This is a genomic window from Arsenicicoccus sp. UBA7492 (assembly GCF_002479615.1).
GTDB classification, from domain to species: domain Bacteria; phylum Actinomycetota; class Actinomycetes; order Actinomycetales; family Dermatophilaceae; genus Arsenicicoccus; species Arsenicicoccus bolidensis.
Genome location: NZ_DLOE01000039.1, coordinates 1 through 56565, shown reverse-complemented (window position 1 = coordinate 56565; position 56565 = coordinate 1). Strand labels below are relative to the sequence as shown.

Annotated in this window: 51 protein-coding genes and 1 tRNA gene (1 of these 52 only partly in view); 40 read left to right on the top strand and 12 right to left on the bottom strand. The window is 73.3% G+C overall.

The genetic code is table 11. The features are described from left to right. Positions 1–183 carry the 3' portion of a TadE family type IV pilus minor pilin gene (locus tag B4E97_RS11435; RefSeq protein WP_286959939.1) on the top strand. It extends 192 nt beyond the left edge of the window, so 183 of the gene's 375 nt are visible here — the last part of the coding sequence; the start codon falls outside the window, past its left edge; its stop codon occupies positions 181–183. A 95-nt stretch (positions 184–278) separates the two neighbouring features. Continuing rightward, positions 279–677: an Rv3654c family TadE-like protein gene (locus tag B4E97_RS11430; RefSeq protein ID WP_286959938.1), complete on the top strand. Its 399-nt coding sequence runs from the start codon at positions 279–281 to the stop codon at positions 675–677. Positions 678–735: 58 nt separating this feature from the next. Here B4E97_RS11430 and B4E97_RS11425 read toward each other — a convergent pair whose 3' ends face one another. Then, positions 736–1209: a LapA family protein gene (locus B4E97_RS11425; RefSeq protein ID WP_019286532.1), complete on the bottom strand. Its 474-nt coding sequence runs from the start codon at positions 1207–1209 to the stop codon at positions 736–738. Positions 1210–1333: 124 nt separating this feature from the next. Beyond that, a complete protein-coding gene (locus B4E97_RS11420) occupies positions 1334–3727 on the bottom strand; it encodes a DEAD/DEAH box helicase (protein ID WP_286959937.1) in 2394 nt (797 codons plus the stop codon). A gap of 204 nt (positions 3728–3931) precedes the next feature. Here B4E97_RS11420 and B4E97_RS11415 point away from each other — a divergent pair, with 204 nt between their 5' ends. From B4E97_RS11415 to B4E97_RS11400, 4 genes are all read left to right on the top strand, one after another. Continuing rightward, positions 3932–4342: an STAS domain-containing protein gene (locus tag B4E97_RS11415; RefSeq protein WP_029212695.1), complete on the top strand. Its 411-nt coding sequence runs from the start codon at positions 3932–3934 to the stop codon at positions 4340–4342. 82 nt (positions 4343–4424) lie between these two features. After that, a complete protein-coding gene (locus B4E97_RS11410; protein WP_286959935.1) occupies positions 4425–6032 on the top strand; it encodes a class I SAM-dependent methyltransferase in 1608 nt (535 codons plus the stop codon). Between the two features lie 11 nt (positions 6033–6043). Further along, complete coding sequence (topA, locus tag B4E97_RS11405) at positions 6044–8815, top strand: type I DNA topoisomerase (RefSeq protein WP_286955470.1); 2772 nt, start codon at positions 6044–6046, stop codon at positions 8813–8815. 140 nt (positions 8816–8955) lie between these two features. After that, the gene (locus B4E97_RS11400; protein WP_029212698.1) at positions 8956–9573 is read left to right on the top strand and encodes a hypothetical protein; all 618 of its coding nucleotides are present in this window, start codon (positions 8956–8958) and stop codon (positions 9571–9573) included. A 36-nt stretch (positions 9574–9609) separates the two neighbouring features. On the opposite strand, the gene B4E97_RS11395 is transcribed toward B4E97_RS11400, so the two are convergent. The 3 genes from B4E97_RS11395 to B4E97_RS11385 all read right to left on the bottom strand — a co-directional run bounded on the left by B4E97_RS11395 (position 9610) and on the right by B4E97_RS11385 (position 13126). After that, complete coding sequence (locus tag B4E97_RS11395; RefSeq protein ID WP_286959934.1) at positions 9610–10860, bottom strand: trans-sulfuration enzyme family protein; 1251 nt, start codon at positions 10858–10860, stop codon at positions 9610–9612. Positions 10861–11004: 144 nt separating this feature from the next. Further along, positions 11005–12468 (bottom strand): DUF6297 family protein, encoded by a 1464-nt coding sequence (locus B4E97_RS11390; RefSeq protein ID WP_029212700.1) that lies wholly within the window; start codon positions 12466–12468, stop codon positions 11005–11007. Beyond that, positions 12458–13126 carry an ABC transporter ATP-binding protein gene (locus B4E97_RS11385; RefSeq protein WP_286959933.1) on the bottom strand — a complete coding sequence of 223 codons (669 nt, stop codon included), beginning with the start codon at positions 13124–13126 and terminating at the stop codon, positions 12458–12460. The genes B4E97_RS11390 and B4E97_RS11385 overlap by 11 nt, the downstream gene beginning before the upstream one ends. A 113-nt stretch (positions 13127–13239) precedes the next feature. Between B4E97_RS11385 and B4E97_RS11380 the strand changes: the two genes are divergently transcribed. After that, positions 13240–14037, top strand: coding sequence for a MerR family transcriptional regulator (locus tag B4E97_RS11380; RefSeq protein WP_286959932.1), 798 nt, complete (start codon positions 13240–13242; stop codon positions 14035–14037). 374 nt (positions 14038–14411) lie between these two features. On the opposite strand, the gene B4E97_RS11375 is transcribed toward B4E97_RS11380, so the two are convergent. Next, positions 14412–14951: a hypothetical protein gene (locus tag B4E97_RS11375; protein WP_029212703.1), complete on the bottom strand. Its 540-nt coding sequence runs from the start codon at positions 14949–14951 to the stop codon at positions 14412–14414. On the opposite strand from B4E97_RS11375, the gene B4E97_RS11370 reads away from it, so the two are divergent. Both B4E97_RS11370 and B4E97_RS11365 read left to right on the top strand, forming a co-directional pair. Then, entirely contained in the window at positions 14938–15342 is a 405-nt protein-coding gene (locus B4E97_RS11370) for a hypothetical protein (protein ID WP_286955464.1), read from the top strand. The two genes, B4E97_RS11375 and B4E97_RS11370, sit on opposite strands and share 14 nt — an antisense overlap. 94 nt (positions 15343–15436) lie before the next feature. After that, positions 15437–16105: a hypothetical protein gene (locus tag B4E97_RS11365; protein WP_156911454.1), complete on the top strand. Its 669-nt coding sequence runs from the start codon at positions 15437–15439 to the stop codon at positions 16103–16105. A 455-nt stretch (positions 16106–16560) separates the two neighbouring features. On the opposite strand, the gene B4E97_RS11360 is transcribed toward B4E97_RS11365, so the two are convergent. Beyond that, positions 16561–17649, bottom strand: coding sequence for a YihY/virulence factor BrkB family protein (locus tag B4E97_RS11360; protein ID WP_029212541.1), 1089 nt, complete (start codon positions 17647–17649; stop codon positions 16561–16563). A gap of 143 nt (positions 17650–17792) precedes the next feature. After that, a complete protein-coding gene (locus tag B4E97_RS11355; protein ID WP_029212540.1) occupies positions 17793–19628 on the bottom strand; it encodes a bifunctional diguanylate cyclase/phosphodiesterase in 1836 nt (611 codons plus the stop codon). A gap of 168 nt (positions 19629–19796) precedes the next feature. On the opposite strand from B4E97_RS11355, the gene tmk reads away from it, so the two are divergent. The 13 genes from tmk (at position 19797) to B4E97_RS11290 (ending at position 32557) form a co-directional block, all read left to right on the top strand. Then, positions 19797–20417 (top strand): dTMP kinase, encoded by a 621-nt coding sequence (tmk, locus tag B4E97_RS11350; RefSeq protein WP_029212539.1) that lies wholly within the window; start codon positions 19797–19799, stop codon positions 20415–20417. After that, positions 20414–21562, top strand: coding sequence for a DNA polymerase III subunit delta' (locus tag B4E97_RS11345; RefSeq protein ID WP_286959931.1), 1149 nt, complete (start codon positions 20414–20416; stop codon positions 21560–21562). Before tmk ends, B4E97_RS11345 begins: the two co-directional genes overlap by 4 nt. A gap of 106 nt (positions 21563–21668) precedes the next feature. After that, positions 21669–23264 (top strand): alpha/beta hydrolase, encoded by a 1596-nt coding sequence (locus tag B4E97_RS11340; protein WP_286955461.1) that lies wholly within the window; start codon positions 21669–21671, stop codon positions 23262–23264. 76 nt (positions 23265–23340) lie between these two features. Then, a tRNA-Thr gene (locus tag B4E97_RS11335) sits at positions 23341–23414 on the top strand. A 129-nt stretch (positions 23415–23543) separates the two neighbouring features. After that, positions 23544–25022 (top strand): GGDEF domain-containing protein, encoded by a 1479-nt coding sequence (locus B4E97_RS11330; RefSeq protein ID WP_286955451.1) that lies wholly within the window; start codon positions 23544–23546, stop codon positions 25020–25022. Continuing rightward, positions 25019–26497 (top strand): GGDEF domain-containing protein, encoded by a 1479-nt coding sequence (locus B4E97_RS11325; protein WP_286955449.1) that lies wholly within the window; start codon positions 25019–25021, stop codon positions 26495–26497. Before B4E97_RS11330 ends, B4E97_RS11325 begins: the two co-directional genes overlap by 4 nt. 80 nt (positions 26498–26577) lie before the next feature. After that, positions 26578–27372, top strand: a complete 795-nt coding sequence (locus tag B4E97_RS11320; protein WP_286955448.1) for an alpha/beta fold hydrolase — start codon at positions 26578–26580, stop codon at positions 27370–27372. A gap of 28 nt (positions 27373–27400) precedes the next feature. Beyond that, entirely contained in the window at positions 27401–28642 is a 1242-nt protein-coding gene (locus tag B4E97_RS11315; RefSeq protein ID WP_286955447.1) for a thiolase family protein, read from the top strand. After that, positions 28639–29334, top strand: a complete 696-nt coding sequence (locus B4E97_RS11310; protein ID WP_019286511.1) for a 3-oxoacid CoA-transferase subunit A — start codon at positions 28639–28641, stop codon at positions 29332–29334. The genes B4E97_RS11315 and B4E97_RS11310 overlap by 4 nt, the downstream gene beginning before the upstream one ends. After that, the gene (locus B4E97_RS11305) at positions 29331–30059 is read left to right on the top strand and encodes a CoA-transferase (RefSeq protein WP_286955442.1); all 729 of its coding nucleotides are present in this window, start codon (positions 29331–29333) and stop codon (positions 30057–30059) included. Before B4E97_RS11310 ends, B4E97_RS11305 begins: the two co-directional genes overlap by 4 nt. Positions 30060–30296: 237 nt before the next feature. Beyond that, positions 30297–31298, top strand: a complete 1002-nt coding sequence (locus tag B4E97_RS11300) for a phosphotransferase family protein (RefSeq protein WP_239262221.1) — start codon at positions 30297–30299, stop codon at positions 31296–31298. Between the two features lie 102 nt (positions 31299–31400). After that, a complete protein-coding gene (locus B4E97_RS11295) occupies positions 31401–31700 on the top strand; it encodes a hypothetical protein (protein WP_286955438.1) in 300 nt (99 codons plus the stop codon). Then, entirely contained in the window at positions 31697–32557 is an 861-nt protein-coding gene (locus B4E97_RS11290) for an alpha/beta hydrolase (protein WP_286955436.1), read from the top strand. The genes B4E97_RS11295 and B4E97_RS11290 overlap by 4 nt, the downstream gene beginning before the upstream one ends. A gap of 3 nt (positions 32558–32560) precedes the next feature. Here B4E97_RS11290 and B4E97_RS11285 read toward each other — a convergent pair whose 3' ends face one another. Then, positions 32561–33832 carry a multidrug effflux MFS transporter gene (locus B4E97_RS11285; protein WP_286955435.1) on the bottom strand — a complete coding sequence of 424 codons (1272 nt, stop codon included), beginning with the start codon at positions 33830–33832 and terminating at the stop codon, positions 32561–32563. 377 nt (positions 33833–34209) lie between these two features. Between B4E97_RS11285 and B4E97_RS11280 the strand changes: the two genes are divergently transcribed. Continuing rightward, positions 34210–35850: a C40 family peptidase gene (locus tag B4E97_RS11280; RefSeq protein WP_286959929.1), complete on the top strand. Its 1641-nt coding sequence runs from the start codon at positions 34210–34212 to the stop codon at positions 35848–35850. A gap of 329 nt (positions 35851–36179) precedes the next feature. Here the strand turns inward: B4E97_RS11280 and B4E97_RS11275 are convergent, their stop codons facing one another. Beyond that, entirely contained in the window at positions 36180–36704 is a 525-nt protein-coding gene (locus B4E97_RS11275; protein WP_019286505.1) for an inorganic diphosphatase, read from the bottom strand. A gap of 150 nt (positions 36705–36854) precedes the next feature. On the opposite strand from B4E97_RS11275, the gene dacB reads away from it, so the two are divergent. From dacB to B4E97_RS11230, 9 genes are all read left to right on the top strand, one after another. Then, positions 36855–38264: a D-alanyl-D-alanine carboxypeptidase/D-alanyl-D-alanine endopeptidase gene (gene dacB, locus B4E97_RS11270; RefSeq protein WP_286958143.1), complete on the top strand. Its 1410-nt coding sequence runs from the start codon at positions 36855–36857 to the stop codon at positions 38262–38264. Positions 38265–38554: 290 nt separating this feature from the next. Further along, on the top strand, positions 38555–39634 hold the full coding sequence (locus B4E97_RS11265; protein ID WP_286959928.1) for a zinc-dependent metalloprotease: 1080 nt from the start codon (positions 38555–38557) through the stop codon (positions 39632–39634). Between the two features lie 53 nt (positions 39635–39687). Continuing rightward, positions 39688–40773 (top strand): tRNA lysidine(34) synthetase TilS, encoded by a 1086-nt coding sequence (tilS, locus tag B4E97_RS11260; protein WP_286959927.1) that lies wholly within the window; start codon positions 39688–39690, stop codon positions 40771–40773. 69 nt (positions 40774–40842) lie between these two features. Beyond that, positions 40843–41394 carry a hypoxanthine phosphoribosyltransferase gene (gene hpt / locus B4E97_RS11255; RefSeq protein WP_029212523.1) on the top strand — a complete coding sequence of 184 codons (552 nt, stop codon included), beginning with the start codon at positions 40843–40845 and terminating at the stop codon, positions 41392–41394. Between the two features lie 187 nt (positions 41395–41581). Then, positions 41582–43654 (top strand): ATP-dependent zinc metalloprotease FtsH, encoded by a 2073-nt coding sequence (gene ftsH, locus B4E97_RS11250; RefSeq protein WP_286959926.1) that lies wholly within the window; start codon positions 41582–41584, stop codon positions 43652–43654. 1 nt (position 43655) lies between these two features. Beyond that, on the top strand, positions 43656–44228 hold the full coding sequence (gene folE, locus B4E97_RS11245; protein ID WP_019286500.1) for a GTP cyclohydrolase I FolE: 573 nt from the start codon (positions 43656–43658) through the stop codon (positions 44226–44228). After that, positions 44225–45268, top strand: coding sequence for a dihydropteroate synthase (gene folP, locus B4E97_RS11240; protein ID WP_286959925.1), 1044 nt, complete (start codon positions 44225–44227; stop codon positions 45266–45268). The genes folE and folP overlap by 4 nt, the downstream gene beginning before the upstream one ends. After that, a complete protein-coding gene (folK, locus tag B4E97_RS11235; RefSeq protein ID WP_286959924.1) occupies positions 45265–46170 on the top strand; it encodes a 2-amino-4-hydroxy-6-hydroxymethyldihydropteridine diphosphokinase in 906 nt (301 codons plus the stop codon). Before folP ends, folK begins: the two co-directional genes overlap by 4 nt. Further along, the gene (locus B4E97_RS11230; RefSeq protein WP_019286496.1) at positions 46164–46646 is read left to right on the top strand and encodes a DUF3180 domain-containing protein; all 483 of its coding nucleotides are present in this window, start codon (positions 46164–46166) and stop codon (positions 46644–46646) included. The genes folK and B4E97_RS11230 overlap by 7 nt, the downstream gene beginning before the upstream one ends. A gap of 2 nt (positions 46647–46648) precedes the next feature. On the opposite strand, the gene B4E97_RS11225 is transcribed toward B4E97_RS11230, so the two are convergent. Continuing rightward, entirely contained in the window at positions 46649–47248 is a 600-nt protein-coding gene (locus B4E97_RS11225; protein ID WP_286959922.1) for a hypothetical protein, read from the bottom strand. 109 nt (positions 47249–47357) lie between these two features. Here B4E97_RS11225 and lysS point away from each other — a divergent pair, with 109 nt between their 5' ends. The 8 genes from lysS to B4E97_RS11185 all read left to right on the top strand — a co-directional run bounded on the left by lysS (position 47358) and on the right by B4E97_RS11185 (position 55106). Continuing rightward, positions 47358–48902: a lysine--tRNA ligase gene (gene lysS, locus B4E97_RS11220; RefSeq protein ID WP_286959921.1), complete on the top strand. Its 1545-nt coding sequence runs from the start codon at positions 47358–47360 to the stop codon at positions 48900–48902. Positions 48903–48941: 39 nt separating this feature from the next. Then, positions 48942–49127: a hypothetical protein gene (locus B4E97_RS11215; protein WP_029212517.1), complete on the top strand. Its 186-nt coding sequence runs from the start codon at positions 48942–48944 to the stop codon at positions 49125–49127. A gap of 105 nt (positions 49128–49232) precedes the next feature. Then, the gene (locus B4E97_RS11210) at positions 49233–49559 is read left to right on the top strand and encodes a histone-like nucleoid-structuring protein Lsr2 (protein ID WP_239262195.1); all 327 of its coding nucleotides are present in this window, start codon (positions 49233–49235) and stop codon (positions 49557–49559) included. A gap of 35 nt (positions 49560–49594) precedes the next feature. Continuing rightward, positions 49595–50332 carry a (2Fe-2S)-binding protein gene (locus B4E97_RS11205; protein ID WP_286959920.1) on the top strand — a complete coding sequence of 246 codons (738 nt, stop codon included), beginning with the start codon at positions 49595–49597 and terminating at the stop codon, positions 50330–50332. A gap of 8 nt (positions 50333–50340) precedes the next feature. Next, positions 50341–50739, top strand: a complete 399-nt coding sequence (locus B4E97_RS11200; RefSeq protein WP_019286491.1) for a DUF4440 domain-containing protein — start codon at positions 50341–50343, stop codon at positions 50737–50739. Between the two features lie 47 nt (positions 50740–50786). Then, complete coding sequence (locus tag B4E97_RS11195; protein ID WP_286959919.1) at positions 50787–51536, top strand: nicotinamide mononucleotide transporter; 750 nt, start codon at positions 50787–50789, stop codon at positions 51534–51536. 171 nt (positions 51537–51707) lie between these two features. After that, entirely contained in the window at positions 51708–54260 is a 2553-nt protein-coding gene (locus B4E97_RS11190; RefSeq protein WP_286959918.1) for an ATP-dependent Clp protease ATP-binding subunit, read from the top strand. Between the two features lie 294 nt (positions 54261–54554). Continuing rightward, positions 54555–55106 (top strand): amino-acid N-acetyltransferase, encoded by a 552-nt coding sequence (locus B4E97_RS11185; protein ID WP_029212748.1) that lies wholly within the window; start codon positions 54555–54557, stop codon positions 55104–55106. 191 nt (positions 55107–55297) lie between these two features. Here B4E97_RS11185 and B4E97_RS11180 read toward each other — a convergent pair. Next, a protein-coding gene (locus B4E97_RS11180; RefSeq protein WP_286959917.1) for an IS3 family transposase occupies positions 55298–56499 on the bottom strand; the annotation gives its coding sequence in 2 pieces (ribosomal slippage) (positions 55298–56241 and positions 56241–56499; 1203 coding nt in all). Between the last annotated feature and the right edge of the window lie 66 nt (positions 56500–56565).

The following is a 56565-nucleotide window of genomic DNA, read 5'->3' as shown; positions in this document are numbered from 1 at the left end:
AGCTCCGTGGGATCCGCTGTCGGGGCAGGGCTTGTGACGGTGCGGGTCAGGGCCCCTGGGCGTGGTCTGGCGCGCCTGCTGCCCGGTGTCCCGGCCCCGTCGGCCGAGGCGACCGTGCCGGTCGAGGTGGGTGCCGGGGAGGAGGGTGCCGGAGCGCATGGCGGCGCCGACGTCGGTCGGTGACGTGGCGCGGCGGCGGTGAGGACCGCGGTGCGAGGGAGGTGGCACGGTGCGGCGGTGGTGAGGACCACGGTGTGAGGGCGGTGACGAGAGCGGCGGTGGTGAGGCTGGGGCTGACGGCGGTGGTGCTCCGTCGTGAGGGTCGGTCCTCCGAGCGCGGGTCCGGCTCGGTGCTCGTGCTGGCGGTGTGCCTGGTGGTCCTGCTGGTCGCGATGGGCGCCCTGTCGGTGTCGGGCGTGGTGCTGGCCGGCCATCGTGCGCGCGCCGCGGCGGACCTCGCGGCGTTGACCGGTGCGGCCCGGGTGCGCGACGGCCTGCCTAGTGAGGCATGCGCCGCGGCCGGGCAGGTGGCCCGGGCCAACGGGGCCACGCTGGACGGCTGCCGGGTGGCCGGTGAGGTGGTGGAGCTGCGGGCTCGGGTGGCCGTGCCGGGCCGGCTCGGCGCGGCGAGGGCCGACGCCCGGGCCGGGCCGGGACAGCACGAGGCCCCGCCCTAGGTGGGCGGGGCCTCGCGCGCCGGCGCGTGCTGGTCGCGGGGTGAGCCGCGCGGCCGGCTCAGCGGCGGGTGTCGTCCCAGCTGGTCGCGCCGTCGGCCCGGTCGTTGCGGGCGGCGCCGCCGTCACGGAGGTCCCGCGTGTCGCGGACGGTGTCGGTGCCACGGGCGTCGCGGACGTCGTCGTGACGGGCCGTGCCGGTGCGCGGGTCCGCGCTCGTGTCGCGGCGGGTCTCGTCGCGGCGCCCGCGATCGGCCTGACCGATGCGCTCGCTCTGGCGCTGCTCGCGACGCAGCTCCTTGAGCTCACGGCGCTTGCGGGCGCTGCGCTTGGCGCCGAGGGACATGAGCCACAGGCCCAGGGCCAGGGCGATGGCGGACAGGACGCCGATGAAGAAGATCAGCGTGGGGGACAGGCTGACGGAGTTGCCGAGCAGGTCCCAGCTGATCTTGGCGCCCGACGTGGGCAGTCCGTAGACCGCGAGGACCCCCGCCGCGAGGGCGGCGAGGACGAGAAGGAGACCGAGGACGACCATGGTGATGCTCCTGACGATGGGGGGCCGGGGCGGGTGGTGCCAGGCCGGAGGTCTGGACCGTTGGTGGTGCACGGCGAGGATTCGTGCAGCAGGCTACGCGACCTCGGGTGCCGTGCGGGAGTATTCAGGTCAGCTCTGTCGACGTCCGGTGGTGGCTCAGCGTCGTCACGACCCCCGACAGCAGACGCCTGGCGGCGCCCTTGTCGAGCGGTTCGTTGCCGTTGCCGCACTTGGGGGACTGCACGCACGACGGGCAGCCCGCCGGGCAGGCGCACGCCGTGATGGCGTCGAGCGTCGCCGAGAGCCAGGCCTCGGCGCGGTCGTAGCCCCGCTCGGCGAACCCGGCCCCGCCGGGGTGCCCGTCGTAGACCAGGATCGTCGGCAGCCCGGTGTCAGGGTGCAGCGCGGTCGAGACGCCACCCACGTCCCAGCGGTCCGCGGTGGCGACGAGGGGCAGCATGCCGATCGCGGCGTGCTCTGCGGCGTGCGTCGCCCCGGGGATCATCAGCGCCTCGACCCCCAGCCCGGCGAGCCACTCCTCCGTCATCGTCCACCACACCCCGCGGGTGCGCAGCACGGACTCGGGCAGGTCCAGCGGGTGCTCGCCGAGCACCTCCCCGGAGGGCAGCCGCCGCAGGAAGGACGTGACCCGGGAGCGCACCGCGACGCTGCCGAAGCACAGCCGCAGGTCGTCGCCCAGGTCGACGTGGCGGTCCTCGGAGAGCAGGTCGAAGGCCGAGTCGGACCGCGCCGTGGTGGTCCAGCCGGGATCGCCCTGGACGACCAGGGCGCAGGACTGGTCCAGGTCCAGCTCGGTCACCACGTGGGGGCGGCCCTGGTGGAGGTAGACCGCGCCCGCGTGCACCTGGCGCTGGGCGGCGGAGTGGTCCACCGTCCCGAGGACGGCTCCCGAGCGGCGCTCGACGATCGAGACGACGGGCTCGCCGGAGCCGCGCAGAGACACGTGGTCGTGAGCGCGGTCGGGCCTGGCCCAGTACCACCCGCCGTTGGGACGGCGGCGCAGGACACCGCGCCGCGTGAGGGTGTCGAGCAGCCCGGGCATCGTGGGCCCGAAGGTCGCGACGTCGTCCAGGGTGATCGGCAGCTCGGCCGCGGCCGCCGCCAGGTGGGGGGCGAGGACGTAGGGGTTGTCCGGGTCCACCACGGTCGCCTCGAGGGACCGGTCGAAGATCGCCTCGGGATGCGTGACCAGGTAGGTGTCGAGGGGGTCGTCGTCGGCGACGTAGACCGCCAGCGCCTCGCGCCCCGAGCGCCCAGCCCGCCCGGCCTGCTGCCACAGCGACGCGAACGTCCCGGGCCACCCGCACAGCAGCACGGCGTCCAGGCCGGAGACGTCGATGCCCAGCTCGAGGGCGTTCGTGGCGGCGAGCCCCATGATGCTGCGGTCCCGCAGGGCGCGCTCGAGCTCACGTCGCTCCTCGGGCAGGTAGCCGCCGCGGTAGGCCGCGACCCGCCCGTCGCGCCCGTGGCGCATCGACCGGGTCGCCTCGGCGAGGACCTCCACCCCCTTGCGAGAGCGGGCGAACGCGACGGTCTGGGTGCCGTCGTCCACCAGCCGAGCCAGCAGGTCCGCGCTCTCGGACAAGGCCGAGCGTCGCGAGACCGCCGACCCGTCGCTCGGGCCCTCCGGGGGCACCGCGGCGCCGTGCTCGTCCAGCAGCGGCGGCTCCCACAACGCGAAGGACATCGGCGCGCGCGGCGAGCCGTCCTCGGTGACGGCGACGCAGGGCAGGCCGGTGAGGCGGCCCGCGTGCGCGGCCGGGTCCGCGACCGTGGCGGAGGCCAGCACGAACGTGGGGTCGGCGCCATACCGGGCCGCCACGCGCCGCAACCGGCGCAGGACCGCGGACAGGTGGGCCCCGAACACCCCGCGGTAGATGTGGCACTCGTCCACCACGACGTAGCGCAGCGCGCGCAGGAAGGGCGCCCAGCGCTCGTGCCTGGGCAGCAGGGAGTGGTGCAGCAGGTCGGGATTGGTGAGGACGTAGGCCGCGTGCTCGCGGATCCAGCGTCGCTCGTCGGCCGGGGTGTCCCCGTCATAGGTCGCGGCCCGCAGCCCCGGGAGACCCAGCGCGGTCAGGCGGGCGAGCTGGTCGGCGGCCAGCGCCTTGGTGGGCGACAGGTAGAGGGCGGTCGCCCCGCGCCCCGACGGCGCCTCGGTGCCGTCCAGCACGGCGGTGAGCGCGGGCAGCAGGTATCCCAGCGACTTGCCGGACGCCGTCCCCGTCGCGAGGACGGTGTGCTGCCCGACGCGGGCGTGCTCGGCCGCCTCGGCCTGGTGGCTCCACAGGCGGTCGACCCCGGCCCCCTGCCAGGCTGCGGCCACGGCCGGGTGGACCCAGGAGGGCCAGTCCGCGGTGCGCGCCGCCCGCTCCGGCAGCACCTCGACGTGGCGCAGCCGCTCGACCCGGCCGGCCCGCGTCAGGCGGTCGAGGCTGGTGCGCGGGTCGAAGCCGCGCGGCGGAGCGCTGGGCGCGCTGGTGGCGGAGGAGGGCATCGGCACAACGGTACGCGGGGGAGGACGTCCGAATGACGAACATCGTCACGCGCCGCGTATCAACGGTCGCGCCCCGGGTATGCCGCGGGCAACGAGGACGTGCGGCCAGCGCCGCGTCGTCTGCGGTCGAAGCCACGGCCGCCTCCGGCCCCCGCTCCGGCGGGCGACATTCCCCCGGGCCCCTGGCCTGGTCAAGGAGGACCGATGACCGTTCACCTCACCCCCACCGTGGTTCGCGACCGGGTCACCATCCGCATCACCGGCGAGCTCGACCTCGTGCAGGCCCCCCGGCTGCACGAGGCCATCGACACGGTCGTCACCGCCGGCGCGCGTCAGGTCGTCCTGGACCTGACCGATCTCGCCTTCATCGACTCCAGCGCCGTCGACACGATCGTGACCTGCCTGCGCCTCATGCGCCCCCTCGGCTGCGACCTCGGGGTCGTCGCCACCCGCGACGCCATCGTGCGGCCGTTCACCACCACCGGCACCGACCAGGTCGTCCGGCTGGTCGCCAGTGCAGCCGAGCTCGGCGAGGTCTGCGAGCTCGCCGCCGCCCGCGACCGGCGCCGCGCCGGGGCCCGCACGGCCGCAGCGCCGCGCACCAAGGCGTCCTGAGCCGGCACCACCGCGCGACTCCATCCCCGGCCCCCGGTCATCGCTGCACCCACGCCGTCGGGACCGCCATAGGGTGGCGGCCATGACGGACCTCCGACCCGAGCCGGCGCTGGTGGCCGCCCTGCGCGCGGACCTGCAGGACCTCGACTACTCCGTCGACCGCGTGGGCGTGGCCCTCGGTCCGGTCGCGTCGGCGGCCCTGCACCGGGAGCAGCCGCTCCCCGCCCTGCGCGTCACCGCGGCCGACGACGACCCCGTGGCACTGCTCGTCCGCGCCTTCACCCTCGGCCGGCCGGTGCCCGCGGCCCGCCTGGACCAGGCGCTGCCCCGCACGCGGGTCGAGGGGCTCCTCGAGCTCGGTCTGGCACACCGGGCGGGGGACCAGGTGCAGGCCACCGTCGACCTGCGGCCCTACGGCGACGAGAGCCACACCTGGTGGGTGGTCTCCGACCTCGGCGAGCTCGCCCTCGGGCACGCCCTGCCCACCGACCACGTCCTCGGGATCGGCGGCGCCTCGACCACCCTCGCCTCGTGGACGCCTCGCCGCCCGGCGGCCCGCGCCCTCGACCTCGGCACCGGGTGTGGGATCCAGGCGCTGCACCTCGCCGACCACTGCGGCGAGGTCGTGGCGACCGACCTCGCCGAGCGCGCCCTCGTGGTCGCCCGCTTCAACGCGGCCCTCAACGACCAGGAGTGGGACGTGCGCGGCGGCGACCTGCTCGAGCCGGTGGCGGGCGAGACCTTCGACCTCGTCGTCTCCAACCCGCCGTTCGTCATCACCCCGCGGGTCGCCGGCGTCCCGACCTACGAGTATCGCGACGCGGGGGCCGAGGGCGACCAGGTCGTCGAGCGGCTGGTCCGCGGCCTGCACGACCACCTCAACCCAGGGGGTCTCGCGGTGTTCCTCGGCAACTGGGAGATCCCCGTCCGCGCGACCTGGCGCGACCGCTGGGGCGGCTGGCTGGACGGCACCGGTCTGGACGCCTGGGTCGTGCAGCGCGAGGTCCAGGACCCCGCCGAGTACGCCGAGCTGTGGGTGCGCGACGGGGGCACCAGCGGCGGGCCCGAGTTCGAGCACCTCTACGCCGCCTGGCTCGACGACTTCGCGTCACGGGACGTCAGGCAGATCGGCTTCGGCGTCGTCGTGCTGCAGCGTCCGGTCTCTGACCGGCCGGCCTTCCGCGACCTGGTCGAGGTGCCGGGCCCGGTCTCCTCGCCCATGGGCCCGGTGATCGACGCGGGTATGGCGGCGCGCACCTGGCTCGCCGAGCACGACGACGCCGCGGTGCTGGGCACGGCCTGGCGGCTGGCCGACGACGTGACGGAGGAGAGGTTCGGCCGGCCCGGCGATGTCGACCCGGCGATCATCCGGGTCCGTCAGGGTGGCGGGCTCGGGGTGATGCGCACGGCCGGCACGGCGCTCGCGGCATACCTCTCCGTCGCCGACGGCACCCTCACGGCCTGCCAGGCGCTCGTCGCGATCGCGGCCCTGCTCGAGCGCGAGGTCGACGAGGTCGTCGCGGAGACGCTGCCTGTGGTGCGCGACCTGGTCAAGGACGGCCTGCTCGTGCAGACCCGCCGGGACGAGCCGGTATGCCGTCCGCCCGCCGCCTCCGCTACGGTGACCCGGACGGCGCCCCGACCTGCTAGCGACGACGAATCCGTCGCACGGGGCCGGTCAGACAGGTAGGGAAGAGACACGTGGCAACCAGCACCGGGCGCAAGCTCGTCATCGTCGAGTCCCCCGGAAAGGTCAAGTCCATCCAGGGCTACCTCGGGGACGACTACGTCGTGGAGGCCTCCATCGGCCACATCCGCGACCTGCCCAACCCCCGTGAGCTCCCCGCCGACCTCAAGAAGGGCCCCTTCGGCAAGTTCGCCGTCGACGTCGACAACGGCTTCGAGGCCTACTACGTCGTCGACGCGGACAAGAAGAAGAAGGTCACCGAGCTGCGGCGCCTGCTCAAGGACGCCCCCGAGCTCTACCTCGCCACGGACGAGGACCGCGAGGGCGAGGCCATCGCGTGGCACCTGCACGAGGTGCTGAAGCCCAAGGTCCCGGTCAAGCGGATGGTCTTTAACGAGATCACCAAGGAGGCGATCCAGCGGGCCGTCTCCACCACCCGCGACATCGACCAGGACCTGGTCGACGCGCAGGAGACGCGACGGATCCTCGACCGGCTCTACGGCTACGAGGTGTCGCCGGTGCTGTGGCGCAAGGTCCGTCAGGGCCTGTCCGCCGGGCGCGTGCAGTCCGTCGCGACGCGCATGGTCGTCGAGCGGGAGCGGCTGCGGATGGCCTTCCGCAGGGCGAGCTTCTGGGACGTCGAGGGTGACTTCGCTCCCGAGGGCGGCGGTCAGGCGTTCACCGCCCGCCTGACCGAGGTGGCGGGCCGGCGCGTGGCCCAGGGTCGCGACTTCGCCGACGACGGCACCCTCACCGCCAAGAACGTCGTGCGCCTCGACGAGGAGACCGCCCGCACCATCGCGACCTCGGTCATGGCGATCGACGTCATGGTCACCGACGTCGCCGAGAAGCCCTACACCCGGCGCCCGTCGGCCCCCTTCATCACCTCCACCCTCCAGCAGGAGGCGAGCCGCAAGCTGCGCATGAGCAGCAAGAACGCCATGCGCGTGGCCCAGCGCCTCTACGAGGGCGGCTACATCACCTACATGCGCACCGACTCGACGACGCTGTCGGAGCAGGCGCTGACCGCGGCCCGCCAGCAGGCCCGTGACCTCTACGGCGCGGAGTACGTCCCCGACAGCCCCCGCCGCTACGAGAAGAAGTCCAAGAACGCCCAGGAGGCCCACGAGGCGATCCGCCCCGCCGGCGACCGCTTCCGCACGCCCGCGCAGGTCGCCGGGCAGCTGCGAGGCGAGGAGTTCGCGCTCTACGAGCTGATCTGGAAGCGCACGGTCGCCTCGCAGATGGCCGACGCGCGGGGCTCCACCGCCACCGTCCAGCTGGGCGGCGAGCTCGCCGACGGACGCCGCGTGACCTTCGCCGCCAGCGGCACGGTGATCACGTTCCGGGGCTTCCTCGCGGCATACGAGGAGGGCCGGGACGAGGAGGAGGCCGCCGCCCGCGCGGCCGCCGACGAGGAGCGTCGCCTGCCCAAGCTGTCGGTGGGCGTCGCCCTGGACACGCTGCGCTCGGAGGCCGAGGGGCACGAGACCAAGCCGCCGGCGCGCTACACCGAGGCGACGCTGGTCAAGGCCCTCGAGGAGAAGGGCATCGGTCGTCCGTCGACCTATGCCGCGACCGTCGGCACCATCCAGGACCGCGGCTACGTCCGCACCCGCGGGTCGGCGCTGATCCCGACCTGGCTGGCGTTCGCGGTGACGCGCCTGCTCGAGGAGCACTTCACCGAGCTCGTCGACTACGACTTCACCGCCGACATGGAGGAGAGCCTCGACCAGATCTCCCGCGGCGACCTGGGCCGGGTCCAGTGGCTGCGCCGCTTCTACTTCGGCGACGAGACGCGCGACATCGAGGGCCTGTCCGAGCTCGTCGAGGACCTCGGCGAGATCGACGCCCGCGCGATCTCGACCATCCCCCTCGGCGACGGGATGGTCGTCCGCGTGGGTCGATACGGGCCGTATGTCGAGGAGGTCCTCCCCTCCGGCGTCGACCCGGTCACCGGCGAGGTGGTCGACGGTGCCGAGGTCCCTGCCACACCCCGGCGAGCCACCATCACCGACGACCTCGCCCCGGACGAGATGACCCCCGACAAGGCGCGCGAGCTGCTCGAGCTGGCCTCCGACGACGGGCGCGAGCTGGGGCAGGACCCCGAGTCGGGGCGCGCGATCGTGGCCCGGTCGGGGCGCTACGGCCCCTATGTCACCGAGGTGCTCTCCGACGAGGAGGCCGAGCTCAAGGGCAAGGCCAAGATCAAGCCGCGGACCGCCTCGCTGTTCAAGGACATGGACCTCGGCACGATCGAGCTCGACGCCGCCCTGCGGCTGCTGTCCCTGCCCCGCGTGGTCGGCACCGACGCGGAGGGCGTCGAGATCACCGCGCAGAACGGCCGCTACGGTCCGTACCTCAAGAAGGGCACCGACTCACGCTCGCTCGAGACCGAGCAGCAGCTCTTCGACATCACCCTGGACGAGGCGCTCGCGATCTATGCCCAGCCCAAGCAGCGCGGCCGTGGCGCGGCCAAGCCACCGCTGAAGGAGCTCGGCGAGGACCCCGTGTCCGGCAAGGCCGTGGTCGTCAAGGACGGTCGCTTCGGCGCCTACGTCACCGACGGCGAGACCAACGCGACCCTGCGCAAGGACGACGACATCGAGACCCTCACGCCTGAGCGGGGGTTCGAGCTGTTGGCCGAGAAGCGCGCCAAGGGCCCGACGACCCGCAAGCGCGCCGCCAAGAAGGCACCGGCCAAGAAGCCGGCGAAGAAGGCACCCGCCAAGAAGGCGGCCGCGAAGTCCACCACGGCCAAGAAGGCGGCGCCGCGGGCCGAGTGACCGCGCCGGACGTCCGCGGGGCGATGACCGCCCCCGGACGTCCGCGCGTCGGGCGACCGTCCGAGGCGACCGTCCGAGGCGACCGTCCGCGGCGCCGGTCCGCGATGTCCCGGGCTGCCCCGTGACCTAGGGTTGCTCGGATGAAGCCCCGAGCCCCCCTCGGCCCCCTCGCCGTCGCGGCGACCCTCGCCCTGAGCCTCGCCGCATGCGGTGGCGGGACCACGACGTCAGCGACCTCCACGACCTTGGCCGGCACGTCCACGACCACCCAGGGCGTGACCCCTACCTCCGACCCGTCCTCCCCGACGTCCAGCGCCGCCACCAGCTCGGCGTCGGCCGCGACGAGCACCCCGACCGCCCCCACGTCGGCAGGTTCGTCCACCGCGACCTCCACCCGGGCCACCACCAGCGGCGGCGGGATCGCGCCCGCCCCCACCGCGACGGTCGGGACGACGGAGTTCTGCTCGACGCTGCGGAGCGCCGACTACCGGCCCACCGACCTGACCACGCTGCCGACGGGCTCGGTGCAGGACACCGTGGGTGAGGTGGTGGAGCGTCAGGAGCGGCTGGCCTCCGTGCTGACCCCTGCCGAGCTGACGGCCGACTGGCAGACGACCACGGGGGCGTTCGACGCCATCGCCCAGCGCGTCAGCGACTCCGGCAAGGACGCCGCGGTCGCGGGCATCGTCGAGACCGAGCTGGCGAGGGTGGCCCCCGCCCGCGAGCGCGTGCTCGAGGCCGCTGCCGCCTGCCGCTGATCGGTCGGGCCGCCCGAGACCGGTGCAGGTCCGGTGTCAGATCTGACCAGCAACCTGCACCGATCCCGGCCCTGATCCCGGCCCTGATCCCAGCGCCGCGTCCAGGTCGGCGACCAGGTCGCGCACGTCCTCCAGCCCCACCGACAGGCGCAGCACGTCCGCGTGCGGCCGGGCCTCGGCGGCGACCGGCCGGTGCGTGAGCGACGCCGGGTGCTGGATCAGGCTGTCGACCCCGCCGAGCGAGACGGCGTGGGTGATGAGGCGGGTGCGCGAGACGGCGGCCGCAGCGGCGTCATACCCACCGCGCACGGCGAACGCGACCATCGCCCCTGGCCCGGCCAGCTGCCGACCGAGCAGCCCCAGCGGGTCCTGGCCCGGCAGCCCGGGGTAGTGCACGCGTTCCACGGCCGGGTGCCCGGCCAGGTGCTCGGCGATGACCTGCGCGGACTCCTGCTGAGCACGCACCCGCACCGGCAGGGTCTGCAGCCCGCGATGGAGCAGGTATGCCGACAGCGGGTGCACCAGGCCCCCCGTGAGCGCGCGCACCGAGCGCAGGCGGCGGGCCCAGTCCGGCGTCGTCGCGACCATGCCGGCGATGACGTCGCCGTGGCCGCCGAGGTACTTCGTGGCGGAGTGCATGACGAGGGTCGCTCCGTGGCGGCGGGGCTGCTGCAGCACGGGGGTGGCGAAGGTGTTGTCGACGAGCACGGGCACCCCGCCCGCCTGGCGCACGACGTCCTCGAGGTCCAGGAGCTCGAGGGTGGGGTTGGCGGGGGTCTCGACGAGGACGAGTCCGGTCTCGGAGGTGATGGCGTCGCCGATCGTGCCGGCGTCGGCCCAGGTGACGGTCGTGCCGAGCAGCCCGTGGTCGAGCAGGTGGTCGGTCCCGCCGTAGAGCGGGCGGACGGCCACGACGTGCGGCGTCCCCGCGCTGACCGCGGCGAGCAGGCAGGCGGCCAGGGCGGCCATGCCGCTCGCGAACGCCACGGCCTCCTCGCACCCCTCGAGCGCGGCGACGGCCTCCTCGGCACGGGCGACCGTGGGGTTCCACAGCCGTTGGTAGACGAGGGTGTCGCCCGGCCCGGGACGCCCGCCGGTCGCGAGGTTCTCGTAGCTCGCGCCACCGGCGTCGACGTCGGGGACCGGGTTGGTCGTCGAGAGGTCGATCGGGGGCACGTGCACCCCCAACCCGGTCAGGTCCTCCCGGCCTCCGTGGACCGCGAGGGTGTCGGGTCGGCCGGCTCGGTCGGCTGGGTCAGCATCGGGTCGGGTGTGCGGGGTGGGCATGGTGGTCCTCCTGGACTGCGTCGTTGCAGCGGGCCCGTTCGTGGCGGGCCGCTCCTCCAGGGTATGCCGGGCCGCACGCTCACCGGCGCTGGGGCGTCCGAGGCGGCGATCCTCCGGTCATCGGCTCCATCCGCAGGAGATCGATCAGCCACGGCCGGGTGTCGAGCACCGGTGCCACTGCCAGGCCAGGGTGAGGAGGGGCAGCAGCAGGCCTGCCGGCCCGGCCACCAGCGCCGGCCCCAGCATCGCCAGCAGCGCGGTCTCGTAGCCCCGCGCGACGCCCAGCGCACCGGCCGGCGCGAGCCCGAACGGCGTCGGGATCATCACCGACATCAGCTCGAGGTCGACCGGCCGCGAGCCGGCGAGCAGCGAGGCCGTCGCCGACAGCACCAGGGCCGGAGCCGTCCACCAGGACAGGCCCACGGCCGGGACGGCGAGCACGCTCCACGCGGAGGCGACCAGGACCGGACCGGCCAGGTGGGCCAGGCGGACGGCGTCGTCGGGCAGCGGCAGGTCGCGGCGCAGGCCGCTGGACTGCGCCCAGGCGACCAGCCCCTCGCCGACGGAGCGCGTGAGCACGGCGGCACCCAGGCCCAGGGCGGGGAGGGCGACGGCCGGTGGGGCGAGCGCCGCCACCAGGACGCCGGCGACGAGCAGAGGTATGCCGAGGAGCAGCCGATCGCCTTGTCGCCGCACGCGCTCCAGGTCCCGCAGCAGGAGGGCGGCCACGCCGGTGCCCCTGCCTCGACGTGACGGGAACGACCCACGAGCCCCGAGGCGCGCCCGCGCTGACCGGTTCATCGCGGCGCTCGCGTCCATCATCAGCACGGAATGGTGTGCGGCCGAGGCGCTCTCGCCGGCGCGACGCAGCTCGACCCCGTCGACGCGGTCGATGCGGCGGTCGGCGAGGACGAGCAGCGCGAGGGCGATGAGCAGGCAGAGGACGAGGAGCCCGACCGCCAGGATCGGTGCGGTGATCGATGCTCCGACTGTCGCAGCCCCGCCCGGGCCGAGCATCGTTGCCAGCCGGGCGATCCCGGCGCAGAGCACGCCGATGAGCCCGAGGGCCAGGGGGACTCGCGCGGCCCACCGGCGCGTTCGCGGATCCGACTGCGCGGCAGCGACGGTCGCGACCACGAGCAGCGCGGCCAACGCGCCGACCGGGATTCCCCAGGTCACTGCGGACGGCAGGACCGGGAGGCCCGCCGTCGCGAGCACCGTTGAGCCGCAGAGGGATCCGAGCGCAGCAGCCCCGATCGCCGTGGCCCACAGTCGTCCTCGCAGGACGGGGCGGCGAGGCGCGGGCCCCGACAACAGCCAGGTCAGCTGCGCCGCACCGGCGCCGACGGGCCCGAATCCGACGGCCAGCCGGGCGATCCCGGCCAGGGCCAGCAGGCCGAGGGCCACGGCCGCGACCGCCCCGCCGCCGTGCACGCAGGCGGCCCCGGTGCACGTGCCGCGTGCCATGAGGTCGCTCCACCCGCTGGTCGTCATCACGGCGAGCATCGCGAGTGCCAGCGCCCACATGTAGATCTCGGTGAAGGCCCCGCCCGGCTCGCCGTGCGCCCGCCGCGCGCGAGCGAGGTAGGCAGCCGCCTCAGACGTCACCGTGCAGCTCCACCACGCGGGCTCCGGACCGGGAGACGAGGCCAGCGTCGTGCGAGGCCATCAGGATGCTGCGGCCCGAGGCTGCCTGCGCCGCAAGGTGGTCCGCCAGCCATGACCGCCCGTCCGCGTCCAGGCGTTGCTCCGGCTCGTCCAGGACGAGCAGCGACCAGGGGCGCACCAGCGCCACGGCGAGGGAGAGCCGCCTGCGCTGCCCGCTCGACAGGGTCCAGGGCACCTGGTCGGCGACGTGCTCGATGCGGAGCTCGGCCAGCGCGGCGTCCACCAGCTCGTCCGGGTCGGGCACGCCGTGGGCCCGGGCCAGCACGTCCAGGTGCTCCAGGACGGTCACGTCGGGATAGAAGCCGGCGTCGTCGAGGATCGCACACACCGCGCGCCGCACCGCGGGGTCCTGGTCGCGCAGCGGAGCCCCGTCGAGCGTCACGGTCCCCGCGTCGGAGGACTCGGTGCCGAGCAGGCACTTCAGCAGGGTGGTCTTGCCGACGCCGTTGGGGCCGACCAGCGCCACGACCTCACCGGCGCCCACCTCCAGCGACAGGTCCGTGACGACGGGGCGTCCGGCATACGACTTGCGCAGTCCTTGGACGTGGACCCGGGCCGGCCCGCCGTCCGGCAGCCGCACCGGATCGTGATCGCTCATGCCCTGTGCGACTCGCTCCGGCCGGCCCGGGTTCCGGCGTCCTGCGGATCGGCGTACGGTCATCCCCGCAACGGGCTTGACCCTCACGCGACGTGAGGCGCCACGGTGGAGCCATGACCGCGACGACAATGGGACTCATGCAGTCCCTCACCGTGGGCCAGGTGGCCGAGACCTATGGCGTGACGGTGCGAACCCTGCACCACTACGACCAGATCGGCCTGCTGAGCCCGAGCGAGCGCAGCCACGCGGGGTACCGCCTCTACACGGCGGAGGACCTCGAGCGGCTGCAGCACGTCGTCGTCTACCGGCGGCTCGGCTTCTCCCTCGAGGAGGTCGCCGAGCTGCTGGCCGACGTCGAGGCTCGCGGTGGCGAGGGGGCTGCGGAGCACCTGCGTCGTCAACGCGCAGCGGTCATGTCCCGGCTCGACGAGATGCGCGATCTCGTGCGTGCCATCGACAACGCACTGGAGAGAACCATGACCAAGAAGCCAGCCACGAGCGAGGACCTCAAGGAGATCTTCGGCGAGGGATACAACGAGGAGTACCAGGCCGAGGCCGAGCAGCGCTGGGGGGACACCCCGCAGTGGCAGCAGAGCCGGGAGCGCCAGTCGTCCATGACCGCGGAGGACTGGGCGCGCGTCAAGGCCGAGACCGAGACCCTGGAGCGCGATCTCGCGGGTGCGGTGGCGGCGGGGGAGCCCTCCGACGGCGACGTCGCGGCGGCCCTGGCCGAGCGCCACCGGGCGAGCATCGAGCAGCACTACGACTGCCCACACGCGTTCCAGGTGAAGCTGGCGGAGATGTACCTCGCCGACCCGCGCTTCACCCAGCACTACGAGGACCTGCAGCCGGGCCTCGCGCAGTGGCTCCACGACGCGATCGTGGCCAACGCCGCGCGGCACGGCGCCTGATCACCGTCTCGTCGTGCCCACGGGCGGGCCGTTCCCTGCGGGAGCGGCCCGCCTCGCGTCGTCCCGGGTGGCACCTCGTGGTGGATCCCGTATGTCGTGACGCGGTGACCTCTCGCGGGGAGCCGCACAGATCTGCCCCGTTTGGTGTGATATCGGCCGAAACGTCCGTATCGTTGATGCCGTCCGCCGGCTGCCGAACTCTCCCCACTCGTCCCGCGGGCTCACACGGAAGGGCACCACGTGCACCACGACCAGACGTCTCGCGCCCGTCGCCGACGCGCGCTCACCCTCGGTCTCGCCGTCGGGATCACGTCCCTCGGCGCCGTCTCCCCAGCCGTGGCGGGTGCAGCTCCATCCCTGTCCGCCGCCGACGTTCAGGTCGAGCCGGCCAGGCCCGACCCGTCGAGGACGCCCAAGCCGCCCAAGCCCCCGAAGACCAAGGAGCCGAAGCCCCCGAAGCCGCCCAAAACCAAGGAGCCGAAGCCTCCCAAGCCCCCGAAGACCAAGGAGCCGAAGCCTCCCAAGCCGACGAGGACGCCGCGGCCGCCGAGGGCGACCCCGACGATCCCGCCCGCGCCGCCGTCGACCCAACCGTCCCCGACCCAGCCGGCGCCGTCGAGCACCACCACGCCGCGACCGCAGCCGACCAGCTCGTCGCCGCGGCCGACCACCACCCAGCCTCGTCCCACGACGCCGGCCCCGCCGAGCACCACCTCGGCACCGCGCCCGCCGGCCCCGCCGAGCACCACCTCGGCACCGCGCCCGCCTGCCCCGCCGAGCACCACCTCGGCCCCGCGGCCACCGGCACCCTCAAGCACCATCCCCGCGCCGCAGCGTCCGAGCGTCCCCGTTCCCGCACCCGGGACCACGTCACCCACCGCGCTGCCGCCCGCCGTCCCGGTGGCCCCGGGCACTCCGGGCGCCCCCGTCACGAGCCTCGCCATCAACCCGGCGAGCCCGATCGCGGCGGCCGCTGCGGCCGCGGCCGTCGCCGCGAACGGGACGACCAGCGCGACCGGCGAAGCCGGCGAGGCCGGCACCGCGACAGCCACCGCCTCCGTCGGCGCAGCCTCGACCACGCCCGGTCAGCCGAGCCCGAACGCCGAGTCCACCACGGCGACCGCCGCACCGGGCGGCTCCGGGGGCAGCTCCGGTGGCTCGCGGGGCCTGGCGGCCGGCGTGTTCCAGGACCCGAGCGACAACGTCGGCCGGGTCGGCGCCTTCTGGGCCGCGCTGGTGGCCGTGATCTCCAGCTGCGTCATCTATCTCCGCCGCCGCAACGAGCGTCTCCAGCCTCTCACCTGACCTGACCTGACCTGACCTGACCAGGCCCTCGCCTGTCCGCCCCCGCCCATCGCCTCACCGTCTGGACGCCGGTCGACCCCCAAGGACCTCACGCATGGCTCTCCTCCGCCCCGGGCTGCCCCGCCGCGCCTCGGCCCGCTCCTCCTCCCGCTCCGTCAGTCGGCCGGGCCGCCGTTCCTCAGCCAGCTCCGCTCAGCGGCCCGCGGCCGGTCGACCCGTCGGCATGGTTCCGGTGGTGCTGCTCGGCACCGCCGGGCTCCTCTCCGTGGGCGCGCTGGCCGGGGCCGGCACGTCTCCGACGCCGGAGACCCAGGAGCGCGCATCCCGGGTCGTGAGCGCCGACCTCGCCGCGCACACCCCCGCGGCGCCTACCCCGGAGGCCGCCGTCCCCGCCGGTGCTGCCACCCCCAGCCCGGCCCTCGAGCTCGGGACGGACTCGCTCGCCGTGCCCACCGGCGCGGCGGCCGGGGTCGCTCCGACCGCGTCGGCCCCCGCCACCACCGTTCCGGCCCCGACCGCGTCGGCCCCCGCGAGCGTCCCGGCTCCGGCAGCGGCGCGGGTCTCCCGGCCGGGCGCAGCCAGGGCCACCGCACCCGCGGGGTCCGGGGTCACCCCGAGCGTGCGGGCCCTCGACCCGGTGGACCCGGTGGAGGCCTGGCGGGATCCGGGGGAGAGCATGGAGCGGACGTCGCTGACCTTCCTCGCGATGGCCGCTGCCCTGGGGCTGTTCGTGCTCTGGCTCCGGCGGCAGCACCACACCTGACCCGAGCTGAGCTCCCGGCTCGGGTCGTGTGGTATGGGGGCCGTCTGGCGCGTCGCAGGCGACCCGAAGTGAGCTGCGGGCTCGCGTCGTGTCGTCTGGGGGCCGTCTGGCGCGTCGCAGGCGACCTGAACTGAGCTGCGGGCTCGGGTCGTGTCGTCTGGGGACCCCATGGGGCGTCGCAGGCGACCCGAACTGAGCTGCGGGCTCGCGTCGTGTCGTCTGGGGACCCCGTGGGGGGTCGTGGGCGACCTGAAGTGAGCTGCGGGCTCGCGTCGTGTCGTCTGGGGGCCGTCTGGCGCGTCGCAGGCGACCCGAAGTGAGCTGCGGGCTCGAGTCGTGTCGTTCCGGGCGGTTCGGCGGGGCGTCATACGGCCCCACAAGCAAGATCGTGAGTGTCTGGTCCAAGAATCTTGGACCAAGCACTCACGATCTTCGTCAGAGAGGGGAGGCGCGGGTCAGTCGCGCCGGCCCTCGCGGCGCAGGTCGGACGCCTCGAGCTTGAGCTCGTCGAGGGTCTTCTCCTGCTTCTTGATCCCCTTGTCGTCGCGTGGCGGCAGGAGCACCTGGTCCTCGGCGGGCATGCCCGCGGCGAGCTGCCGGGAGCGCTCGACCTCGGAGTCGAACTCCGCACCGAAGAGCAGCGCCAGGTTGGTGATCCACAGCCACAGGAGGAAGACGACCACACCCGCGATCGAGCCGTAGGTCTTGTTGTAGGACCCGAAGTTGGACACGTAGAAGCCGAAGGCGACGGACGCCAGGATCCAGGTGACGAAGGCCAGGGCCGCGCCGGGGCTGAACCACTTGAACTTCGGCTGCTTGACGTTGGGGGTCGCGTAGTAGAGCAGCGCGATGACCAGGATGACGATCAGGCCGATGACGGGCCACTTCGCGATGTTCCACACCGTCACGGCGGTGTCGCCGAGGCCGATGAGTCCGCCGACCCACTGCGCGATGCCGCCGCTGACGACCAGCATGATGCCGGCGAGGGCGACCAGGGTCAGCGTGATCAGGGTGATGAGCAGCTGCAGCGGTCGCAGCTTGAGGAAGGGGCGCCCTTCCTGCACGTCGTAGATGCGGTTCATCGCGCGGCCGAAGGCGCCGATGTAGCCGGAGGCCGACCACAGCGCGGTGAGCAGACCGACGACCAGGGCGACGCCGGACGCCTGGGAGCCGGAGATCTCCTTGATGATCGGGCCGACGGTGTCGACGGCCTGCGGCGAGAGCTGGCGGACGCCGTCCAGCATCTTGTCGACGGTGCCCGGATCCTGGCCGAAGAGGCCGAGCAGGGAGATCAGCGCCAGGACGGCCGGGAACAGCGACAGCACGGCGTAGTAGGTCAGGGCGGCCGCGAGGTCGGTGCACTGGTCCCGGGTGAACTCCTTGGTCGTGCGCTTGAAGGCGTACTTCCAGTTGGCGCCGGGCAGGTCGTCCATCTCGTCGGGCTTGCCGTGCCCGTCGGGGTCGTCGTGCGTGCGGGCGCCGACCGGGCGCTCCTCGTCGGTCGTGCGGGACTCGTCCGAGTCGGAGGGGTGACGTGTGGCCATGGGGGAGGCTCCTGTGGGGCAAGGGGGAAGGTGGGGGGTTTGTCCACAAGACAACCACATGCGCCCCCGCCGGCGGGGGTCAATCGCCGTGCCACCTGGCCGATCTCGCCTGGCGGTCGGCCGCCTGCCTCAGGCCGCCTGCCTCAGACCGCCGGCCAGGGGAGGGGCTGGCCGAAGTAGTAGCCCTGCACGGCGTGCGCCCCCAGCTCGACGACGGCGGACAGCTGCTCGGCGGTCTCCACCCCCTCGGCGACGGACCGTATGCCGAGCGCGTCGGCCACCTCGACGGCCGAGCGCAGCATCGCGTGGTCGACGGTGCTGGTGAGGCACCCGCGCACGAGCACGCCGTCGATCTTGAGGACGTCGATGGGCAGGACGCGCAGGTTGCCATAGCTGGTCGTGCCCGCCCCGAAGTCGTCGAGGGCGAAGCGCACGCCGGCGTCGCCGAGGTGGACCATGCCGGACCGCACCTCCTCGACCGTGCCGATGGGCAGCCGCTCGGTCAGCTCGAGCACCAGACGGCGGCCCTGGCCGCTGCCGCGGATCAGGTCGTCGGCCCAGTCGACGAAGGTGGGGTCGAGCAGGCTGTGCGGGCTGACGTTGCAGGAGACGCGACGCTGCGGGGCCCCGTCGGCGAGGGTCTCGACCACGCGGGACAGGACGGCGCGGTCGAGGGCGTTGACGACGTCATATTGCTCGGCCAGGGCCACGAAGTCGTCGGGCAGCAGGGTGCGTCCGGCCTCGTCGGCCAGCCGGACGAGGACCTCGGCGTCCATGGGGGCCTCGACGCCCTGCACGACGCTGCGGATGGGCTGGGCCACCATCGACAGACGCCCGGTGAGCACCGCGGAACGCACCTCGTCCATCTGCAGCCGCTCGTGGTGGGTGTCGGCGCGTCCCGGGTCGCCGGGCACGTGGACGAGGACCCGTCCGCGACCGCTGCGCTTGGCCTCGTGGGCCGCGGACTCGGCGCGGGAGACGATCTCCTCGATGCCCTGGTCGTGACCGGAGATGGCATAGACGCCGGCGGAGAACGCGACGGGCACCTCGCGCCCGTCGATGCGCAGCGGGTCGCGGGCCAGGTCGACGGACAGCTCCTCGAGCGCGGCTCGCAGCTCCTGGACCGTGCCCCGGCTCAGCGCCCCGAACTCGTCCCCGCCGACGCGGAAGACGGCGACCGGCGTCGGCCCGCTCAGCCGGAGCAGACGGTCGGCCACCCCGCGGAGCACCTCGTCGCCGGACCCGTGGCCGAGCCGGTCGTTGGTCATCTTGAGATGGTCGACGTCGATGTAGGCGAAGGCGCCGTCCGCCGGCTCGCCCGCGCGGGCCCGGCCGATCGCCTCGAAGGCGGCCGCGCGGTTGGGCAGCCGGGTCAGGGCGTCGGTGCGCTGGAGGGTCTGGTTGGTCGATCGCAGGTCGGCCAGCTGCGCCTCGAGCGTGAGCAGGGAGTCCGGGGCCGCCAGGCCCGAGAGCTGGGTGCCCCGGGCGGAGAGGACGGCCGCCACCAGTGTGGCTGCCTGGATCGTCTCGGGTCGTATGGCGGAAGCGCTGGTCACCGCCAGCACGCCGATCGTGGCTGTGCCGGCGTGCACGGCGAGGACCAGACGCTGGCGCAGCCTCGCCTCGACGAGTGGCTGCAGCTCGGGGTCGTCCGCCTCCCGCAGGTCGGGGATCAGCTGGGTCCGCGACCGCAGGACGCGGACGAAGCAGCCGGTGGTCACGGGGCGCTGGTGGACGGTTGGCTCGCCCGGCAGGGTGCCGGCGAAGACGTGGCACTCGACGTGGCCGTCGGACCCGGTGACCAGCCCCAGCTCGATCCGCTCAGCGCCGATGACGCGGGGCAGGTGATGTCGGAGCGCCTGCACGAGCTGCTCGCGCCGGGCGTCGGCGGGCAGGGCCTCGGCGAGGCGGGCGACCGCAGCCAGCGTGTCGGCCTCGGCGCGCCCGCCCCTCGTCTGCCCCTGGTCCCCCTGCGTCACGGGTCCAGGGTATGGCCGGGAGACGACCGTTGTTGCCCCGTGACCGGGAAGCGACGCCGGAGGGGGCGGACCGTGTCCGCGAGGTGCCGCTCGGGCACGCAGCGTCACCGAGCCGGGCGCCGGGCAGACCCCCTGTCGGCGCCCTGCTCTAGGCTCGAGCACGTGACGATGGGACAGGGTGGGCGCGGGGTGTTCGTGGCCCTCGAGGGCGGCGACGGTGCGGGCAAGTCGACGCAGGCTCGGCTGCTGCAGGAGTGGCTGGAGGCCCAGGGGCGCACGGTCCTGCTGACGCGCGAGCCCGGGGGCTCCGAGCTCGGCGCCGAGATCCGGCGGCTGCTCCTCCACGGGGACGACGTGTCGCCGCGGGCCGAGGCGCTGCTCTTCGCCGCCGACCGGGCCCACCACGTGCACGCGGTGGTGCGGCCCGCCCTCGCCCGCGGCGAGGTCGTGGTGACCGACCGCTACCTCGACTCGTCGGTGGCCTACCAGGGCGCGGGGCGCGACCTGGCGGGCGAGGAGGTGCGGCAGCTGTCGCTGTGGGCGGTCGAGGGGCTGCTGCCCGACCTCACCGTGCTGCTCGACGTCGAGGCGGGCACCGGTCGCGAGCGGCGGGGCGACGAGCACGACCGGCTCGAGTCCGAGCCCGACGACTTCCACCACCGGGTGCGGTCCGGGTTCCTGGACCTCGCCGCCGCGGAGCCCGGGCGCTACCTCGTCGTGGACGCCACCCTGGCACCCGCCGAGATCCACGCCCTCGTGCGCGGTCGCCTGGCGGAGGTGCTCTCGTGACCGCCCCCGGCGTCTGGGAGCAGACCGTCGGGCAGCCCGAGGCGGTGACCACCCTCAGCCGGGCGGTGGCCGACCCCGACGCCATGACCCACGCCTGGCTGCTCACCGGCCCGCCCGGGTCGGGCCGCTCGGTGGCCGCCCGCAGCTTCGCCGCTGCCCTGCAGTGCCCCGAGGGCGGCTGCGGGTCCTGCCTGGAGTGCCGCACCGCCATGGACGGCACCCACGCCGACGTCTCCCTGGTCGCGACCTCGGGACTGTCCATCGGCGTCGAGCAGGCGCGCGAGCTGGTGCGGCTCGGGTCGACCCGCCCCTCCGTCGGCCGCTACCGCGTCATCGTGATCGAGGACGCCGACCGCCTGACCGAGCAGGCCGCCAACGCGCTGCTCAAGGTCATCGAGGAGCCGGTGTCGCGCACCGTCTGGCTGCTGTGCGCGCCGTCGCTCGACGACGTGATCATCACGGTGCGCTCGCGATCGCGGCACGTGCGCCTGCGGACCCCTCCCGTCGATGCCGTGGCGGAGCTGCTCGTGCGCCGCGACGGCATCGACCCGGCCATGGCCGCGTATGCCGCCCGCGCGGCCCAGAGCCACATCGGGATCGCCAAGCGGCTCGCCACCGACGACGGCGCCCGCGAGCGCCGGCACACGACCGTCTCCATCGCGGGGCGGATCCGCCGGGTGGGTAACGCCATCGATGCGGCGGCGGACCTCGCCTCGATCGCGGACGAGGAGTCGGGGGCCTCCAGCGCCGACCGCGACGCCGCCGAGCGCCGCCAGCTGCTCGAGCGGCTCGGGGCCGACCCCGCCTCGCGCACCCAGCCCCCGCACGTGCGCTCCGCGGTGGCCGCCCTCGAGCGCGAGCAGAAGCAGCGGGCCACCCGCTTCGCCCGCGACGTCGTGGACCGCTCGCTCGTCGACCTGATGAGCGTCTATCGCGACGCGCTGGTGCTGCGGCTCGGCACGCCAGTCCCCCTGGTCAACACCGAGCTGGGGCCGTTGGTCTCGCAGGTGGCGCAGGCCTTCACACCCGAAGGCCTCCTGCACGCGATCGACGCGATCGGCACAGCGAGGGAACGGATCGACCGCAGCGTGGCGCCGCTGCTCGCGCTCGAGGCGATGTGTCTGTCCTTGAGACTGCCGCGCTGACAGTTCCGTCCCTCCCAGGCGAGACGGTTACCGTGGGGGAGAGACAGGGGGCCTCGACGACGCCGGCCCTCTCCCGGCATACGTCCTCGTCCCCGAAAGGCCCCGCATGACCTCGCTGCGCCGGTCGCGCACCGCACGCTCCGCCACGTCCCTCGCGGCGGCCTCCTTGCTGCTCGGGGCCTGCGCCATCCCGGGGACCGGGGGCACGAGCGCCACCACCAGCCCGAGCAGCGCGAGCCCGAGCGGTCCCTCCGCGACCGGGGCGAGCGGGCCGGGCGCCACGAGCACGGCCACCGCCTCGCACGCCCCTGACCTCGCGAAGTACTACGGCCAGCAGCTGGCGTGGGAGCGGTGCGGCCGGTTCGAGTGCAGCTGGCTGACGGTGCCCGTGGACTACGACAAGCCGGACGGCGCGACGCTCAAGCTCGCGCTGAAGCGGCAGAAGTCCTCGTCGAGCTTGCGCACCGGGTCCCTCGTGCTCAACCCCGGCGGACCTGGCGCCTCGGGGGTCGACATGGTCGACTGGTTCGCCCCGACCCTGGCCGGCAACGTCCAGCGGCGCTTCGACGTCGTCGGCTTCGACCCGCGCGGCGTCGCCAAGTCGCAGCCGGTGACGTGCCTGGACGCCAAGCAGATGGACGACCTGCTGGGCGGCGACCCGACCCCGGACACCCCCACCGAGCAGGGCCAGCTCATGGCCGCCAACAAGGCCTTCGGCGAGGCCTGCAAGCAGCGCACGGGCGATCTGCTCGCCCACGTGTCCACCGTCGAGGCGGCCAAGGACATGGACGTGCTGCGGGCCACCCTCGGCGACCAGCGGCTCAACTACTTCGGGGCGTCCTACGGGACCTTCCTCGGCGCCACGTATGCCGGGCTGTTCCCCAAGCACGTCGGCCAGATGGTGCTCGACGGCGTCATCGACCCCGCCCAGGACGGCAAGGCCTCGGCGCTGGGGCAGGCGACCGGCTTCGAGCGCGCCACCCGGGCCTACGCCCAGCACTGCGTCGAGACCGGTAGCTGCCCCGTCGGTAGCAGCGTGGACGAGGTCATGACCGGTCTCGCCGACCTGCTCAAGCAGATCGACGCCAAGCCGCTGCCCGCCCCGGGCGTCGGGACCGGGACGCTCACCGAGGGGTGGGCCTCGATGGGCCTGGCCCTCCCGATGTACTCCGAGCAGCTGTGGCCCGAGCTCGACTCGGCGCTGCGGTCCGCCAAGGGCGGCGACGGCTCCGGCCTCATGCGCCTGGCGACGCAGTACGCCGACCGGCAGGACGACGGCAGCTACAAGGGCAACATGCTGCAGGCCATCAACGCCGTCAACTGCCTGGACCGCCCCGTGACCGGCGACGCCGCGAAGTACGCCGCGGACGAGAAGGACTTCGTCAAGGTCGCGCCGACCTGGGGTCGCTTCATGGCCTGGGGCGACTCGGTGTGCGGCGCCTGGCCCGTCCAGGCGACCGGCAAGGCCGCCCCCATCAGCGCCACCGGCTCGGGCCCGATCCTGGTCCTCGGGACCACCCGCGACCCCGCCACCCCCTACGAGAACTCCGTGGCGCTCGCCAAGCAGCTCGACCAGGGCGTTCTGGTGACCCGCGACGGCGACGGCCACACGGCATACCAGCAGGGCAACAACTGCGTCGACCGGCTCGTCGACGACTACCTCGTCAAGGGCAAGGTGCCGGTCGACGGCGCGAAGTGCTGAGCTGGCTCGACGGATTCGGTCGGCGCCTGCCCGGCCTGTATAGTGGGGCGCCGAGCGTCGGCCCGCTGACGTTCCTGCCGCTTTAGCTCAGTCGGCCAGAGCGATTCACTCGTAATGAATAGGTCGTCGGTTCGATTCCGACAAGCGGCTCAGACGAGGCCCCCGACTCCGGTCGGGGGCCTCGCTGTTGTGCGGCACCTCACCGCACTGACCGCTTCTTTGCTGTGAATCACCTCAGCGTGCCTGCGCGATCACGGTGGGCTACCTAGGATGAGCGGCATGCGCGAGCCCATGGCCGGCAACCCGCCAGGGCCCACCACTGACGGCGACCCCGAGTCCCGGTCGTTCCGACAGGACGACCGGGTCCTCGTCGTCCTCGGATCTCTGTTCGTGCTGCTGCAGCTCGTGTACTGGACCTCCGACGAAAGGGCCGCGAGCGTGGCCTTCATCGTCATGCGGGTCGCCGCGGTCGTGACCTTCGCCTGGGGCGTCGCCCGTGCCCGTCCGGGATTCCGGCGGGACTGGGGGCTGATGCTGGCCGGCATGGTCGTCTGGGCCCTGGCCGAGGTGGCCGTGGCCGTGCGCATCGCCGTCCTCGGTGAGTATGGCGACTGGACGCCCGCCGGGGTCTTCGACATGGCTGGTTTCGTGCTCGTGTGCGCCGGCGTGGTGCGCCTCGCCTGCAAGGACGGCTTCGTGCGGGGGTCGGCGCTGTGGCTGGACTCGATGGCGTGCGTGGTGAGCCTGGCGATCTGCTGGTGGCTGCTCGTCGGCCAAGAGCTCTTCTCACACCCCGACCAGGCCCGCTCGACGACCCTGCTCGCCGCCGCCTATCCGCTCGGGGACAGCCTGATCGTGGCGGCGGCCGCGGTGCTGCTCAGCTCCCGCTCGGCCCATGCCATCTCCTATCGGCTGCTCGTGCTGGGGATGCTGGTGGGGGCCGTCTCGGACGTCGGCTTCGGCCTCTACGTCAGCGGCGAGATGCCCAGCAACCGCTCGGTGTACGCGCTGTGGATGGTGCAGAGCACCCTGCTCGCGACGGCGTCGGTCCTCGGTCGGCGACCAGGCCGGGAGCTGGCCTCGCGGGTCTCGGTCGCTGGGGTGCTGCTCGTCGTGTCGGCCCTCGTCGGCCCCGCCACCGTGCTGGCCGTCCTGTCCGCGCTCGGGCGGCACACGCATGCCTCGGCCGTGCTCGCGACCCTCGCGGGGACCCTGCTGCTACTGCTCATCGCCGCCACCCGGGTGCTGGTGCTCGTGCGCAGGATCGAGAAACAGTCCGACCAGCTGGCCCGGACCGCCCGCACCGACGAGCTGACGGGCCTGGCCAACCGGCGGGCCGGACTGCGCCTGATGGACGAGGCGATCGCCGCCGCCATGACCGGGGTGGGCGCCCGCCTCACCGTGGGGATGCTCGACCTGGACAATTTCAAGAGCTTCAACGATGCCCATGGCCACCTGCAGGGTGACCGCATCCTGCGGGCGTCCGCCCGCGCCTGGATCCAGGTGCTGGACGACGACGGGTCGATCTATCGCTATGGCGGCGAGGAGTTCGTCGTGATCCTGCCCAACCGGTCCGTCGCCGACGCCGAAAAGATCCTCGCCCGGATGCGCGCGGCGACCCCGGACGACCAGACCTTCTCCGCGGGGCTGGCCGCCTGGTCCGACGGCGACTCGTCCGAGACGCTTCTCGCGCGCGCCGACGTCTCGCTCTACGCCGCCAAGGAGGCGGGCCGCGCCCGCACGATGGTGATCGCGTGAGCGCCCGCGTCGAGGTCGGCCCCAGCTCCTACGAGCGCGCCGGGAGCCTGCGCCGGCGACGGCAGGACGCGCTCGCCCTGGGCCTGCTGGCCCTCGTGCTCGTCGTCGCGCAGGGGATCTACTGGGTCGTCGGGACCCCGGAGGCCCAGGGGGCCGCCTACGTCGGTTCGCGGGTGCTGTCCACGGCCGTGTTCGCCTACGGGGTCGCGCGCACCCGACCGGCATTCCGGGGCGAGCGGCGACTGCTGCTCGCGGCGATGCTGCTGTGGCTGGTGGGCGACGTCGTGGTCGCCGTCCAGGCCGTCCGGTCCGTCAGCCTGGACAGCTGGTCCTCCACCTCGCTCGTCGGGATCCTGTCCTACCTGTGCCTGTTCGCCGCCCTCGTGGGCATGGCGCGCCGGGAGGGAATCGTCGCCGGAGCGGCGGTCGTCCTCGACGTGGTGCTGTGCGCCGTGAGCCTGTCGGTCGTGTGGTGGCTGCTCATCGGCCAGCAGATCCTGCTCGCCCCGGGGGGCAGCGACCTGCGATCCCTGCTGGTGAGCTCCTACCCGCTGTGCGACGTGCTCGCGATCGCCGGCGCCGTGGCGGTGCTGAGCGCCCGGTCCGCGCACGAGTGGTGCACGCGCGCGCTGGCGCTGTCGGCCATGGTCGACGTCGTCGCCGACATCTGGTTCGGCTACTTCGTGGTGGGCCTCACGGACACGTGGTACTGGCCCCCGGCGCTGTGGATGGTGCAGTCCGTGCTCCTCGCCGCCGCCGCCGTCCTGTCCGGCCGCCCGGTGCGCGAGCCCAGCTCGCGGGTGTCGCGCTCCGGGGTGCTGATGATGGTGGGGGCCGTGGTGGCGCCGATGATGACCATCGCGGTGCAGACCATGGTCGGCCGCGCCCCGGCGACGCCCTCGTCGGTCGTGCTGTCGCTCGTGGGCACCGCGATGATGGTCGTCCTCGTCTGCGTACGCGTCCTGATCCTCGTGCGCCGCCTCGAGAAGCAGGCCAACGAGCTCGAGCAGACCGCGCGCACCGACGAGCTCACCCAGCTCCCCAACCGGCGGGCGGGGATGCGGCTGCTGCACGACAGCATCGGGCAGGTGGAGCAGGGGCGACTGGCCGGCCTGACCGTGGCCCTGCTCGACCTGGACCACTTCAAGAGCTTCAACGACACCCACGGGCACCTCCAGGGCGACCGCCTGCTCCGGGCCGCCGGCCTGTCCTGGGCGTCGGTGATCGGCCCGGGGGACATGCTCTTCCGCTATGGCGGTGAGGAGTTCGTCGTCATCATGCCCGAGGGCACCGTGGCCGAGACCCGCGCGGTCCTGCAGCGGATGCGCCGCGCGACGCCGCGCGGCCAGACCTTCTCGGCGGGGATCACGAGCCTGCGGGCCGGGGACACCGCCGAGGACGTCATCGGGCGCGCCGACGCCTCCCTGTATGCCGCCAAGGCCGCCGGACGCGATAGGAGCTGCATCAGCGCCTGACGCGGTGCGCATATCGAACGGGCGTGCATCCTGCGAACACGCCGTAGGCTGGTGCCACCCCGACCACCAGGAGCCCCGCCGTGAGCGTGCCCGTCGCCGTCGTCCCGCTGTCCTCGTCCGGTGCCGCCGGGCAGCCCAAGCCCCTGCTCGTCCTCGGCTCCTCCCTCGGCGTGGCCGTCGAGCGGCTGTGGGCCCCCGTCCTTCCCTTGCTGGGTGACCGCTACCACGTCCTCGGGTGGGACCTGCCCGGTCACGGCCGGACGCACCACGACGGCTCTGCCGGGTCGTTCAGCGTCGCCGACCTCGCGAGCGCCGTGGTCGAGCTGGCCGCCCGTCGCGGCACCCCCGGCCTGCCGGCGTACTACGCGGGCGTGAGCCTCGGCGGGGCGACCGGCCTGCAGGCCGCCGCCGACCACCCGGGCGCGTTCGCCGCCGTCGCCCTGGTGTGCTCCGCCGCGGCGCTCGGCACCCCCGAGGCGTGGACGCAGCGAGCCGTCACGGTCCGCGCCCAGGGGACGCCGGCGCTCGTCGAGGGCTCGGCGGCGCGGTGGTTCGCGCCCGGCTTCGCCGATCGTGAGCCGCAGGTCGCGGGGGGCCTGCTGCACGACCTCGCGCACGAGGTCGACGACGAGGGCTATGCGGCGTGCTGCGAGGCGCTCGCGGCATACGACCTGAGCGACCGGCTGGGCGAGGTGACCGACCCGGTGCTGGTGCTCAACGGGGCCGCCGACCAGGTCGTTCCGCCCGCGGCCGCGGAGCAGGTCGCCTCCGGGGTGGCCGACGGCCGCGCCGTGATCCTGCCCGAGGTCGGGCACCAGGCCCCGGTGGAGGACCCGACCGGCACCGCCGAGGCCCTTCTCGCCTTCTGCCGCTGACACCGACGACGTTCGAAGGAGAACGATCATGACCACCGACACCTATCTCTACGACGCCGTCCGGACGCCCTTCGGGCGGTTCGGCGGGGCCCTGGCCGGCACCCGGCCCGACGACCTCGCGGCCCACGTCGTGCGCGCCCTGGTCGACCGCTCGCCCGGGCTCGACCCCGAGCGCATCGACGCCGTGACCTTCGGCAACGCCAACGGCGCCGGCGAGGAGAACCGCAACGTCGCCCGCATGGCCACGCTGCTCGCCGGCCTGCCCGTCTCGATCCCCGGCAGCACGGTCAACCGGCTCTGCGGGTCGTCGCTCGACGCCGCCATGGTCGCCTCGCGGCAGGTGATGGCGGGCGACGCCGACCTGGTCCTCGTCGGCGGCGTGGAGTCGATGAGCCGCGACCCATGGGTGCTGCCCAAGACCAGCAAGCCCTACCCCGCCCACAACCTCACCGCCGAGAGCACCGCTCTCGGGTGGCGCCTGGTCAACCCCCGCATGCCTGGCCGGTGGACCGTCAGCCTCGGGGAGGCGACGGAGCAGCTCGCCGAGCTCCACGGGGTCTCGCGCGAGCGGCAGGACGCCTTCGCTGCCGAGCCGCACCGGCTCGCCGCTGCGGCCTGGGACGAGGGCCGGTATGCCGACCACGTGGTCACCGTGCCCGGGACGGACCTCGAGCGGGACGAGGGCATCCGCCCGGGCTCGACCCCCGAGACCCTGGCCGGGCTCAAGACCGTCTTTTGCACGGAGGGCGGCACGGTCACCGCGGGCAACGCCTCGCCCCTCAACGACGGGGCGTCCGCCGCGTTCGTGGGCTCCGAACGGGCGGCCGAGCTGCTGGGGCGCGACCCCCTGGCGCAGATCGTCTCCCGCGGCGAGGCCGCGAACGAGCCGCAGTACTTCGGCTACGCGCCCGTCGCGGCGGCGGAGCAGGCGCTGCGCCGCGCGGGCCTGACCTGGAGCGACATCGACGCGGTCGAGCTCAACGAGGCCTTCGCCGCCCAGTCCCTGGCCTGCCTGGACGCATGGGAGCGCGACGGCCTCGACGTGGGCGTCGTCAACCGCTGGGGCGGGGCGATCGCCATCGGCCACCCCCTCGGCGCATCGGGGTTGCGCGTGCTCGGCACGGTGGCTCGTCGCCTGGCCGCGACCGGTGGGCGCTACGGCCTGGCCGGGATCTGCATCGGCGTCGGCCAGGGGCTCGCCGTCGTCGTCGAGAACGTCGCCAGCGCCGGCACCACCGGCACCACCGGCACGAGGGAGGGAGCACGATGAGCGGGCTGCACGTGGCCGCGGACGTCGACGAGGCGGTCAGCATCGTCGAGGACGGTGACACCGTGCTGATCGGGGGCTTCGGCATCGCCGGGCAGCCGGTCGAGCTGATCGAGGCGCTGATCCGCAGCGGGGCCAGCGGCCTCACCGTCGTCAACAACAACGCCGGCAATGGCGACGAGGGCCTGGCCGCCCTGATCAAGAACGGCCAGGTCGCCAAGATGATCTGCTCGTTCCCGCGCCAGAGCGACTCGTGGCACTTCGACGAGGCCTATCGCGCCGGGCGGCTCGAGCTCGAGGTCGTGCCGCAGGGCACCCTCGCGGAGCGGATCCGCGCGGGGGGCGCCGGGATCGGTGGCTTCTTCACGCCCACGGCATACGGCACCCTGCTCGCCGAGGGCAAGGAGACGCGGGTGATCGACGGCCGCGGGTATGTCCTCGAGGCGCCGATCACCGGCGACGTGGCGCTGGTCAAGGCGCTGCGCAGCGACGCGATGGGCAACCTCGTCTATCGCAAGACCGCCCGCAACTTCGGGCCGGCCATGTGCACCGCGGTCACCCGCAGCGTGGTGCAGGTCGAGCAGCTCGTCCCCACAGGGGAGATCGACCCGGAGGTCGTCGTGACCCCCGGCATCTTCGTCGACACCGTCGTCGAGGTGCGCACCGCCAGCAGCGACAAGGAGGGCCTGCGATGACCGAGCCGACGACGGAGCCGACGCGCACGACTGCGAGCACGAGCGCGAGCACGGATGCCGAGCTGAGCAAGCAGGAGCTCGCCGCGCTGGCCGCCCACGACATCGAGCCGGGGTCCTTCGTCAACCTCGGGATCGGGCAGCCGACGCTGATCAGCGACTACCTGCGCGCGGAGCAGCAGATCACCCTGCACACCGAGAACGGCATGCTCGGGATGGGTCCGCAGGCGCACGGCGAGGACGTCGACGTGGACCTCATCAACGCCGGCAAGATCGCCGTCACCGAGCTGCCTGGGGCGTCCTACTTCCACCACGCCGACAGCTTCGCGATGATGCGTGGCGGTCACCTGGACGTCTGCGTCATGGGTGCCTTCCAGGTCTCGGCCGGGGGCGACCTCGCCAACTGGCACACGGGCGCACCCGACGCCATCCCCGCCGTCGGCGGCGCGATGGACCTCGCCATCGGCGCCAAGCAGACCTGGGTCATGATGTCGCTCTTCGCCAAGGACGGCTCGGCCAAGATCGTCCCCGAGCTGACCTATCCCGCGACGGGGCTGGCGTGCGTCCGGCGCGTCTACACCAGCCAGGCGGTGTTCCTGCTCGAGGAGCGTGGCGTGGTCGTGCGCGAGACCCACGGCATCGCCTTCGCCGAGCTGGCCGAGCGCCTCGACGTCCCCCTGATCGACGGGAGCACCGAGTCGGGCGACAGCGAGGAGTCCCGCGCCTGAGCCGCGCGCGAGGGTCATCGGGGACACCAGGGCCGCCGAGGGCCATCGGGGGTGCCGACAGGCATCGATCGGCAGCGAGGGGACGCAGATGTCCACGACACGCCGTCAGGCGCGACATTCGCGTCCCCTCGCGCCTCGCGCCTCGCGCCTCGCGCCTCGCGCCTCGCGTGTCGGGCGCGTGCGTGCGACCGGCTGGCAACGACCGCCCACCACGGGCGAGCCGCCTAGCCTGGAGCGGTGATCGACGAGACCGCCCTGCGTGCCGCCCTCGACCGCGAGTGGGCCTGGTGCGGCCTGCCCCGCGCCCCCGAGTGGGTGAGCCTGCTGGGGGAGGGAGAGTCGTATGCCGCCTGGCACGTCGCCACCCGGGGCGCCGACGTCGTGGTGCGGGTCGTGCGTCGCCCCACCGAGGATCTGCCGCGCGCCATGCGTGACGAGTTCACGGTGCTGCAGCTCCTGCCGGACGGGGTGGGCCCCGAGCCGGTGGCCCTGGACGAGAGCGGTGACCGGCTCGGCATACCGGCCATGGTCGTCGGGCTGGTGCCCGGCGAGGTGCTCACCGACACCGACGACTGGGACGACGAGCTGCTGACCAGGCTCGCGCAGGCCATCGCGCGCCTGCACGACCGGGCCTACCCGCGCTGCGGACCGGTCGGTGACCCGCAGCGCAGCACCGTCAGCATCGTCGGCGCCTTCGAGGCCGGGCTGGGGTGGTGGCTCGAGCACCAGCCGCAGGTGGTCGCCGACCCCGAGGTGCTGGCGCTGCTGCCGGGGGTGCGCGCCTACCTGGCGGAGCGCGAGCCGTGGTTCGAGCCGGTCCGCCGGTTCGCGCTGGTGCACGGCGACCTCGTCGCGGCCAACGTCCTCGTCGAGGCCGGCGAGCCGCGGCTGGTCGACTGGGAGTGGGCCGAGATCGACGACCCCGCCCGCGACCTCGGCTACCTCGGGGGGCGGCTCGCGAGCGAGGGCGTGCAGGTGCGGCTGGGGCGGGACCAGGTCGAGCAGCTCGTCCGGGCCTATCTCGACGCGGCCCCCGCCGACCTCCGGGCCACCGAGACCGTCGAGTCGCTGCTCGCCCGCCGCGACGCGTGGGAGGTGTGCGAGAGCCTGCTCGGCTCGCTGCATGACCGTCGGCTGCTCGCGGAGGGACGGCACGAGCCCGGGCTGACCGAGCGCCGGATCGCGGCGGCGACCTCCGGCCTGCGCGAGGTGGCACCAGACCCGGCCACGCTCGCCTGAGAGCGACCTGTTCGGGTGAACGGGGCGGTCACCCGATCGATGGTCAACCTCCGGGCCGTGGTCGGCGTCTACGGTGCGTAGCAGACAAGAAGGAGGCGGGACATGGGTCCGACGTCGCGGCTTGTCATCGCGGCCGCGATCGGCCTGGCGTTGGCAGTCCCACTGGTGGTGGCGGTGCTGGTGTACCGCCGCTCGGCAGGGCGGGGGACGGGGCGCCGCGTGGCGGTCTCGGCCGGGGTGGCGGTGTCGATCGTCCTGTCCCAGGTGCTCGCCATCGGGGGGCTCGTCCTGGTCGTCAACCGGGACTTCGGCTTCTTCCCACCTGGTCCTCGCTCGCCGCGGCGTCCGAGGACGACAACCCGTTCGCCGCCGTCGCGCAGCCTGCCTCGGGCGGGGCCATGACCACGGACGAGCTGAAGCAGATCCGGGTGCGCGGCTGGGCTCCCCGCAAGGTCCAGCCGCCCAAGGGCGACGGGCTCTACCGCGACTACGTCGTGTCCGGCGTGCAGTCCGGGACGACCGCCAAGGTCGTCGTGTGGATGCCCCCGGGCCACGAGCACGCCGCCAACGCCAAGGGCCTGCCGGTCGTGTTCGTGCTGGGCGGCGCCTACGGCCCCGTCGACAACGTGGCGACCTCCCTGCAGTTCGCCCAGAAGGCCGCCCCGCTGATCCGCTCCAAGCAGATCCCGCCGTTCGTGGCGGTCATGCCGGAGGTCAACATCAAGCTCCCGCAGGACACGGAGTGCACGGACTACCCGGGGGGTCCGCAGGCCTACACCTGGCTCGCCCGGGACGTGCCCGCCTGGGCGCAGCACACGCTCGGCGTCGTCCAGCCCGGTCCCCGCTGGTCGGTGCTGGGGTGGTCGCTCGGTGGCTACTGCGCGGCCAAGCTCCACGCCGCCGAGCCGCAGACGTTCGGCTCCGGGGCGTCGCTGCAGGGATACTTCGCTCCGTCGGTGGACGGCTCGACCGGCACCCTCGCGAGCGTCCTCCAGCGCGACCCCGCGCTGCTGCAGCGCTCGGACGTGGCGTGGCTGCTGCGCAACCGCCCGCCGGCCCGCACCCGGCTGCTGGCGATGTCCTCGCCGGCCGACGCCCAGAGCTGGCAGCTGACGCAGCAGTTCTTCGGCGCCACCAAGGGCCTGCCCGGGATCACCCCGATGGTCGTGGACAACGCCGGGCACACCTACACGTCCTGGCGCGAGGCCCTGCCGAGGACCCTCACCTTCCTGCTCAAGGACGCCGGGGCCAAGGGCTGAGCCTCACATCCGGTCGGTCGGCTCCAGCGGCTCGGGACGCCGGGTCGTGCGCAGCCCGCGCCCGGCCCGGGGCCGGGTGGCCAGCAGGTGCAGGCCCAGCACCCCGGTGCCCAGCACGATCAGCAGCAGGCTGGTCAGGGCGAGGCTCAGCAGCGACGCGGTGGCGACCGGCACGACCACGCCGGCCAGGGCGGCGTTGAACGCCAGCTGCACGAACGACGATGCGGACGCCGCCGTGCCCCGGGCGTCCGGGTGGAGGTCCAGCACGGCGAGCTGCAGCACCGGGAAGGCCATCGCCACGCCCAGCGCCATCAGCGAGGGGCCGACCACGGGCCAGGGGAGACGGGCCGGGTCTGGCGTCGCCGCCAGGACCACGGTGAGCACGCCCGAGGCCAGGGCGATCGTCATACCGACCATGACCTGGGTCCGTCCGGTGATCCGACCCGCGAGGCGTCCGCTGACGAAGGCGCCGGTCACCATGCACCCGATCATCGGGACGAAGAAGAGCCAGAAGTCCCCGCTACCCAGCCCGAGCAGGTCCACCACGAAGATCGGCGCGCCGGCGATGTAGAGGAACTGGCCGGCGAAGGTCAGGGTGCAGGCCAGCGCGATCCGCCAGAAGGCCGCCCCGCGGGCGATCCGCACCAGGCTGCCGACGGCCGCGCCGAGGCGCAGGGGAGTACGGGCCTTGGGCGGGTGGGTCTCGGGCAGCACCAGCAGCACCGCGCCGGCCATGAGCAGGCCGAAGGCGGCGAGGAACCAGAAGACCAGCGGCCACCGGCCGAGGCCGAGCAGCGCGCCGCCGATGATCGGGGCGATCGCCGGGGCGACGCCGAAGATCATCGCCACGTGGCTCATCAGCCGCTGGGCCTCGGGCCCGTCGAACAGGTCCCGGACCACCGCCCGGCTCACGATCTGGCCCGCTCCGGCCGAGAACCCCTGCAGGGCGCGGCAGACCAGCAGGACGGGGAGGCTGGTGGACAGGGCGCACCCGACGGACGCCAGCACGAAGACGGCGATGCCCGCGACCATGACCGGGCGACGGCCCACGGCGTCCGACAGCGGGCCGTGCACCAGGCTCATGATCGCGAAGGCCAGCAGGTAGACGCTGACCACCTGCTGCATGGCCGTGCTGCCCACCTCGAGCTCGGCCCCCATCTGCTGGAACGCCGGGAACGCGGTGTCGATGCTGAACGGGCCGAACATCGACAGCCCGGCGAGCACGAGGGTGAGCCCCATCCCCGCACGTCGGGGGGTGGGGTGGGCCGGGGTCACCCGACCATCCTGGCACGGTGCTCATCCGTCACTCTGAGTTGCGATGGGTGCGGATCATTGGGGTATGTCGTGCCGGGGCTTCACCCGTTCGGTCCTGTCCGTTATCGTTTCGTTATGTCGCTGCGAGGCATCCCGTTATCTCGCTGTGACCTGCGGAAACACGGTCCTGTCATTCCCCGGCATCACCTGATGTTCACTCCTGCGTCCCTTGTCACACAGCGTGAGGCCACCCCGATGTCGAGGACCGCGTACCGCTACGGTCTCTCGCTCCGTACTCTTGACCCATAGGGTCGACGCGCCAGCCGCGGTCGACCCCTCTCCATCGCGTCGCCCGGGGGCGTCGCGCACGATCGGTCACAGCTCCAGAGGGGACATCAGTGCAGTCCACGCCACGCGTCCGTCGCGGCCCAGGGGCCGGCGCGCGCGCCGCGTCCGTCAGCGTGACGGTCGCCCTGCTCACCCTCGGCCTCGTCGCGCCCGCCTCGGCCGACCCGGCTCCGTCCCCCACCGGCAGCACGCAGTCGCTGCCGTCCGAGCAGGACGTGGCCGCGGCCAACCGGGCCGCCGCCGACCAGGAGGCCCAGGTCGCCACCCCCCAGGCGCAGTATGCCGCCGCGGCCGACCGCCTCGAGCTGGCCCGGCGCGAGGCCGCGCTGGCCGCCGAGCAGTACAACGGCGCCAAGGTGCGCCTGGACGCGTCCACCAAGGCCTTCGCGGACGCGGACGCCAAGGCGCGCGCCGCCGAGCGTGCCCTCGCCACGGCCAAGGTCAACCTCGGTCGCGTGGCGGCGGAGACCTACGAGTCGGGCCACGACCTGCACGGTCTCGAGGCGCTCGTGAGCCCCGGCGGCCCGCAGGCCGTCCTCGACCGTGCCTCCGGCCTCGCCACGCTCGGCGAGCTGCAGACCGGCGTCGTGCGCCAGGCCACGGGCGACCTCACGCGGGCGACCGAGCTGCGTCGTGCCGCCCAGCGGGCCCAGGACCAGCGCAAGGCCGACGAGACGGCGGCGCTCGCCGCCCGCACCCGCGCCGGGGCGACCGAGCAGGCGGCCGTCGCCGCCGCCCAGGCCACCCAGGCCGCCCAGGACCAGGCGCTCGCGACGCTCGCCCGGCTCAACCAGACCTCCGTCGACCTGGAGCGCCGCCGCCAGGAGGGCCTGCGCCTCGAGGCGGACCAGCGCGCCGCCGCCGCCCGCGAGGCCGCTGCCCTCGCCGAGGCCGCGCAGCGCGACTCCGAGAGCCTGTCCGCCGACGCGGAGGCGGCCGAGGCCGCCGCCGCGACCGCCGCCAAGGAGCGTGCGGCGGCCCTGCGTGCCGCTGCCGACCGCAGCACGGCGGAGCAGACCCGCGACACGACCCAGGCCGCCGCCGACCGTGCGGCCCGCGAGGCCGACGCCCAAGAGGCCGCCGCCGACCGCACCGCCGCCGGGACCGGCGCCGGCGCCACCGATCACGCCGCCACGGTCGCCGCCAGCCGCCGCAAGGCTCGCGCGGCCCGGGCTCGCGCCCAGGAGCTGGCGGCCGAGGCGAGCCGGGCCCGCAAGGCCGCCGACCGGGCCCGCGCCGCAGCCGAGGCGGCGGAGCGCTCCGCGACCCGTGCCTCCCGCCGCGTGCCGGGCTACGTCCCCGGCAGCGCCGTCTCCGTCGGGGCGCCCAACCCGCGCGCCAAGAAGGCCATCGACTTCGCCATGTCGCAGGTGGGCGACTGGTACCTCTGGGGTGGGGCCGGCCCGGACCGCTGGGACTGCTCCGGCCTCGTGCAGGGCGCCTGGGGTGCGGCCGGCTCGCGCCTGGACCACTACTCCGGCTCGCAGTGGGCGCAGACCCAGCGGCTGCCGCTGTCCCAGCTCCAGCCCGGCGACCTCGTGTTCTTCGGCAAGGACGCGGCCTCGATCCACCACGTGGGCATGTACATCGGCAACGGCAAGATGGTCAACGCTCCGCACACCGGGGCCCAGGTCCGGGTCGAGTCGATGTACTGGTCCGACCTGCTGCCCTACGGCGGGCGCGTGCGCTGACGCGCGGCACGAACTGAGCTCTGGGCTCGAGTTGGGTCGTCTGGACCCCGCCCTGCGACCCGTGGGCCGCACGAAGTGAGCTCCGAGCTCAGGTTGGGTCGCCTGGACCTGGTTCTGGGGCGCGTGGACGGCACGAAGTGAGCTGCGGGCTCGAGTTGGGTCGTCTGGACCTGGTTCTGGGGCGCGTGGGCGGCACGAAGTGAGCTGCGGGCTCGGGTCGGGTCGTGTGGGCCGACGGGTGCCCCCACGCACGAGAGCGGCGGCTCCTCCGGGTGGAGGGGCCGCCGCTCTCGGCATACGGGGTCCGACCGAGTGGGCCGGACGAGCCGTCAGTGCGACTGGTGCGGGGCGGGCCAGCGCAGGGTCGTGACGTTGTTGTCCTTGGCGCGCTGGATGGCCTCGACGACGATCTCCTCGGCGCGCTCGCGACCGGCCCAGAAGGCGCCCTCGACGGACTTGCCGGGCTCGAGGTCCTTGTAGGTCTCGAAGAAGTGCTGGATCTCCAGGCGGTCGAAGTCGGAGATGTGGTCGAGCTCGGTGATGTGCTCCTGGCGCGGGTCGCCGGCCGGGATGCACAGCAGCTTGTCGTCGCCGCCGGCCTCGTCGCGCATGTGGAACAGGCCGATGGGGCGGGCCCGGACCAGGCAGCCGGGGAAGGTCGGCTCGTCGAGCAGCACCAGCGCGTCGAGCGGGTCGCCGTCCTCGCCGAGGCTGTCCTCGACGTAGCCGTAGTCGGCGGGGTAGCGGGTGGACGTGAACAGCATGCGGTCCAGGCGGATCCGGCCGGACTCGTGGTCGACCTCGTACTTGTTGCGGTGACCCGACGGGATCTCGATGGTGACGTCCAGCTCCACTGGTGGCCCCTTTGCGTGGCTATCGGTGCAGCCCGGCGCCCTGGCCTAGGCTGCGAAACGGTCGATCGAATCGTTGGCCACCAACCTACCCACAGTCAGGGGGCGGCCGTGCGTCGGATGACCGTAATCGCGTGCGTCGCCACGCTCGGTGTGGCCGTTGCCACATATGGCGTCCTGGACGCGCACGACAAGGTCCCCGGCATCCTCACGATCGACCGCGACCCCTCGCCCCTGGCGTCACCTGCCCCCGGCGTCCCCTCGACGACGGCGACCGACGGCAGCCAGGCGTCCCGCGTGGTCGTGCCGACTCCCATCCCCCCGGTGGCCAGGTCCGCGGCCTCGTCGGGCGCGCCGCAGCCTGCCGCCGCGGCGCTGCGCTCGGCGCTCGCCCCGGCGCTCGCGGACCCCCGGCTGGGACGGTCCGTCGGACTGACGGTCCGGGACGGTATGACGGGCGCGCACCTGCTCGACGTGGCCGCCGACCAGCCGCGCACCCCCGCCTCGACGACCAAGCTCCTGACGGCGGCCGCCGTCGTGCCCTCCCTCGGCCCGGAGACCCGGCTGCGGACGACGACCGTCCTCGCGCCGGACGGGCGGGTGGTGCTGCGCGCGGGCGGCGACATGATGCTGGCGCGCGGCCCGTCGCGCCCCGGCGAGGTCGAGGGGCACGCCGGGGTGGGGACGCTCGCGGCGCAGACCGCGGCGGCGCTGCGCTCGGCCGGACGCACGACCGTCACGCTGGGCCTCGACACGACCTATGCCGACGGGGAGGACTACGCGCCGACCTGGGACCGCGCGTACTACCCGGAGGCGATCGTCGGCAAGGTGGCGATGCTCGGCCTCGCGGACGGCCTCGTGGCTCCCGGTGGCCCTGGTCCGGCCGACCCCGCGGGCGAGGTGGCCGAGGTCCTTCGCTCCGAGCTGGGCCGGGCCGGCATCAGCGTGCGCGGTGACCTGGTCCGCGCCGCGGCCCCCGGCGGCAGCCGCCCGCTGGCGGCCGTGTCGTCGGCGCCCGTCGCGGACGTGATGGCCGTCGCGCTGGCCCGCAGCGACAACGCCGTCACCGAGTCGCTGGCCCGTCAGGCGGCGGTGCGAGCCGGCGCGGGTGGCGGGTTCGCCGAGGTGGCGCGGTGGGTGCAGGCCGAGCTCGCGCGCCGCGGGCACGACGTGACCGGCGTCCGCCTGGTCGACACCAGCGGCTTGTCCAAGGGCACGGAGGTGCCCGCCCGCCTCGTGGGGGACGTGATCGTGGCCGGCACCTCGGGGCGTGACCCGGGCATGGCCCGCGTGGTCGAGGACCTGCCGGTGGCCGGGCTGTCCGGCACGCTGGCGGGGCGCTACGTCTCGGGGCCGGCGGCGTCAGGTGCCGGCCTCGTGCGGGCCAAGACCGGCACGCTCACCGGCATCAGCTCGCTCGGCGGCACGGTCGTGGACGCGGACGGCCGGCTGCTCGCCTTCGCCGTGCTGGCCGACGGCATCCCCTCCTCGTCCGGCACCGAGGGGGCGCGCGCGGCGCTCGATGCGCTGGTCGCACGCCTGGCGAGCTGTGGGTGCCGGTGACCGCGCGCTCCCCGTCTGCGCTGCCGTCCTCCGTCTCGGCCCTCCGCGCCCGTCTCGGGTTGCAGCACGAGACGGGCGCGGCGACGTGAGACGGAGGACGCCACACGAGACGGGCGCGGCGACGCGAGACGGGGGACGCCACGCGAGGCGGGGGACGCCGCACGAGACGGGGGCGCCGAGCCGGGACGGCGGGCGCCGAGCCGGGACGGCGGGCGCCGAGGCGGGCGGTCCGGCATACCGGCTCGTCCTCCGACGGGAACGGATCGCGACCCCGAGAGGTTGACCACGTCATGAGCCAGGACACCAGGCACGACCAGCGTCCCGACACCACCGAGCTCGTCGACTGGGACTTCGCCGCCGCCACCGGCCGCCGCCTCGTGCCGCGCGGCCCCCAGGTGACGCCGGCCGAGGCCGCCGAGGCGGTGCGTGCCCTGCGCGACGCCGCCGTGCGCTCGGCCCAGCACGTCGCCGACACCGCCCGCATGCACGCCCCCGCCAGCGCCGAGCCCGCCCGCGTGGTGGATCGTGGCGGATGGATCGACGCCAACGTCCGCTCGATGCGCGGGATGATCGCCCCCGTCCAGGACAAGCTCCTCGCCTCGCGCACCAGCCCGGTCGGTCCCGCCGCCGCGGCCGTCGGCGGCAAGGTGACGGGCGGCGAGACCGGCGCGCTGATGGCCTTCCTCGCGAGCAAGGTCCTCGGGCAGTACGACCTGGCCCCCGGCGGCACCCCCCAGCTGCTGCTCGTGGCCCCCAACGTCGTCGAGGTGGAGCGCGAGCTCGACCTCGACCCGGCCGACTTCCGCCAGTGGGTGTGCCTGCACGAGGAGACCCACCGGGTGCAGTTCACCGCCGTGCCGTGGCTGCGCGAGCACATGCTCGAGCGCACGCGGGCGCTGAGCGTCGACCTGGTGCCCGACCCCGACCAGCTGGCCTCGCGCCTGTCGATGGTCGTGCGCAACCTGCCCGACGCGGTGCGCGAGGGCGGCAACGGGCTGTCCGACCTGGTCACGACCCCCCAGCAGCGTGAGGAGATCGCCCGCCTGACGGCCATCATGAGCCTGCTCGAGGGGCACGCCGACGTGATCATGGACGACGTGGGCCCGGCCGTCATCCCCACCGTCGACGTCATCCGTGCGCGGTTCGACGAGCGTCGCGGCGGTCGTTCCTCGCTCGACCGGATCATCCGGCGGCTGCTCGGCCTCGAGGCCAAGATGCGGCAGTACTCCGACGGCGCCGTCTTCGTCCACGGCGTCGTCGACGAGGTCGGCATGGACGGCTTCAACGCCGTGTGGGAGTCGCCCGAGACGCTGCCGTCCCCGGCCGAGATCGGCGACCACCGCCTGTGGCTCGCCCGCGTCCACGGCTGAGCCCACCACCAAGCCCACCACCGAGCCCCCCACTGAGCTTTCCACGCAGCCGTATGTCGTCCCCGCCCGCCGCCGTCGCCGCCTGCCGTCTCGCGGCGCGGCGGCTGCTGGACGAGCTCCCCGACGGGCCGGTGCTCGTGGGGTGCAGCGGCGGGACCGACTCCCTGGCGCTGGCGAGCGTGGTGGCGTTCGAGGTCGACAAGACCGGCCGTCCCGCGGGCGCCGTCGTCGTCGACCACGGGGTGCAGGCAGGGTCCGCCGACGTGGCGGCCCGCGCCGCCGACCAGTGTCGCGGGCTGGGTCTGGACCCCGTCGTGGTCCGCCGCGTCACGGTCGACCCGCGCCACCCCGGCGGGCCCGAGGACGCGGCGCGCGACGCCCGCCACACCGCGCTGCGCGCCGAGGCCGAGCGCCTCGGCGCGGTGGCCGTGCTGCTCGCGCACACCCGCGACGACCAGGCGGAGCAGGTGCTCCTCGGGCTCGCCCGCGGGTCCGGGGCCCGCTCCCTCGCCGGTATGCCGGCGCGCCGTGGCCTGCTCGCCCGCCCCTTCCTCGCGGTGACCCGCGCGGACACGGCGGCCGTCTGCGCGCACGACCACCTCGAGCCCTGGCACGACCCGCACAACACCGACCCGGCCTACGCCCGTGTGCGGGCCCGCGGCGCGATGACGGTGCTGGAGGAGGCGCTGGGCCCCGGCATACGAGCCGCTCTGGCCCGGTCGGCCGACCGGCTGCGGGCCGACGCCGACGCGCTGGACGCCCTGGCCGCGGACTGGCTGGCCGAGCACCCCGAGCACACCGCGCCGCCCACGACCCTCGACCGACCCGAGCCGCCTGCGCACGTGGAGTCCGCGACGGACCCCGGCCATCCGCAACCCCCTCCCGCCCTCACGGGCCTGCCGGCCCACGACCTCGCGACCCTGCCGGCGGCCGTCCGCACCCGTGTGCTGCGCCTGGCCGCGCTCGCTGCGGGAGCGCCCTCCGGTGCGCTCACGGCCGCGCACGTCCTCGCGACGGACCGGCTCCTGACACACTGGCGGGGGCAGGGCCCGGTGTCCTTGCCGGGGCACCTGGCCGCGACCAGGACCCCTGGCCGGGCCGGTCGGATCGTGATCGGGCCCCTCGATCGGGTTGAATGAACGTCGTCAGGGCCGCGAGGACGACCAGACGGACACACCACGCGCACCGAGCCGGACCGAGGAGACGCAGTGCAAGCGAGCGACATGGGCGACGACCTCGCCGAGGTGCTCTACACCGAGGAGCAGATCCAGGAGCGGCTGGCCGAGATCGCCGCGGAGATCTGGCGGGACTACCAGGGCAAGGACGTCCTGCTCGTCGGGGTCCTCAAGGGCGCCGTGATGGTCATGGCCGACCTCATGCGTCACCTGCCGGGCAGCGTCGAGATGGACTGGATGGCCATCTCGTCCTACGGCTCGGGCACCAAGAGCTCCGGCGTCGTGCGGATCCTCAAGGACCTCGACACCGACATCACCGACCGGCACGTCCTCATCGTCGAGGACATCATCGACTCGGGGCTCACCCTGTCGTGGACCCGCTCCAACCTGGAGTCCCGCAAGCCGGCGTCGCTGGAGATCATGACGCTGCTGCGCAAGCCCGACGTGGTCAAGGTCCCGATCGACGTCCGCTACGTCGGCTTCGACATCCCCGACGAGTTCGTCGTCGGCTACGGCCTCGACTACGACCAGCAGTACCGCAACCTGCGCGAGATCGGGCTGCTGGCCCCGCACGTCTACAGCTGACGGGCGCCGGCGCCGACCGTATGCCGCGCGCCGGGCCCACCGCAGGCCCTCGCAGGCGCTCGGACCGGCCGGAACACGTCAGCCCGCTCGCTCGTTGTCCCCCTCGGTGCCGGCAACGGTCTCTCAACTCCTCGGCCTCGGCCGAACCGCTTGATCAGGAAGGGACGGGGTCGCACCCCGCACGTACATGAACGCGAAGCGCATCGCACGAAGCCCCTGGATGTGGGCGGTCGTCGTCAGCCTGCTGCTGGCAGCCTGGCTGTCGGTCGGGCAGCAGTCCGACTTCCGCGAGGTCGACACGTCGGCCGCGGTCCAGCTGATCCAGCAGGACAAGGTGGAGTCGGCCAAGCTGGTCGACGGCAACCGCATCGACCTGACCCTCAAGGACGGCAGCGAGTACACCGGCGGCAAGGTCAAGGACGCCAAGCACGTCCGGGCCCACTACATCGAGCCGCGCGGCCCCGAGCTGGTCAAGCTCCTCGACGCGCACAAGCCCTCGGCGGGCTACGACGAGGAGCCGCCGACGGACTCGCCGTTCCTGGCGCTGCTCGGCTACCTGCTGCCCCTGCTGCTCTTCGGCGCCTTCGCGTGGTTCATCATGAGCTCGATGCAGGGCGGCGGCTCCAAGGTCATGCAGTTCGGCAAGTCCAAGGCCAAGCTGGCCACCAAGGACATGCCGCAGGTGACCTTCAACGACGTCGCCGGCGCGGACGAGGCGGTCGAGGAGCTCGAGGAGATCAAGGAGTTCCTGGTCGAGCCCGAGAAGTTCGCGGCCGTCGGGGCCAAGATCCCCAAGGGCGTCCTGCTCTACGGCCAGCCCGGCACGGGCAAGACCCTGCTGGCCCGCGCCGTCGCGGGCGAGGCGGGCGTCCCGTTCTTCTCGATCTCCGGCTCGGACTTCGTCGAGATGTTCGTCGGCGTCGGTGCCTCCCGCGTGCGTGACCTGTTCGAGCAGGCCAAGGCCAGCGCGCCGGCCATCATCTTCGTCGACGAGATCGACGCCGTGGGTCGCCACCGCGGCGCGGGGCTCGGCGGCGGCCACGACGAGCGCGAGCAGACGCTCAACCAGCTGCTCGTCGAGATGGACGGCTTCGACGTCAAGACCAATGTCATCCTCATCGCGGCGACCAACCGCCCCGACATCCTCGACCCGGCGCTGCTGCGCCCGGGCCGCTTCGACCGGCAGATCGCCGTCGAGGCCCCGGACATGCTCGGCCGCCACCACATCCTGCAGGTGCACGCCAAGTCCAAGCCGCTGGCCGACGACGTCGACCTGATGGCCGTGGCCCGCCGCACCCCTGGTATGACGGGCGCCGACCTCGCGAACGTGCTCAACGAGGCGGCGCTGCTGACGGCCCGCTCCAACCTCCTGCAGATCACCAACGCCATCGTCGACGAGGCGATCGACCGCGTGATCGCCGGCCCGCAGAAGCGCACCCGCATCATGTCGGCCAAGGAGAAGAAGATCACGGCCTACCACGAGGGCGGTCACGCGCTCGTGGCGGCGTCGATGCGGCACACCGACCCGGTCAGCAAGATCACGATCCTGCCGCGCGGCCGGGCCCTCGGCTACACGATGGTCCTGCCCAACGACGACAAGTACTCCACGACCCGCAACGAGATCCTCGACCAGCTGGCCTACGCCCTGGGCGGTCGCGTCGCGGAGGAGATGATCTTCCACGACCCCACCACGGGTGCCTCCAACGACATCGAGAAGGCCACGAGCATGGCCCGCAAGATGGTCACGCAGTTCGGCATGTCCGAGCGGGTCGGCGCGATCAAGCTCGGCCAGGAGCAGGGCGAGGTCTTCCTCGGCCGCGACTACGGTCACCAGCGCGACTACTCCGAGAAGGTCGCGGGCATCGTCGACGAGGAGGTCCGCCGCCTCATCGAGTACGCCCACGACGAGGCCTGGCACGCGCTCGGCGAGAACCGCGACGTGCTCGACCGCCTGGTCCTGGAGCTCCTCGAGAAGGAGACGCTCGGCCGCGAGGAGCTGGCCGTGATCTTCGCCGACGTCGTCAAGCGCCCCGAGCGCCCGGTCTGGCTGTCCAGCGAGGACCGGCACGTCAGCGACCGTCCGCCGGTGCTCACGCCGGCCGAGGAGATGGCGCTGCAGTCCGGCGAGCCGCGCGCCGTCGAGGCGGTCGAGGCCCAGGTCGAGCAGCAGGTCGGGGACAACCCCGACCCCGGGCGCGAGTACCCGCCCACCCAGGTGATCGAGCTCCCCGGCGACGACCGGGTCGACCCCGGGCACTGACATGTCCATCGACCGGGAGCGGGCCGAGGCGGCCGTGCGCGAGCTCCTCCTCGCCATCGGCGAGGACCCGGAGCGGGACGGTCTGCGCGACACCCCGGCGCGGGTGGCGCGGGCCTACGACGAGATGTTCGCCGGCCTGCACCAGGACCCGGGCTCGGTCCTCGACGCCGTCTTCGAGATCGGCCACAGCGAGCTGATCATGGTCCGCGACATCGAGGTCTACTCGACCTGCGAGCACCACCTCGTGCCGTTCCACGGCGTCGCGCACGTCGGCTACATCCCCGGCAAGGACGGGCGGGTCACCGGGCTGTCCAAGCTCGCGCGCCTCGTCGACGTCTATGCCCGCCGCCCGCAGGTGCAGGAGCGTCTCACCACGCAGGTGGCGGACGCGCTGGTCGAGCACCTGCGGCCGGGCGGCGTGATCGTCGTGATCGAGTGCGAGCACCTGTGCATGTCCATGCGGGGCGTCCGCAAGCCGGGCTCCCGCACCATCACCTCGGCCGTGCGTGGGCAGCTGCACGACCCGGCCACCCGGGCCGAGGCCATGCAGCTCGCGCTCGGTGGCCGCGGGTGATCGACCTGCCCCATGAGCACGGCCCCGGCCGGCCGGTGCTGATGGGCGTCCTCAACGTCACGCCCGACTCGTTCAGCGACGGCGGGCGGTGGTTCGACACCCGGCGCGCCGTGGAGCACGGCCTGGAGCTGGCCCGCCAGGGCGCCGGCATCGTCGACGTGGGTGGCGAGTCCACCCGACCGGGTGCGACGCGGCCGCTCGTGACCGAGGAGCTCGGCCGGGTCGTGCCCGTCGTCCGTGACCTGGTGGCCCACGGCGTCACGGTGTCGATCGACACGATGCGCGCGGAGGTCGCCGAGGCGGCGGTCGAGGCGGGCGCGGCGATCGTCAACGACGTCAGCGGCGGGCTCGGGGACCCCGCCATCCGGGAGGTCGTGGCCCGCACCGGCGTCACGATGGTCGTGCAGCACTGGCGGGCCCACGGCTCGGCCATGCAGCAGCGGGACCATCTCGCCTACGAGGACGTGGTGACGGACGTGCGCGACGAGCTGGGGGAGCGGCTGGCCGAGCTCCGCGAGGCGGGCGTCCGCGACGAGCAGGTCGTCCTCGACCCGGGCATCGGCTTCTCCAAGACCGCATCCCACAACTGGACCCTGCTGCGCCGGCTCGACGAGCTCATGGTGCTCGGCCGCCCGATCCTCGTCGGCACCTCGCGCAAGGCCTTCCTGGGGTCCCTGCTCGCGCAGCCTGCCGACCCGATCAGCGCCGGCGACCCGTGCGGCCCGATCGGCGCTGGCGGTTCGCTCGGCGAATCCCGCCAGCCCGCACAGGATCTCGTGCCCCGTCCGCCCCTCGAGCGCGACGCCGCGACCGCCGCCACCACCCTGCTGTGCGCCCAGGCCGGCGTGTGGGGCGTCCGCGTCCATGACGTGCGTGCCAGCGCCGACGCCCTGCGGGTCCTCGCCGCCTGGCAGGCCGGTATGCCGCCCGCCCCCGCCTCGGCGGACGCCGCGTCGCGGCGCCCCACCTCCATGCCGGCCCCCGGCCCGTCCTCGACCTCGACATCCTTGTCCGCACGCCCGCCCGGAGGCCCCGCATGACCGACCGCATCACGCTCACCGGCGTGCGCGCCCGGGGCAGGCACGGCGTCCTGCCCGAGGAGCGCGTCCTCGGCCAGGAGTTCGTCGTCGACCTCGTCCTGCACCTCGACCTCGGACGCGCCGCGGCCACGGACGACCTGGCGGCGACCGTGAGCTATGCCGAGGTCGCCGAGACCGTGCACGAGCTCGTGACGGGGGAGCCGCACGACCTGGTCGAGACCCTGGCGGGGCGCATCGGCGCCCGCCTGCTCGAGGACCACCTGCTCCTGGAGTCCGTCGACGTGACGGTGCACAAGCCCAGCGCGCCCATCGCGGTGCCCTTCGGCGACGTCGCCGTGACGGTGACCTCCCGACGGGACGTCGCGGTGGTCATCGCCCTCGGCGCCAACCTCCAGGACCCCGCGGCCACCCTGGCCTCCGCCGTCGACCGCCTGACCCGCACCCGCGGCCTGCGCGTCACCGGACGGTCCGCCCTCGTCGAGACCGACCCGGTCGGTGGCCCCGACCAGCCGGCCTACCTCAACGCCGTCGTCGTGGGGCGCAGCCGCCTCTCGGCCCGCGCCCTCCTCGAGCGCCTGCACCGCATCGAGGCCGAGCACGGCCGCACCCGGGACGTCCGCTGGGGCGCCCGCACCCTGGACCTCGACCTGATCGCCTACGGCGACGCCCGCAGCGACGACCCCGAGCTCACGCTCCCGCACCCCCGCGCCCACGAGCGCGGGTTCGTGCTGGTGCCGTGGGCCGACGTCGACCCCGACGCCCAGCTGACCCTGCCTGACGGCGGCCGCCGCCTCGTGCGCGAGCTCGCGGACGAGCACCGGGCGGACGGCATACGGCCGGGGCCCGAGTGGCCGACCGGTCGACGGCAGCACCGTGGCGGCCCCGAGGAGCCGTCGTGCTGAGGGGCGGCCGCGGGCTGAGCGCCGGCGTCTGCGCCCTGGCCGCGGTCCTGGTGCTCGCCCTCGGCTACGCCGCACTGTCGTGGTGGAGCGAGGGCGGTCGCGCGCTGCCTCCCGTCGGCTACCTCGCGACGCTGCCGCTGCTGCTCGTCGCCGCCCTGGTCCTGGCCGGAGCCTGGTCGGTCCGCCGCACCGTGCGCGGGCGCCGGGCCTCCGGACCGCACGACGGGCTCCGGGGATTCCGGGTGCTGGTGCTCTGCCAGGCCGCCGCGCTCACCGGGGCTGTCGTGGCCGGGTGGAGCGTCGCGCACGCCCTCGTCGGACGCGCCGCGCTGGCGCTGCAGGGCCTCGGCTCCGACGCCGCGGCGGCCCTCGCCGTGGCGGCCTGCGGGATCCTGCTCGTGGTCGCCGGCCTCGTCGGCCAGTCCTGGTGCCGGCTCGACGAGGACCCGCCCGGACCGTCCGAGGCCTCGGCCTAGGCTCAGCCGCAGACGGGGTCGCTCTCGACCTTCGTGGCCCAGCCCTGGTCGTCCAGCGTGAGCTTGACGATGGCCTGGTCGCCGGGCAGCTCCGAGAGCGCCTGGACGGTGCTCGGCGCCGACTGCGCGGGGGCGCCTTCGCTGGTGCAGGTCAGGCGGACGACGGTCGCCGCCGGGTCGACGGGGATGCGGAACGAGATGGCGTTGCGGTTGCTGTACAACGAGCCGGAGTGCGGCGTCAGGTCCACGCCCTGACGACCGACCGAGCCGTCGGACCGGCCGCGCACCGTCCAGCGGTCGAAGGTCAGCACCGGTGTCTGGCCGTTCATCGCGACCGCGGTGATCTTGCCCAGGTCGAAGGCGCGACCGCGGACCTGGCTGGTCACCCCGGCCGCGCGGGTCGCCGTCGCACTGGGGGTCGGCGTCGCCGCGGGCTTGGGCGACGCAGCGCCGGTCACCGTCACCGTCGGCGTCACCGTCACGGTGACCGGGGGCGCGTAGCCGCTGGACAGGGCCGTGCAGCCGGACAGCAGCACGCCGACGCCGGCAGTCAGGGGGAGGACGACGGTGCGCGGGCGACGGGTGGCGGGGCGAGACGGCATACGGGGGTCCTTTCGTCCCGGACAGTGTCCCCGGTGACCGCCCCCGGACCCAAGGCGGCGCGCAGGACGACGGACAGGGAGTCCCGGCCCGCGCGACTACGCTGGGGGCATGAGTTCCGCGCCCGAGCAGCCGCCCCACCAGCCCGACGCCGCCGCCCCCGAGAGCGACGTGCCCGAGCAGATGCGGGTCCGCCGCGACAAGCGCGAGCGGCTGCTGGAGCGGGGCATGGCGCCATACGCCGTCACCGTGCCGCGCACCCACTCCCTGGCCGAGGCCGCCGCCCTCGGCGAGCCCCTCGAGGCCGGCGACGAGCCGACCGGCGAGGAGTTCGTCGTCTCGGTGACGGGACGCATCGTCTTCCAGCGCAACACCGGCAAGCTCTGCTTCGCGACCCTCCAGGAGGGCCAGGGCACCCGGCTGCAGGTCATGCTCAGCCTCGCGGAGGTCGGCCAGGACCAGCTCGACGCGTGGAAGGCCGACGTCGACCTTGGCGACCACGTCAGCGTCACGGGCCACGTGGTGCGCAGCCGTCGCGGCGAGGTCTCGGTCATGGCGACCACCTGGGTCATGGCCTCCAAGGCGCTGCGGCCCCTGCCGACCCTGCACAAGGACCTGTCCGAGGAGACCCGGGTCCGGCAGCGGTATGCCGACCTGATCGTCCGTCAGGAGGCGCGCGACATGGTGCGCCTGCGCGCGACGGTGCTTCGCTCGATCCGCAGCACCCTGGACGGTTTCGGATTCGTCGAGGTCGAGACCCCGATCCTCAACCTCAGTCACGGTGGTGCGGCTTCTCCGTTCACCACCCACCTCAATGCGTTCGACATCGATATGAATCTGCGCGCCTACACCGAGCTGTGGCTCAAGCGCGCCGTCGTCGGGGGCGTCGACCGCGTCTACGAGATCGGCAAGGTCTTTCGCAACGAAGGGGTCGACTCGACCCACTCCCCGGAGTTCACCGAGCTCGAGTTCTACGAGGCCTATGGCGACCAGTTCACCGCCGCCGACCGCACCCGCACGATCATCCTGGACGCCGCCGAGGCGACCGGCCGCGGCACCTCGCTGACGGACTATCGCGGCCGCGAGATCGACCTGTCCGGCGAGTGGCACTGGCTGCCGATCTGCGAGGGCGTCGGGCAGGCGCTGGGCGAGGAGATCCTCCCCGACGAGACGCCGGACAACGTCGAGCAGCTGCGCCGCCTGGCCGCCGCCCGCGACATCGCCCTCAAGCCCACCTGGGGGGCGGGCGAGATCATCCTCGAGCTGTTAGAGCAGCTCGTCGAGCACACGCTCCTGCAGCCGACGTTCGTGTGCGACTACCCCGAGTCGGTGCGGCCGCTGGCCCGGGCCCACCGCACCGAGCCCGGACTGGTCGAGGCCTGGGACCTCATCGTGGGCGGCGTCGAGCTCGCCCCGTCCTACTCCGAGCTGGTGGACCCGGTGGTGCAGCGCGAGCGGCTCACGGCCCAGGCCGCGCTGGCCGCGCGCGGGGACGACGAGGCGATGGAGCTCGACGAGGACTTCCTGCGGGCCCTGGAGTACGGCGCACCCCCGATGGGCGGCACCGGCATGGGCGTCGACCGGCTCATCATGCTCCTCACCGGCACGGGAATCCGCGAGACCATTCTCTTTCCGCACCTCAAGCCGCAGGCCTGAGCGACGCCGCACGACACCCTGATCGACGAGAGGTTTCTGATGGACATGCTCTGGAAGGTCTTCATCGCGCTGGCGCCCACCGTGGGGGTGCTCTTCATCTTCTGGCACGTGATGAAGAACATCCTTGAGGGTGACCGTCGAGAGCGAATTGCTCACGCTCAGTGGGAAAGGGAGCAGGAGATGTCGGCGCGCAATTCCGTGGAGGACCGCGACGGAAGGGCTTAGGGCGCGCGCGCCATTCATCGTCGCTTTTGACGGCGATCGGTAATCTCCTCTATCTTTATGGGCGGATCTATTTCTTATTCCCTCCCACGACGAAGGAGCTCCGACATGGCTCAGCGCATCCAGGTCATTCTCGAGGACGACATCGACGGCGGTGCCGCGGCCGAGACCGTGACCTTCGCCCTCGACGGCGTCACCTACGAGATCGACCTGTCCGAGGACAACGCCCGCAAGCTGCGCGACGACCTCGCCACCTGGGTCGGGCACGCCCGCCGCTCCGGCGGTCGCAAGACCACGGGTCGCAAGCCGTCCTCCGGTGGTGGCCGCAACAACCTCAACGACGTCCGCGAGTGGGGCCGCCAGAACGGCTTCCAGGTCTCCGACCGCGGCCGCGTCTCCTCCGAGCTGCAGAAGGCCTACGACGCCGCGCACTGACCGCAGCCGCGCAGCTCGCGACAGCGCTGACACCGATGGGCTATCCGCTGGCCGGCGGTGAGCTGGAGCTCGCCTGCGACCTCGTCTCGTCCCGCATCGCCTGGCTCGACCTCGTGTCCGGGCCGGGCGATGCGTCGTCCGGGCCCCAGGTCGACACGAGCGAGGTGGCGGCCGGCTCCGAGGCTGGGCTGCAGGCGCTGGACGCCTGGCGCGAGCGGGTGGACGGCGGCTGGGCGCGGGCGTACGGCCATCGGCAGCCGCCGCACGTCGCCGCCACGTTCGTCCTCGGGTGGTACCTCGACGCCCTCGCCTACCCCGCGGCCTACGCCGCCGCGATCGGTCCCTGGGTGCTCGACGTCTCCCCGGGAGCGGTGGTGATCGAGCCGCACCCGACGCAGGGCTATCCCGCTCGCGTCCGCCTCTCCGCGACGGCCGGGCACCAGACGGTGGCCTCGCAGCCGGTGCGCCTCCGGCGGGCCGAGGAGTCCTACCGGCGCCACGCCGAGCCCGTGGCCGGCTCGTACGCCGCGCCCGGCGTCAAGATGTCGAGCCGTCAGCGGCTGGGGATGGTCGACGACCTGTGGCACGTCGCGACGGAGCGTGCCGCCGCCGCTGCGGGCAGCCCGCTGCTCGCCCGCGCGGGCGACGGCCCCCGGGACTGGCTGCGAGCCTCCTGCTGCTTCATCTACGCTCTCCCGGGAGCGAGCACCTGCTCCACCTGTCCCCGTCGCGCCCGCGCGACCCGCTCGGCCCGGCGCCCCCTCGCGCCGTGAGGAGTTCCATGTCCGTCCCGACCCACCCCGACGGCCGAGCCGACGGTCAGGCCTCCGACCAGACTTCCGACCTCGAGCAGGTGGTCGAGCTCGAGATGAAGCTCCTGGACCCCAACATGCGCGGGGACGTCGACGGCGTCCAGCCGCTCCTGCACGACTACTACGCGGAGTACGCCGCCAGCGGCCAGGTCTACGACCGCCGCACCGCGCTCCAGGCCCCGGTCGAGGACTCGACGAGCTCGCTGACCGTCGACCGGCTCGAGGCGGAGCTGCTGGCGCCCGGGGTGGTCCTCGTGACCTACCGCGCGCACCGATCGTCCCGCGCGTCCTGGCGCTCCTCCGTGTGGCTGCAGACCGAGCACGGCTGGCAGCTGCGCCACCAGCAGGCCACCCCGATCCGCGACTGAGGGCGCGGCGCGCCCCGGCTCGATCCACCGCCCGCTAGGGTCGGTCCATGCTGCTGGCAGAGATCACCGGCCTCTTCACCGGGGTGCTGATGCTCCTCGCGGTCGGGCTCCTCGTGCTCCGGCGCGAGTCCGGCTGGTGGGCCCTCGGCCTGGTCGCCGTCGTCGCGCTGGTCCGGATCCTCGCCGGGCTCGGGTCCTCCTTCGACCTCGCCCGGGACGTGCGGCACACCTTGCCGCTCGCGCTCCTCACCCTCGGGCTGGGTGCCATCGCCGTGCACGGGACGCGTCAGTGGGGCGCCGACGCCCGGACGGCGTCCGGACGGGGTGTCCTGCCCGAGACGCCCGACCGACGGACCCGCACGCGTCTCGTCGCGGTCGCGGTCGTCGCCCTGGTCGTCCTCGTCGTGATGCCCGGCCTCGTCGAGACCGTCACCCTCGCTGCGGGGCCGGGCATGTTCCTGGCCGTCGTCTGCACGACCCTCACCTCCACGGCCACCCTCGTCGGGCTGGCCGCCCTCGCCGAGCGCTGGCGGGCGGGCTTCGCGCTGCTCGGAGCCGCCGGCGCCGTGCAGCTGGTGCTGGTCGTCGTTCTGGCGGTCGCCGCCACGCGCATCAGCGACGGCGGGGGCTACACCACCTCCGCCATCGCCTCCCAGGCCGCCCCCGGCGCGGTGCAGAGCCTGCTCATGGTCGCCCTGGCGGTGTGGGGCTGGCGCGCCTGGTCGCGGCTCCCCGGCCGTGAGGCCGGGCGTCCGGCATACGGCCAGGTCGCCCACGGCGCCGATCCCGTCCGCTGAGGGCGAACACACCGGCCCCTGAGCACGGAACACCACGCACGTCGGTGGCGTTGACACCGTCAAGTCCCGCGCCGTACGGCGGGACGTGCCCGGCGGTGCGTCCCATCACGCACGGTCTGCCGGGAGGCGCAGATAGCATCGAGGCATCTCGATAGCGAGGAGACAACCCAGATGTTCGAACGGTTCACCGACCGGGCCCGACGAGTCGTGGTGCTCGCGCAAGAAGAAGCGCGCATGCTCAACCACAACTACATCGGGACGGAGCACATCCTGCTCGGCCTGATCCACGAGGGCGAGGGCGTGGCCGCCAAGGCTCTCGAGAGCCTCGGCATCTCCCTCGAGGCCGTGCGCGAGCAGGTCCAGGACATCATCGGCCAGGGCCAGCAGGCCCCCACCGGCCACATCCCCTTCACGCCGCGCGCCAAGAAGGTCCTCGAGCTCTCCCTGCGCGAGGCGCTGCAGCTCGGCCACTCCTACATCGGCACCGAGCACATCCTGCTCGGGCTGATCCGCGAGGGCGAGGGCGTGGCGGCGCAGGTGCTGGTCAAGCTCGGCGCCGACCTCAACCGCGTGCGCCAGACCGTCATCCAGCTGCTGTCGGGCTACCAGGGCAAGGAGACCGCCGGCGCCGGCGTCGGCGGCTCGACCACCGGCGCCCAGGAGGGCACCCCGGCCGGCTCGCTGGTCCTCGACCAGTTCGGCCGCAACCTCACGCAGGCCGCCCGCGACGGCAAGCTCGACCCCGTCATCGGGCGCGCCAAGGAGATCGAGCGGGTCATGCAGGTGCTGTCCCGCCGCACCAAGAACAACCCCGTCCTCATCGGCGAGCCCGGCGTCGGCAAGACCGCCGTGGTCGAGGGCCTGGCCCAGGACATCGTGCGCGGCGACGTGCCCGAGACCCTCAAGGACAAGCAGGTCTACACCCTCGACCTCGGTGCCCTGGTCGCTGGTTCGCGCTACCGCGGTGACTTCGAGGAGCGCCTCAAGAAGGTCCTCAAGGAGATCCGCACCCGCGGCGACATCGTGCTGTTCATCGACGAGATCCACACCCTCGTCGGTGCCGGCGCGGCCGAGGGCGCGATCGACGCCGCCAGCATCCTCAAGCCCATGCTGGCGCGCGGGGAGCTGCAGGTCATCGGCGCGACCACCCTCGACGAGTACCGCAAGCACATCGAGAAGGACGCGGCCCTCGAGCGCCGCTTCCAGCCGATCCAGGTGGCCGAGCCGACGCTCGCGCACACCATCGAGATCCTCAAGGGCCTGCGCGACCGCTACGAGGCGCACCACCGCGTGTCCATCACGGACACCGCCCTCGCCGCGGCCGCCAACCTGGCCGACCGCTACATCAACGACCGGTTCCTGCCCGACAAGGCGATCGACCTGATCGACGAGGCGGGTGCGCGCCTGCGCATCAAGCGCATGACCGCCCCGCCGGAGCTGCGCGACTTCGACGACAAGATCGCCGACGTGCGCCGCGAGAAGGAGGCCGCCATCGACGGCCAGGACTTCGAGAAGGCCGCCGCCCTGCGCGACGACGAGCGCAAGCTCGTGGAGGCCAAGGCCGAGCGCGAGCAGCAGTGGAAGTCCGGTGACATGGACGTCGTTGCCGAGGTGACCGACGAGCTGATCGCCGAGGTCCTCGCGGCCTCGACCGGCATCCCGGTGTTCAAGCTCACCGAGGAGGAGTCCTCGCGGCTGCTCCACATGGAGGACGAGCTGCACAAGCGCATCGTCGGCATGGACGACGCCATCAAGGCGCTGTCCCAGGCGATCCGGCGCACCCGCGCCGGGCTCAAGGACCCCCGCCGTCCCGGTGGGTCGTTCATCTTCGCCGGCCCCACGGGCGTCGGCAAGACCGAGCTCGCCAAGGCGCTCGCCGAGTTCCTCTTCGGCGACGAGGACAGCCTCATCCAGCTCGACATGTCCGAGTTCGGCGAGAAGCACACGGCCTCGCGGCTGTTCGGCTCGCCCCCCGGCTACGTCGGCTACGAGGAGGGCGGCCAGCTCACCGAGAAGGTCCGCCGCAAGCCGTTCTCGGTCGTGCTGTTCGACGAGGTCGAGAAGGCCCACCCCGACATCTTCAACTCCCTGCTGCAGATCCTGGAGGACGGCCGCCTGACCGACTCCCAGGGCCGGGTCGTGGACTTCAAGAACACCGTCATCATCATGACCACCAACCTCGGCACCCGGGACATCTCCAAGGGCGTCTCGCTCGGCTTCACCGCCGGCAACGACAGCTCGACGAGCTATGACCGGATGAAGGCCAAGGTCTCCGAGGAGCTCAAGCAGCACTTCCGCCCCGAGTTCCTCAACCGCGTGGACGACGTCATCGTCTTCCCGCAGCTCACCAAGGACGAGATCGTCCAGATCGTCGACCTGTTCATCGCCCGCCTCGACACGCGGCTCAAGGACCGGGACATGGGCATCGAGCTCACGCCCGCGGCCAAGGAGCTGCTGGCCAAGCAGGGCTACGACCCGGTCATGGGCGCCCGCCCGCTGCGCCGCACCATCCAGCGCAACATCGAGGACGTCCTGTCGGAGAAGATCCTCTACGGCGAGATCGGAGCCGGCGAGATCATCCTCGTCGACACCGACGGCGCCGACAAGGACGCCCAGTTCACCTTCGAGGGCACCAAGGGCTCCGACGTCCCCGACCTGCCGCCGCTCGACGTGGCGCTCGACGGCGGTCACGACCGCGGCGAGAGCACCGGCACCGAGGGCTGACCGTCCCGGCACCGGGATCGCGCAGCGCCGCCTGCGTCCCGGGTCGAGGCAGCACACCGGCGAGGGCCGGCCACGCACCGAGGTGGCCGGCCCGCGGCATACCCGCGAGGTAGGCCGGAAGCGCCCGCCACCGCACCGAGCGGTCACGACGTCTCGCGACACGCCGTGCCTCACCGCATGCGCGTCCTCTCGGCCTTGCCGGCGGCGGGTCCGCGGCGCCCCCAAGCCCCGCGTCCCGGTCCAGAGGGTGACGAGCCACGGCGCCGAGCCGGCCGGAGGTCTAGGTTGGCTCGGATGAGCGAGGCAACGCAGCGGGGAGACGTCGTGGGGGCGCCGGACGCGAGCGAGGTGACCGTCGTGGTGCGCCGGGCGCGCACCAGCGACGTCGACGCCATCCGCCGCCTCGTCCAGGTCTACGCCGAGCGCCGCATCCTGCTCGCCAAGGACTCCGTCGCCTACTACGAGTCGGTGCAGCAGTTCCGGGTCGCCGAGATCGACGGCGTCGTCGTGGGCTGCGGTGCGCTGCACGTGTTCTGGGAGGACGTGGCCGAGGTCCGCACCCTCGCCGTCGCCGAGGAGGCGGCCGGGCACGGGATCGGCGGCCGCCTCGTCACGGCCCTGCTCACCGACGCCCGCGAGCTCGGGGTGTCGCGGGTGTTCTGCCTGACCTTCGAGGTCGACTTCTTCGCGCGGTACGGCTTCCGCGTCATCGAGGGCGCCCCCGTCACGCACGAGGTGTTCGCCGAGCTGGTGCGCTCCTACGACGCCGGCACCGCGGAGTTCCTCGACCTCGACCGGGTCAAGCCCAACACCCTCGGCAACATCCGGATGCTCGTCGACCTCTGAGCTCCGCCGACGGCGATCTTCGCGTCGGCAAGAAGTGACCCGTCGGGGCGCGTGGATGGGTCCAACCGCCCTGGTAAGGGCTCGAGCTGCCCTGGCGGGTCAGTTTCGGGTGCGTGCGGGCGGTGGTGGGGGCTTGGGCTGCCCTGACGGGTGGGCTGCCCGGTGTATCCCGGACTCGTTTGTTGTGATTTTTAGGTTGACGTGGCTTGCTTGTTGTTAAGGTCGAGGATTTCTTGGGGTGTTTGATAACCGATCCCCGAATGGAGTCTGCGGCGATTGTAGAACAGCTCGATGTACCGCGCAATTCTCTGCCGCGCCAGGTCGCGGGTGGGGAATTGTTCACGGTTGACCAGCTCGACCTTGAGTGCGCCGTTGGTGGATTCGGCGAGTGCATTGTCGAAACAGATGCCGGTACGGCCCACGGAGCGGAGCAGGCCGAGCTCGGCCAGCACGGCGCCGTACTCGTCGGAGGTGTAGTTGCTGCCACGGTCCGAGTGCAGGATCGCGCCGGCGGGAAGGGACAGGTTTCGGGCTGCCATGCGGGCTGCGGACTCGATCAGGGGTGTCTTGTAGTTGTCGTCCATGGCGTATCCGACGATGGCCCTCGAGCAGCAGTCGATGACCAGTGCCAGGTACAGCCAGCCTTCCCAGGTGCGCACGTAGGTGATGTCCGAGACGAGCTTGGCGCCGGGGGTGTCGGCGGTGAAGTCGCGGTCGATCAGGTCGGGGATCTGGGCCGTTCTGGCGGCTTGCCGCGTGGTGCCGGTCCGCGAGCGTCGTGGCTGGCAGGTGACCAGGCCCAGCTCGCGCATGAGATCACGCACCGTCTCCGGGTCGCACGGGTGCCCGCGTCGGATGAGTACCGCGTGCACGCGTCGGTACCCGTAGGTGCCGTCGTGCTCGTCGAACACGTGTCGGATCAGCGCGGCCAGCCGTTCGCGCCGCTGTGCTGTGGCCGAGGGTGGACGCGCGGACCAGTCGTGGAACCCAGACCGGGACACCGACAACCAGGTGCACATCTGCTTGAGCTGATAACGCGGCGTCCCGTCGGGGTCTGTCGTGGCCCTCTCCGTGGCGATGAACTCGTACTTCACGCTCACCGGTACCCCTTCGCGAAGAAGGCCGCCGCTTTTCCCAGGAATTCACGCTCGAGCTTCAATTCACGGTTCTCCCGCTCGAGCTCGGCCAGCCGTGCTCGTTCCGAGATCGACAGCGGGGCTTCCTCCTGCGGGTGCAGATCACGGTACTTCTTCACCCAGACCCGTAACGTCTCGGCGCCGACACCGTTTTCACGCGCGACTTGGGACAGGGCCTTACGGGACTCCTGCTCGAGGAACGTCTTGACCATCTGCTCTTTGAACTCTGGACTGAAATTTGCCCGCTTTCCAGACATGCACCTACCCTCTTTCCAGAAGAAATCCTATTGGACCTCAAGTCTGGGACCAACCGGGCACCCCAC

What these genes read in the sequence shown, in the direction of transcription:
- B4E97_RS11425 (WP_019286532.1), bottom strand. Translation starts at nt 1,209, where the DNA reads ATGGTCGTCCTCGGTCTCCTTCTCGTCCTCGCCGCCCTCGCGGCGGGG.
- B4E97_RS11420 (WP_286959937.1), bottom strand. Translation starts at nt 3,727, where the DNA reads ATGCCCTCCTCCGCCACCAGCGCGCCCAGCGCTCCGCCGCGCGGCTTC.
- B4E97_RS11415 (WP_029212695.1), top strand. Translation starts at nt 3,932, where the DNA reads ATGACCGTTCACCTCACCCCCACCGTGGTTCGCGACCGGGTCACCATC.
- B4E97_RS11410 (WP_286959935.1), top strand. Translation starts at nt 4,425, where the DNA reads ATGACGGACCTCCGACCCGAGCCGGCGCTGGTGGCCGCCCTGCGCGCG.
- B4E97_RS11400 (WP_029212698.1), top strand. Translation starts at nt 8,956, where the DNA reads ATGAAGCCCCGAGCCCCCCTCGGCCCCCTCGCCGTCGCGGCGACCCTC.
- B4E97_RS11395 (WP_286959934.1), bottom strand. Translation starts at nt 10,860, where the DNA reads ATGCCCACCCCGCACACCCGACCCGATGCTGACCCAGCCGACCGAGCC.
- B4E97_RS11385 (WP_286959933.1), bottom strand. Translation starts at nt 13,126, where the DNA reads ATGAGCGATCACGATCCGGTGCGGCTGCCGGACGGCGGGCCGGCCCGG.
- B4E97_RS11380 (WP_286959932.1), top strand. Translation starts at nt 13,240, where the DNA reads ATGACCGCGACGACAATGGGACTCATGCAGTCCCTCACCGTGGGCCAG.
- B4E97_RS11365 (WP_156911454.1), top strand. Translation starts at nt 15,437, where the DNA reads ATGGCTCTCCTCCGCCCCGGGCTGCCCCGCCGCGCCTCGGCCCGCTCC.
- B4E97_RS11360 (WP_029212541.1), bottom strand. Translation starts at nt 17,649, where the DNA reads ATGGCCACACGTCACCCCTCCGACTCGGACGAGTCCCGCACGACCGAC.
- tmk (WP_029212539.1), top strand. Translation starts at nt 19,797, where the DNA reads ATGGGACAGGGTGGGCGCGGGGTGTTCGTGGCCCTCGAGGGCGGCGAC.
- B4E97_RS11340 (WP_286955461.1), top strand. Translation starts at nt 21,669, where the DNA reads ATGACCTCGCTGCGCCGGTCGCGCACCGCACGCTCCGCCACGTCCCTC.
- B4E97_RS11330 (WP_286955451.1), top strand. Translation starts at nt 23,544, where the DNA reads ATGCGCGAGCCCATGGCCGGCAACCCGCCAGGGCCCACCACTGACGGC.
- B4E97_RS11315 (WP_286955447.1), top strand. Translation starts at nt 27,401, where the DNA reads ATGACCACCGACACCTATCTCTACGACGCCGTCCGGACGCCCTTCGGG.
- B4E97_RS11310 (WP_019286511.1), top strand. Translation starts at nt 28,639, where the DNA reads ATGAGCGGGCTGCACGTGGCCGCGGACGTCGACGAGGCGGTCAGCATC.
- B4E97_RS11305 (WP_286955442.1), top strand. Translation starts at nt 29,331, where the DNA reads ATGACCGAGCCGACGACGGAGCCGACGCGCACGACTGCGAGCACGAGC.
- B4E97_RS11295 (WP_286955438.1), top strand. Translation starts at nt 31,401, where the DNA reads ATGGGTCCGACGTCGCGGCTTGTCATCGCGGCCGCGATCGGCCTGGCG.
- B4E97_RS11290 (WP_286955436.1), top strand. Translation starts at nt 31,697, where the DNA reads ATGACCACGGACGAGCTGAAGCAGATCCGGGTGCGCGGCTGGGCTCCC.
- B4E97_RS11265 (WP_286959928.1), top strand. Translation starts at nt 38,555, where the DNA reads ATGAGCCAGGACACCAGGCACGACCAGCGTCCCGACACCACCGAGCTC.
- tilS (WP_286959927.1), top strand. Translation starts at nt 39,688, where the DNA reads ATGTCGTCCCCGCCCGCCGCCGTCGCCGCCTGCCGTCTCGCGGCGCGG.
- ftsH (WP_286959926.1), top strand. Translation starts at nt 41,582, where the DNA reads ATGAACGCGAAGCGCATCGCACGAAGCCCCTGGATGTGGGCGGTCGTC.
- folE (WP_019286500.1), top strand. Translation starts at nt 43,656, where the DNA reads ATGTCCATCGACCGGGAGCGGGCCGAGGCGGCCGTGCGCGAGCTCCTC.
- folK (WP_286959924.1), top strand. Translation starts at nt 45,265, where the DNA reads ATGACCGACCGCATCACGCTCACCGGCGTGCGCGCCCGGGGCAGGCAC.
- B4E97_RS11225 (WP_286959922.1), bottom strand. Translation starts at nt 47,248, where the DNA reads ATGCCGTCTCGCCCCGCCACCCGTCGCCCGCGCACCGTCGTCCTCCCC.
- lysS (WP_286959921.1), top strand. Translation starts at nt 47,358, where the DNA reads ATGAGTTCCGCGCCCGAGCAGCCGCCCCACCAGCCCGACGCCGCCGCC.
- B4E97_RS11215 (WP_029212517.1), top strand. Translation starts at nt 48,942, where the DNA reads ATGGACATGCTCTGGAAGGTCTTCATCGCGCTGGCGCCCACCGTGGGG.
- B4E97_RS11210 (WP_239262195.1), top strand. Translation starts at nt 49,233, where the DNA reads ATGGCTCAGCGCATCCAGGTCATTCTCGAGGACGACATCGACGGCGGT.
- B4E97_RS11205 (WP_286959920.1), top strand. Translation starts at nt 49,595, where the DNA reads ATGGGCTATCCGCTGGCCGGCGGTGAGCTGGAGCTCGCCTGCGACCTC.
- B4E97_RS11200 (WP_019286491.1), top strand. Translation starts at nt 50,341, where the DNA reads ATGTCCGTCCCGACCCACCCCGACGGCCGAGCCGACGGTCAGGCCTCC.
- B4E97_RS11195 (WP_286959919.1), top strand. Translation starts at nt 50,787, where the DNA reads ATGCTGCTGGCAGAGATCACCGGCCTCTTCACCGGGGTGCTGATGCTC.
- B4E97_RS11190 (WP_286959918.1), top strand. Translation starts at nt 51,708, where the DNA reads ATGTTCGAACGGTTCACCGACCGGGCCCGACGAGTCGTGGTGCTCGCG.
- B4E97_RS11185 (WP_029212748.1), top strand. Translation starts at nt 54,555, where the DNA reads ATGAGCGAGGCAACGCAGCGGGGAGACGTCGTGGGGGCGCCGGACGCG.